General features: G+C 40.1%; 33 protein-coding genes and 1 riboswitch (1 of these 34 only partly in view). Of the genes, 3 read left to right on the top strand and 30 right to left on the bottom strand.

Annotation, left to right across the window (positions count from 1 at the left end; genetic code table 11):
• Positions 1-274, bottom strand: a 274-nt coding sequence (locus ABP870_RS04480) for a transposase family protein (protein WP_350014280.1), incomplete at its 3' end; no start/stop codon positions are given.
• Between the two features lie 188 nt (positions 275-462).
• Here ABP870_RS04480 and ABP870_RS04475 point away from each other — a divergent pair.
• A complete protein-coding gene (locus ABP870_RS04475; RefSeq protein ID WP_350014279.1) occupies positions 463-2,640 on the top strand; it encodes an LTA synthase family protein in 2,178 nt (725 codons plus the stop codon).
• Positions 2,641-2,853: 213 nt separating this feature from the next.
• On the opposite strand, the gene ABP870_RS04470 is transcribed toward ABP870_RS04475, so the two are convergent.
• The 24 genes from ABP870_RS04470 to ABP870_RS04355 all read right to left on the bottom strand — a co-directional run bounded on the left by ABP870_RS04470 (position 2,854) and on the right by ABP870_RS04355 (position 29,729).
• Entirely contained in the window at positions 2,854-3,231 is a 378-nt protein-coding gene (locus ABP870_RS04470; protein WP_350014278.1) for an OsmC family peroxiredoxin, read from the bottom strand.
• Between the two features lie 56 nt (positions 3,232-3,287).
• Positions 3,288-5,693 carry a phenylalanine--tRNA ligase subunit beta gene (gene pheT, locus ABP870_RS04465; RefSeq protein WP_350014277.1) on the bottom strand — a complete coding sequence of 802 codons (2,406 nt, stop codon included), beginning with the start codon at positions 5,691-5,693 and terminating at the stop codon, positions 3,288-3,290.
• Between the two features lie 321 nt (positions 5,694-6,014).
• Positions 6,015-6,530: a GNAT family N-acetyltransferase gene (locus ABP870_RS04460; RefSeq protein WP_405054638.1), complete on the bottom strand. Its 516-nt coding sequence runs from the start codon at positions 6,528-6,530 to the stop codon at positions 6,015-6,017.
• A gap of 94 nt (positions 6,531-6,624) precedes the next feature.
• Positions 6,625-7,671 carry a phenylalanine--tRNA ligase subunit alpha gene (gene pheS / locus ABP870_RS04455; RefSeq protein WP_350014275.1) on the bottom strand — a complete coding sequence of 349 codons (1,047 nt, stop codon included), beginning with the start codon at positions 7,669-7,671 and terminating at the stop codon, positions 6,625-6,627.
• A gap of 539 nt (positions 7,672-8,210) precedes the next feature.
• Complete coding sequence (locus tag ABP870_RS04450; RefSeq protein ID WP_350014274.1) at positions 8,211-9,092, bottom strand: DNA/RNA non-specific endonuclease; 882 nt, start codon at positions 9,090-9,092, stop codon at positions 8,211-8,213.
• Between the two features lie 33 nt (positions 9,093-9,125).
• A complete protein-coding gene (locus tag ABP870_RS04445; protein ID WP_350014273.1) occupies positions 9,126-9,314 on the bottom strand; it encodes a DNA-directed RNA polymerase subunit beta in 189 nt (62 codons plus the stop codon).
• Between the two features lies 1 nt (position 9,315).
• Positions 9,316-10,584, bottom strand: a complete 1,269-nt coding sequence (gene murA, locus ABP870_RS04440; protein ID WP_350014272.1) for a UDP-N-acetylglucosamine 1-carboxyvinyltransferase — start codon at positions 10,582-10,584, stop codon at positions 9,316-9,318.
• A gap of 42 nt (positions 10,585-10,626) precedes the next feature.
• Positions 10,627-10,851 carry a DUF1146 family protein gene (locus tag ABP870_RS04435; RefSeq protein WP_350014283.1) on the bottom strand — a complete coding sequence of 75 codons (225 nt, stop codon included), beginning with the start codon at positions 10,849-10,851 and terminating at the stop codon, positions 10,627-10,629.
• 495 nt (positions 10,852-11,346) lie between these two features.
• Entirely contained in the window at positions 11,347-11,766 is a 420-nt protein-coding gene (locus ABP870_RS04430; protein WP_062709277.1) for a F0F1 ATP synthase subunit epsilon, read from the bottom strand.
• 12 nt (positions 11,767-11,778) lie between these two features.
• Positions 11,779-13,185, bottom strand: a complete 1,407-nt coding sequence (gene atpD / locus ABP870_RS04425) for a F0F1 ATP synthase subunit beta (RefSeq protein ID WP_062709279.1) — start codon at positions 13,183-13,185, stop codon at positions 11,779-11,781.
• A gap of 97 nt (positions 13,186-13,282) precedes the next feature.
• Positions 13,283-14,158 carry a F0F1 ATP synthase subunit gamma gene (locus ABP870_RS04420; protein WP_350014271.1) on the bottom strand — a complete coding sequence of 292 codons (876 nt, stop codon included), beginning with the start codon at positions 14,156-14,158 and terminating at the stop codon, positions 13,283-13,285.
• A gap of 14 nt (positions 14,159-14,172) precedes the next feature.
• Positions 14,173-15,678, bottom strand: a complete 1,506-nt coding sequence (gene atpA, locus ABP870_RS04415) for a F0F1 ATP synthase subunit alpha (RefSeq protein WP_350014270.1) — start codon at positions 15,676-15,678, stop codon at positions 14,173-14,175.
• 15 nt (positions 15,679-15,693) lie between these two features.
• Positions 15,694-16,230, bottom strand: a complete 537-nt coding sequence (locus tag ABP870_RS04410; RefSeq protein ID WP_350014269.1) for a F0F1 ATP synthase subunit delta — start codon at positions 16,228-16,230, stop codon at positions 15,694-15,696.
• The gene (gene atpF, locus ABP870_RS04405; RefSeq protein ID WP_350014268.1) at positions 16,230-16,727 is read right to left on the bottom strand and encodes a F0F1 ATP synthase subunit B; all 498 of its coding nucleotides are present in this window, start codon (positions 16,725-16,727) and stop codon (positions 16,230-16,232) included. Before atpF ends, ABP870_RS04410 begins: the two co-directional genes overlap by 1 nt.
• 16 nt (positions 16,728-16,743) lie before the next feature.
• Positions 16,744-17,460, bottom strand: a complete 717-nt coding sequence (atpB, locus tag ABP870_RS04400) for a F0F1 ATP synthase subunit A (RefSeq protein WP_350014267.1) — start codon at positions 17,458-17,460, stop codon at positions 16,744-16,746.
• 36 nt (positions 17,461-17,496) lie between these two features.
• Positions 17,497-17,700: a F0F1 ATP synthase subunit C gene (locus ABP870_RS04395; protein ID WP_062709297.1), complete on the bottom strand. Its 204-nt coding sequence runs from the start codon at positions 17,698-17,700 to the stop codon at positions 17,497-17,499.
• Between the two features lie 213 nt (positions 17,701-17,913).
• The gene (gene glgA, locus ABP870_RS04390; protein ID WP_350014266.1) at positions 17,914-19,347 is read right to left on the bottom strand and encodes a glycogen synthase GlgA; all 1,434 of its coding nucleotides are present in this window, start codon (positions 19,345-19,347) and stop codon (positions 17,914-17,916) included.
• On the bottom strand, positions 19,344-20,477 hold the full coding sequence (gene glgD / locus ABP870_RS04385) for a glucose-1-phosphate adenylyltransferase subunit GlgD (protein WP_350014265.1): 1,134 nt from the start codon (positions 20,475-20,477) through the stop codon (positions 19,344-19,346). Before glgD ends, glgA begins: the two co-directional genes overlap by 4 nt.
• Entirely contained in the window at positions 20,467-21,606 is a 1,140-nt protein-coding gene (locus ABP870_RS04380) for a glucose-1-phosphate adenylyltransferase (RefSeq protein WP_350014264.1), read from the bottom strand. Before ABP870_RS04380 ends, glgD begins: the two co-directional genes overlap by 11 nt.
• Positions 21,607-21,676: 70 nt before the next feature.
• A complete protein-coding gene (glgB, locus tag ABP870_RS04375) occupies positions 21,677-23,554 on the bottom strand; it encodes a 1,4-alpha-glucan branching protein GlgB (RefSeq protein WP_350014263.1) in 1,878 nt (625 codons plus the stop codon).
• 175 nt (positions 23,555-23,729) lie between these two features.
• Positions 23,730-26,057, bottom strand: coding sequence for a type I pullulanase (gene pulA, locus ABP870_RS04370; RefSeq protein ID WP_350014262.1), 2,328 nt, complete (start codon positions 26,055-26,057; stop codon positions 23,730-23,732).
• Positions 26,044-27,078, bottom strand: coding sequence for a diacylglycerol kinase family lipid kinase (locus ABP870_RS04365; RefSeq protein WP_350014261.1), 1,035 nt, complete (start codon positions 27,076-27,078; stop codon positions 26,044-26,046). Before ABP870_RS04365 ends, pulA begins: the two co-directional genes overlap by 14 nt.
• 30 nt (positions 27,079-27,108) lie before the next feature.
• Positions 27,109-29,067 (bottom strand): NAD-dependent DNA ligase LigA, encoded by a 1,959-nt coding sequence (ligA, locus tag ABP870_RS04360; protein ID WP_350014260.1) that lies wholly within the window; start codon positions 29,065-29,067, stop codon positions 27,109-27,111.
• Between the two features lie 152 nt (positions 29,068-29,219).
• Entirely contained in the window at positions 29,220-29,729 is a 510-nt protein-coding gene (locus tag ABP870_RS04355; protein ID WP_350014259.1) for a QueT transporter family protein, read from the bottom strand.
• Positions 29,727-29,825: riboswitch (PreQ1 riboswitch) on the bottom strand. It overlaps the preceding gene by 3 nt.
• Positions 29,826-29,958: 133 nt before the next feature.
• On the opposite strand from ABP870_RS04355, the gene ABP870_RS04350 reads away from it, so the two are divergent.
• On the top strand, positions 29,959-30,219 hold the full coding sequence (locus ABP870_RS04350) for a type B 50S ribosomal protein L31 (RefSeq protein WP_350014258.1): 261 nt from the start codon (positions 29,959-29,961) through the stop codon (positions 30,217-30,219).
• Positions 30,220-30,939: 720 nt separating this feature from the next.
• Here the strand turns inward: ABP870_RS04350 and ABP870_RS04345 are convergent.
• On the bottom strand, positions 30,940-32,472 hold the full coding sequence (locus tag ABP870_RS04345; protein WP_350014257.1) for a zinc ABC transporter substrate-binding protein AdcA: 1,533 nt from the start codon (positions 32,470-32,472) through the stop codon (positions 30,940-30,942).
• A 358-nt stretch (positions 32,473-32,830) separates the two neighbouring features.
• Between ABP870_RS04345 and ABP870_RS04340 the strand changes: the two genes are divergently transcribed.
• Positions 32,831-34,285, top strand: coding sequence for an alpha-amylase (locus tag ABP870_RS04340; protein WP_350014256.1), 1,455 nt, complete (start codon positions 32,831-32,833; stop codon positions 34,283-34,285).
• A gap of 675 nt (positions 34,286-34,960) precedes the next feature.
• Here ABP870_RS04340 and whiA read toward each other — a convergent pair.
• The 4 genes from whiA to addA all read right to left on the bottom strand — a co-directional run.
• Positions 34,961-35,872, bottom strand: coding sequence for a DNA-binding protein WhiA (gene whiA / locus ABP870_RS04335; protein WP_350014255.1), 912 nt, complete (start codon positions 35,870-35,872; stop codon positions 34,961-34,963).
• A complete protein-coding gene (locus ABP870_RS04330; protein WP_350014254.1) occupies positions 35,869-36,846 on the bottom strand; it encodes a YvcK family protein in 978 nt (325 codons plus the stop codon). Before ABP870_RS04330 ends, whiA begins: the two co-directional genes overlap by 4 nt.
• Positions 36,843-37,733: an RNase adapter RapZ gene (gene rapZ / locus ABP870_RS04325; RefSeq protein WP_350014253.1), complete on the bottom strand. Its 891-nt coding sequence runs from the start codon at positions 37,731-37,733 to the stop codon at positions 36,843-36,845. The genes ABP870_RS04330 and rapZ overlap by 4 nt, the downstream gene beginning before the upstream one ends.
• 158 nt (positions 37,734-37,891) lie before the next feature.
• Positions 37,892-41,894, bottom strand: partial view of a helicase-exonuclease AddAB subunit AddA gene (addA, locus tag ABP870_RS04320; protein ID WP_350014252.1) — the 3' portion only. Its footprint extends 77 nt past the window's final position; the window shows 4,003 of its 4,080 coding nt (coding positions 78-4,080); its start codon lies beyond the right edge, outside the window; its stop codon occupies positions 37,892-37,894.

Genomic DNA, 41,894 nt, shown 5'->3' with positions numbered 1-41,894 from the left:
ACCACATCTGCGTCACTTCTACTAGAACTTGAGGATCTAGGGTGGCAAAGACACGTTGTAGCGTATCGTGAGACGGAACCCCATTTTCTAACTCCAACACAGTTCGCAAGGAAGACTCATAGGCATTTCCAAACTCCTCGATTTCGTCCCAATATTCTGCACCTGATAGGCGTGCGAAGAAAATAAGCAATACAATATCTGATAAGCGGTGTTTAATTTTCCATGCTTCTCTGTCATCGCGAACACCTATCAAGAAATCTAGTATCTCATTCATAACAAAATCCTCCACTATCTTTAGTATAGCAAAGGGGTCAAACTTATTTTATGAAACTGTTATCTGAAAACGATGGTTTCTTCATGCGTTTGTCGTGAACAGCTTCTATTTGTGACCTCTTTTTAATTTATGTTATAATGAGACTTGAGATTCTTTATTTAGGAAAATAAACAAGGAACGAAATTGTTGTGAAAAAAATTATCAATACAATACTAAAAGTGATGAGTACCCGCTTGGGATTTGTCCTTACCCTATTGTTTTTTTATTGGTTGAAAACCCTCTGGGCTTACAACATCGACTTTGTGCTTAACATTGAAAATTTTTATCAAACCTTTCTAACAATTATCAATCCGATTCCAGTTGGATTGCTTCTTATTGGGTTAGCACTTTACATTAAAAAAACAAGATTCTTTTACGCGATTAGCTGGATTATCTATATATTATTGACCATTCTAGTCATCGCAAACGCCTTCTACTTCCGTGAATTTTCAGACTTTATTACAGTTTCTACGATGCTTGGAAGTAGTAAAGCAGCAGCTGGTTTAGGTGATTCTGCTCTTAATCTCATTCGCATCACAGATCTTTTTTATGTGATTGACTTTATCTTACTGGGCTATCTCTTTTTCAAAAAGCTAGTTACGAAAGACGATCGTCCTTTTAATAAGAGAGCTAGTTTTGCCGTAACTGCCTTATCTGGTTTATTCTTCTCAGCCAATTTATTCCTAGCTGAAATTGACCGGCCAGAGCTGTTATCTCGTGGTTTCTCTAACTTCTATTTAGTCAGAGCGCTCGGTCTTCCTGCTTTTTCTGCTTATAGTGGTAATCAAGCTTACCAAGCAGAAAAAGAGCGTAGCGGGGCCACCGCCGAAGAATTAACAGCTGTAAAAGAGTATGTCAAAGAACAATACACGGCCCCTAATCCTGATTATTACGGTATTGCCAAAGGGCGTAACGTCATTGTCATTCACCTTGAGAGTTTCCAACAGTTCTTGATTGACTACAAGCTAAATGTCGATGGTAAAGAGCATGAGGTCACGCCTTTTATCAATTCACTTTATCATTCAAAAGAAACCTTTGCTTTTTCCAACTTTTTCCATCAAGTTAAGGCTGGTAAAACATCTGATGCTGAAACCCTGATGGAAAACTCCCTCTTTGGGTTAAATAGTGGCTCATTTATGGTTAATTACGGTGGTGACAATACACAGTATGCCGCTCCTAATATTTTGAAACAAAATGGCAACTATGACAGTGCCGTTTTCCACGGTAATGTAGGTACCTTCTGGAACCGTAACAATGCTTATAAACAATGGGGATATGACTACTTCTTTGATGAATCTTATTTCCAAAAATTGACCAAAACCAATTCTTTCCAATATGGTTTAAATGATAAGCACATGTTCTCTGATTCCATTAGATATCTTGAGCATATGCAACAGCCCTTCTACACTAAATTCATCACTGTCACCAATCACTACCCCTACACCAGCTTAGCTGGCGAAGATGAGGAACAAGGTTTCCCACTAGCTCAAACAGATGATGAAACTATCAATGGTTACTTCTCCACTGCCAACTATTTGGACTCTTCCTTGAAAGCTTTCTTTGAATACTTGAAAGCTATTGGTGTTTACGATAATTCCGTTTTCATTCTGTATGGAGATCATTACGGAATTTCTAATTCTCGTAACACAAGCCTTGCACCGTTACTCGGTAAGGACCCTCAAACGTGGTCAGAGTATGATAATGCTATGTTACAACGTGTTCCTTACATGATTCATATCCCTGGTATGGATAAAGGATTTATCAGTGATACCTATGGTGGTGAAGTCGACAATCTACCAACCCTTCTGCCTTTACTTGGTATTGACAATTCTAAGTATGTTCAGTTGGGACAAAATCTCCTCTCACCAGAGAATAAACAAATTGTTGCCTTCAGAACATCTGGTACCTATGTGACACCTGAGTACACTAGCTACGATGGTAAGTTATATAATACCCAAACCGGTGAACTCATCACAAACCCTGATGAATCAACCAAGGAGACGAACAAACAAATCCGTGAGGAAGTTGCCAAACAGCTTAAAATGAGCGATGCAGTCCAAACTGGTGATTTATTACGCTTTGATGAAGATAACAATCTTAAAAAAGTTGACTCTAGCAACATTTCCTATATTGACTCGCTGAAAACTATGAAGTCTCTTGAGAAAAAGCTGGGTGACAAGTCGACAAGCATCTATAGCAGACACGGTAACAAATCAACACAAGATTTCTTTAAAGCACCAAGTTACATGCAGCTAAATCCAGAAGAAACAGCTACTGCCGATTCCTCTTCAACAAGCGCTGCTTCAGAAGAAGCTGAAAAAGAATAAAAAGAACTTCAGGCGAAGTTCTTTTTATTCTTTTCTGAAGGATAGCCTCTTTGTATCACCCAATATCATCCAAGCTTTAAATCCATTTTTTAACTGACTCAGCTTTTATAAAGACCAACCAGTATCTTCAAAGAGATGTTTTAATGTATGAACGTGTTACTGCGATGATACTATTACTTACAGTTTTGATAATCTCATTTATTATCCTTAAGTCTAAAGGTCGCGATTTTCTACTAAACGGATATTATAAATCAAGTCGTCTCGAAGGATGCTCTTAACGCGGCATTGGTCATCTATGTAGGCCAAAATATCACCAATCATCTTATCATCTAAGCTGTGATCAATACCTATAAGCACGTTAAAGTGACCTTCATCATAAGATGAATCAACCAGACTAGCTACCACCGTCTCTTGATGAAAACGAGCAAAATACCCTTGAACACACATGGTCACACATGAAGCTAGTGCAATATTAACCAAGCTCATCGGCGTCTCACCATCTTTAGGAAAACCAAAGAGCTCAATAGGAGCACCATAGCCTTCTGATACTGAATGATAAAGCTTATCGCCTTTTACTTTAGTTTGATACATTTATAACCTCTTTTCTAATATCCAAAAGCTCAAGCCTTAGACTTGAGCTTAATTGTTTATCGAATTTCTGCTCCAAGGTTTTCAGTTAGAGCTTTTGTAATTTTGTCCATGTACTTAGCTACCTCTTCATCCGTTAGGTTATCGTTGGGATTTTGGAAAGTCAAGCTGTAAGCCATGGATTTCTTACCCGATTCAATATTGTTACCTGCATAAACGTCAAAGAGTTTGATAGCTGTTAGACGTTTAACACCAACATTCTCAACAACATCAACAATTTCTTGATGGCTTGTTTCTTGGTTCAATAGCAAAGCAATATCTCGAGAAACGGCAGGGTATTTTGTGATGTCTTTATAGACTAAATCGTTTGTCAATGCTGCTTCAATAGCCGTCAAATTAAGCTCAGCTACATAAGTTTCTGGAATATCAAAATCTTTAGCAGTCTGTGGGTGCACTTGTCCGACAAAACCAATTGTTTCACCAGCCAATACGATAGCTGCTGTACGACCTGGGTGCATATTAGTCATATTTTTTTCTGGGACATAAGTCACATCCAAATCAAGATGATCAAAAATAGTTTCAATAACACCTTTGACATAGAAAAAGTCCACCGGAGTCGCTGCTGTTTGGAAATCTTTCTCCGCAACAAGGCCAGTCAAGGTCATAGCAAAGGTGTTAACCTCATTTGGAAGGTCTTCTTTTGGATTTCCAGTTTGTTCAAAGACTTTACCAATTTCATAAAGAGCAAGATTTTTGTTCTTGCGAGCCACATTATAAGCGACAATATCTAACATCCCTGACGTCATATTTTGACGAAGGGTAGAGCGATCGACTGTCATTGGCCACATCAACTCTGTCAAATGGCTAGGTTTAGCAGTAAAAGCTGTCGCTTTTTCAGGTGTTGTCAAAGCATAGGAAATCACTTCTGTTAAACCAGCTCCTTCTGCTAATGTTTTCACTTTACGACGCAATTTCTGAGTAGCTGTCAAAGCACCTGCTGTTCCAGACGTTTCTGGAAGCGTTGTTGGCAATTTGTCATAAGCATAAATACGGGCGATTTCTTCAACCAAATCAGCTTGAATACTGATATCCCATCGACGGCGAGGAACAGAAACAGTGAATTTTTCTGCTGACCCTGATAAACCAAAACCAAGTTTAGCAAAGACATTTTCAATATCTGAATAAGTCAAAGCGGTTCCCAAGCGAATATTGACATAGTCCAAACTTGTTGAAACTTCAACTGAATCAGTTGGTACAGAACCTGCCTGAACACGACCCGCTAGGACTGTTCCACCAGCTAATTCTTCAAGCATAGCTGCTGCAAAGTCAAGAGCTTCTGTCACTGTATCATAGTTAATCCCCTTTTCAAAACGAGATGAGCTCTCCGAGCGGAGGTTTAAACGACCTGACGTTTTACGGATAGATTTACCTTCGAAAACAGCTGCCTCAAGGACGACAGTCTTAGAAGAGTTATCAATCTCAGTATCTTTACCACCCATGACACCAGCAAGAGCGACTGGTTGATCAGCTACTGTAATAACGATATCATCAGCTGTCAAGTCACGTTCTTCACCATCAAGAGTTACTAATTTCTCACCATCACGAGCATCACGTGCCAGGATTTGATTACCTTGAAACTTATCCAAATCAAAGGCATGCATGGGTTGTCCAAAGTAGAGCAGAATGTAGTTAGTCACATCAACAACATTGTTGATAGGACGGATTCCGGCATTCATGAGGAGGTTTTGCAGCCACTGGGGACTTGGTGCTACTGTTATATTTTCAACCACACGGCTAGCGTAGGTCATGACCTTATCAGATGCGATAGCCACATCAATAACGTCTTTCGCTGCTTTGGAGGATTCTGTCACTGACTTCTCTGGGAAATTCACACTTTTGCCGTAAATAGCAGCCACTTCATGAGCAACACCACGCATTGAAAGGGCGTCAGCACGATTTGGAGTAATGGAAAGCTCGATGATTTCATCATCCAGACCAAGGTAGGGGAAGATGCTGTCGCCGGGAACAGCATCTTCTGGAAGAATTTGAATACCTTCCGAAAACTCTTTAGGAATAATAGCTTCTGGTAATCCCAATTCTTGAAGTGAGCAGATCATTCCAAGAGATGCCATCCCGCGAATTTTTCCTTTTGTAATCTTATAGTTATTGGCAATACGTGCGCCCGGCACAGCAACAATAACGTTAATCCCTGAGGTAACATTTGGTGCGCCACAGACAATTTGACGAGGTTCCCCATCCCCTGTATCCACTTGACATAGGTGCAAGTGCGTTTCTGGAACATCCTCACATGAGATAACGTGTCCCACCACTAATTTAGACAAGCCTTCAGCAGGTGTTGCTACACCTTCAACCTCAATACCTGTCGTTGACATTTTTTCAGCTAATTCAGAAGATGGCACATCAATGTCCACTAACTCCTTTAGCCATTTATAAGAAACTAACATAATTAAGCTATTTTGGGACTCTTTTTCAACAACTCTTTATCAATGTCATCTGCCTATCTTCATTAAGCAGACAAGTTTGCCAAAAGTGGAATCCCTTGCTCGGTTCAGTCTAACCAAGCAATCCTTTCGTTTTTGATTTTAATATTGAAGACTTATGGAAAGTCTGTTGCATCTTATTCAAGTATTTTTCTGTTATTGTCGTTTTATAGTATTTTGAATTAACTTTGATACATCGTCACTTTCGACTTGCCGTACGCGAGTACTGTCTGCATCTTTGTGTCCCTTGTCTGAAAGCTAATTCATTTGACTATAATCAGCAGCCTATTTCAATCGTTTTCTTAATAACCAATCAGTATCCACTTTGGTTTCTGAGACGACAAAGGCGTGCTCTGCGAACTTTTCAAATCCATATTTTGCATAAAAGTTTTGAGCCTTAATACTATGCTCCCAGACACCTAGCCAGGCCCATTCAAAGTCACCTGATTCAGCTATTTCCAAAGCTAGTTCAAATAATCTTTTACCTAAACCATACCCTTGAAAAGCTTTGAGAATGTAAATGCGTTGGATTTCAAAAGCATTATCCAACTCCTGCTCTGTCTGCTGTGAACCCCAGTTGACCTTGAGATAACCAGCTAGCTGGTCATCAACATAAACGAAGCGATGATCAGATTCATCAGATAATAATTCTGCTTTTAAGACATCTAGATGATAATTTTTATTAAAAAAAGCTTGAAGTTGTTCTTCTGTCGTATCATGTCCGAAGGTTTCTCTGTAGGTATCCATCGCCAGTTGACGAAGCGTTTCTACTTGATGTGATGAGATGGGTTCTATTTTAATATTAGGCACGGCCACTTCCTTTACTTAACTACGGCGCCATTAGAAAGCTATGTATTCTTTCTATATCAATCATTTCTTAGAAATATCAATACGTTTAGCTTTTAAATTGTTCTGAGAAACGGGTATCTCCTTGGTAGAATCCACGAATATCATTGATACCGTAGCGAAGCATGGCTACACGCTCTTGACCTAAACCGAAGGCAAAACCAGAGTATTTCTCCGAATCAACACCGGACATCTCAAGAACACTTGGGTGAACCATACCGGCACCAAGAATTTCAATCCAACCCGTTTTCTTACAAACGTTACACCCTTCACCGCCACACTTGAAGCAAGAAACATCAACCTCAACAGATGGTTCTGTAAATGGGAAGTAGGATGGGCGAAGACGAATCTTGCGGTCAGCACCAAACATCTTTTGGCTAATTAATTCAAGTGTCCCTTTGAGGTCAGCCATTGAAATATTCTCTCCAACAACCAGACCCTCAATTTGGTGGAATTGGTGTGAGTGAGTGGCATCATCCGTATCGCGACGGAAAACACGTCCTGGAGAAATCATTTTAAGCGGGCCTTGGCTGAAGTCATGCGCATCCATCGTACGTGCTTGAACTGGACTCGTATGGGTACGGAGCAAGATTTCTTCTGTGATATAGAACGTATCTTGCATATCACGAGCGGGATGATCTTTTGGCAAGTTCATGCGTTCAAAATTATAGTAATCTTTTTCAACTTCATAACCATCCACAACTTGATACCCCATACCGATAAAAATATCTTCAATTTCTTCACTGGTTTGCGTCAAGATGTGACGGTTACCCAAGGCCATTTGACGGCCTGGTAGGGTAACATCAAGTGTTTCTGACTCTAGCTGTGCCTTGATTTTAGCCGCTTGAACAATTTCAGCTTGTTCCTCAAAAGCTTTTGTCAAGACGTCACGGACTTCGTTAACTTGTTTTCCCACAACAGGTTTCAAGTCATTTGATAAATCCTTTAGCCCTTTGAGTAATTCTGTCAAAGATCCTTTTTTCCCAAGAACTTGTACACGCAAGTCTTGTAATTCTTTGGAGTGATCTCCGTTCAATTCTTTCAATCTAGCCTGCGTTGAGTTTTTCAACTCTTCTAATTTAGCTTGTAAATCCATAAATACAAATACTTTGAGCCTTAGATAGCAAGAGAGAAACAAGTCTATTAGACTGCCACACTCTGACTGTTTGGGCTCTTGTTCAATTGCAGTCAAACGATGACTGTAACCAAACCTTCCTTTCATCAGTAATTAATACAATTCGACAAATAAAATCAGATCTTGTCAACTTGATATGACGAACCTCAGTTCTATTGATATCAACATCACCCAGCCTGTTTTTAATTGTTATTGCGTATCAGTGGTAAAAATGAATCTTTAAGGTAGTCTTCAAATACAAAAAAACGTGCCAATGCTCTCTTAACGGAGCGTTGACACGCGGTACCATCCGACTTTTATCTACTTGAGTAGACCTTAATTTCATAGTCTTTAACATGAGTGAATTCGTCCTATTCCCCTTTAGAAGAGTTCCAGTCACGCTCTTCATTCCCTGGCAAGTTTCCTAAGATTACTAGTCTCACAGACACATATTCAATTACTAACAGTGTATCAAAAAACTGACACTTAAACAAGTGCCAGTTCGTTAATTAACCACTAAATTAGTTATTAACGGTCACCTGTCCATTTCTATAATTCAAGGTAATGCCTGGTTGAACATTGGGGACAAAAACATTAAATTCCAAACTACCATCACTGGATTTTGCCTCAAGATGTGATCCTGATGCCAAAATATTATCGCCATCGTAAACCAGAGTAACACGGTAACGAACTCGCTTATTATTATCCAATGCACGGCGAATTTGTGTCTCAAAATAATTTTGACCGGTCGACGCATGGCTTCTTGCTTGATTTGACCAAGCCGTTTGAACGGCAATATTTTTAGGGTTACTTGCTGAAGGATCAAAACCTTTTATATTACCTGCAAGCGCATAGCCAATCAAATGGCCTCTATCAATAGCGTGATCGTATCCGCCAGACAAACCATGAACCTGATGCCAACCAGCTGGTTTCCAGGAGGTCGAACCATTTCCTGTTGCTGCACGATCGCGATACTGACGACTTTGTTTGGAAAGCATAGCATTAGCCACAGTCGGAACAACTTCTCCTTGAACTTGTTTTGTTTTATTATCAACATAAGGTATACTCGACACATTGGCATTTAAGTTGGTTTTATTATCGTTTATGATAAAAGCTCCTGCTCCATTCCATTTAATATTGGAACCCAATGACGTTTTGACAGAAGGGGTTAAAACAGATTGTGCCAGTGTTTGGCTCGGTGTTAAATCATTGGCACTTGAGCCATTAGAACTCGCCTTCTCCTGATTTGACGCATTCGTGACGACTTGTGCTAACTGTTTTAAAGGATTATCGTCCGAAAGTTTATCATTCCCAGCAACAAGCCCTAAAACTAAGGTGAGAATTACAGCTAAAAGAGAAATAGCTGATTTAGACGACTTTTTTGAATAATAAGGTTTTGCCATAAAACTCCATTCCATGAAAAAAGTAGGACAAGCCTACTTTATCTTAAATTTAGCAATCAACTCTTGCCATTTATCCAGCGATAGAATTGAGAAAGCATCTTTACCATCACCAATGACGCCGTAACCAATTACCATGCCTAACGCTAAGAATAGTAAACATAAGGCGCCAACGACAATGATAAATAAATATTGTTTTAAAACATATAAAATCCGTTGTTTCATCTTAATCCTCTGAAATGCGACGAATGTTAGCGCCTAACTTAGCTAATTTGGTATGGAACTGATAATAACCACGATCTAGATGAGTTAGTTTTCCAACTGTTGTTGTTCCCTTGGCAACCATCCCTGTCAAAATGAGGGCTGCACTAGCACGAAGATCTGTCGACATAACGGGTGCCCCTTGAAGACCTTGTCCACCATGGATTAGGGCTGTGTCTCGAAGAATTTCAGAATGAAGCCCCATACGACGCATCTCTTCTAGGTGTTGAAAACGATTCTCAAAAACGGTCTCAATCATCGTAGACTCACCCTTAACAGTAGCCATAAGTGCAGTGAACTGAGCCTGCATATCGGTCGGAAAACCTGGATGTGGCAATGTTTTCACTGTTACTGGTGTCAATTTAGAAACATCTGATTTAACACGAATACCTGCTGCTTCTTCAGTTACGTCAACACCCATTTCCATCAATTTTGCCAAAAGGGGGCGATTATGTTCCCAGACAGCATCCTTAACTAAAACATCACCGGAAGTCATGGCAGCCGCAACCATAAAAGTACCAGCTTCAATTCGATCCTGAACCACCTGATGTTCAGCCCCATGCAGTTTCTCAACCCCAGTGATCGTTAAGACCTCAGTACCTGCTCCTCTAATGTTAGCGCCCATTTTATCCAGTAAAAGGGCTAAATCAACAATTTCAGGTTCACGAGCAGCGTTTTCGATAACAGTTGTCCCCTCGGCTAGGGTAGCAGCCATCATCAAGTTTTGAGTGGCTCCAACGGAAGGAAAGTCCATGTAAATACGAGCACCGTGAAGCTTACCGGTCGCCGTAATATCACCCGCTGTTTGAGTGATTTTAGCTCCCATCGCTTCAAGGCCTTTCAAGTGAAGGTCAATTGGGCGACTACCAATCGTACAACCGCCAGGCATAGATACTTTAGCGTGCCCACTGCGAGCAAGAATCGGTCCTAAAACGACGATTGAAGCGCGCATTTGACTAACATATTCATAAGGTGCTTCGTCCAAAATATCGCCTTGAGCATCAACGACGACAGTGTTCTTTTCTTCATCAAAATCCACTGCAATATCCAAACCTCTGACAACATTGTTCATCGTGAATACGTCTGACAGAATAGGAACATTCGTTAAAGTGGTTGTTCCCTCTTTAGGTAAGATTGTTGCAGCCAAAAGTGGAAGGACAGCATTTTTTGCTCCCTCAATTGTTACTTCACCTTGAAGACGGGTTTGACCACCTTCGATAATAATTTTATCCATAGTTACTCCAAAGTATTGTTCATAATCCTTCAATACCAAAATCTAATTTAAAATAGTTGCAAAAGCTTGACTTAACGTAATTATTTCAAGAACAAATCGGCTGGCTATATAACCAAACACAAGACTCAATAAGACAACAAGAAGTCTAACTTGACCTATATTATCTTGATTCATTTTTAGTATTTTTGACCAGTCAACTAAATGTGTTAAGAGATGAAAGAAAATACCTATAAAAACCATATGGCTCAACAAAGCCAAAGACTCCATTACAACTTGCATAAAACTATTATACCAGTTTTTTATAAATTACCAAAAAAGAAAATCGCTACCTAGATACTAAAAAACGACTACTCATTGTTGCCCTCAAAATAATCACATTCTTATTGCTGCCATGCGACACTCAAAAATAATAGGCGATAGTCTTGATCTCTGTAAGAAATAAGACTGAGCCCTCATCACTTTAAAGAAAAATAAGCAAATTCCCCCCGTTTAACATGGAGTTTCTGAATAACTGATAACATCTTTTCCGTTTTCGCAAGGCAACTTAAAAAGGCTTAACGAATCTTAGCATGTGGACATCCCTCCTCTAAATGATAGTCTGGTTGACCGTATAAGACTTGATTAGCAATGTCAAAATGTATTAGAAATGTTGATTCGCTAATCCATTTCTGAGGTTCTTACTTGTCTAACGAAAATGAAAAAAGGTTGAAGAAAATTGTCCCAAATAGACTTTTTCTTCAACCTGCGGGGTCCAATGGACCTTTATTTATTTCCAACGTTGATACGGTTAATAGCCCGCTCCAGAGCAACTTGAGCCCGACGGACTTGGTCAGCACTTTTATGTTGTTCTTGTGCTTGTTCCAATTCACGTTCGGCACGAACTTTAGCACGCTCAGCACGATCTAGATCGATATCACGTTTTCGTTCAGCTGAATTAGCTATAATCGTAATCTGATTGTTTTTTACTTCGATAATGCCGCCATTAACAGCTACCCAGTTAATGGTTTGATCTTGATCCACACGATAAACTTTCATCTCATGAACGGTTAAGGGAGAAATGATATTAACGTGATCAGGTAAAATCCCCATCTCACCATCTGGTGTCCCAACAACGACCATACTAGCTCGATGAGCATATTTAATACCATCAGGTGTGACTACTTGGACTGTCATTTCTGTCATGTGATCACCTCATTAGTAACCCATCTTTTTAGCTTTTTCAATGACATCTTCAATTGGACCTACTGAACGGAAAGCATCTTCTGGAAGATTATCATATTTTCCTTCAAGAATTTCTTTAAAACCACGAACGGTTTCAGCAACTGGAACATATGACCCTGGAAGACCCGTAAATTGCTCAGCAACGTTAAAGTTTTGAGAAAGGAAGAATTGAATACGACGTGCGCGACCAACAAGGGTCTTTTCATCGTCTGACAATTCATCCATACCAAGGATAGCAATAATGTCTTGCAACTCGCGGTAACGTTGAAGAACACGTTGCACTTCAGTAGCCACAGCATAATGTTCGTCACCAACAATCTCAGGAGAAAGGGCACGCGAACTTGATGCAAGAGGGTCTACGGCTGGGTAGATCCCCATTTGTGTCAACTTACGTTCCAAGTTAGTGGTTGAATCCAAGTGAGCAAAAGCTGTTGCTGGGGCTGGGTCAGTATAGTCATCAGCTGGCACATAGATCGCTTGGATTGATGTAACAGATCCTTTTTTAGTTGAGGTGATACGTTCTTGTAATTGACCCATCTCAGTTGCCAAGGTCGGTTGATACCCAACGGCTGATGGCATACGTCCAAGAAGGGCTGAAACTTCAGAACCTGCTTGTGTGAAACGGAAAATATTATCAATGAAAAGAAGAACGTCTTGACCTTCAACATCACGGAAGTATTCGGCAATTGTCAAACCAGTAAGGGCAACACGCATACGTGCTCCAGGTGGTTCATTCATCTGACCAAATACCATGGCTGTTTTTTCGATAACACCTGACTCTTTCATCTCCCAGTAAAGGTCATTACCTTCGCGGGTACGCTCTCCAACACCGGTAAATACTGAAATACCACCATGCTCTTGGGCAATATTATGAATCAATTCTTGGATAAGAACGGTCTTACCAACACCAGCACCACCGAAGAGTCCAACTTTACCACCTTTTAAGTAAGGAGCAAGCAAGTCGATAACTTTAATCCCTGTTTCAAGAATTTCGGTAGATGTTGATAATTCATCAAACGTTGGGGCATTCTTATGGATTGGATGACGTTCTGCATCTTCTGCAAATGGTTCTTCAAGGTCGATAGCATCACCAAGTACGTTGAAGACGCGTCCAAGGGTTTCTTTACCAACTGGTACACTAATCGCACGACCAGTATCGAGAACTTCTAAGCCACGTGTCAAACCGTCAGTCGACTCCATGGCAATAGTGCGAACGAGACCTTCACCGAGTTCAAGAGCTACTTCAAGAACGATTTTTTGTTTTTTCTCATTGTCTTTATATACAACAAGTGCATTATTTATCTCAGGTAGAGGTTCATTAGTGTCAAACGCAACGTCAACAACTGGACCAATAACCTGAGCAATTTTGCCTGAGCTCATGTATTTCTCCTTTTTAGATTTTTAGGATAACTCCTACTTTGAGCGACATCATTAAAAGCAATGTCGTTCTATCTTTTTCAAATAGTGAGTATCATCACTATTCAAGGGCACTTGCACCCGCTACAATTTCTGTGATTTCTTGTGTGATTTCTGCCTGACGAGCACGGTTATATTGGATGGTTAAATCATTAATAACATTTTTGGCATTATCCGTTGCTGTTTGCATAGCACTCATACCTGCCGCATGTTCTGCTGTTTTAGCATCAACAATAGCCCCGTAAATTAAACTTTCAGTGTACTGAGGTAATAGCTGCTCCAAAATAGCTTCACGATTTGGCTCCAATTCAAAGGATGCTCCACCTTCTGTCGCTTCGTTGGCATCTAACTCCGTAATAGGCAACATTTGCTGCATCCGAACTTGGCTAGTCAAACTGTTTACATGGTGGTTATAACAGACATAAAGTTCATCGAAGAGCTCGTTCTTATACATTTCAACTGCTTTGGAAATGATACGAGCCACTGCTTCAAAACTAGGTTGGTCTTCTAAACCGCGCAGTTCAAAGGCAACATCGATACTACGAGCTTTAAAAAAGTCTGCCCCCATCCCACCAATGGCAATGATTTCAAAACCATTGCCATCTGGATGGTATTCACTGATAGTGTCCATCATCGATTTTAAGATAGTAGAATTGTAACCACCTACTAATCCCTTATCAGATGTAATCACAATATAGCCAGTTTTTTTTATGGGACGAGAAATCAACATGGGATTTGACGAACCTGATAATAATTCGGCTTTCATCAAATCAGTTGTAATTTGGCGAACTTTACTAGCATAAATTTGGAAATCTTTAGCAGCTTGCTCAGACTTGGTCAATTTTGCAGCAGAAACCATCTGCATGGCTCCTGTAATTTGACTAGTCTTTTTAGTAGAAGCTATTTTTCCCTTGATTTCGCTAAGAGAACCTGCCATATCGCTTCCTCCTCTTAGTTAAATTGTGATTGATCTTTAAACTCTTGAATAGCAGCATCTAACACTGACTCTTCAGGTAGATCCTTAGTATTTCGGATAGTTTCAAAGATTTCTTCGTGATGAGTGTCAAAATAAGAATACATAGACTCTTCAAATCTCAAGATATCTTCAACTGGAACGCTGTCCAAGAAACCATGTGTCAAGGCATAAAGAATCAAGACTTGTTTTTCAACGGGAAGTGGTTTATGAAGGGGTTGTTTCAAGACTTCAACCGTACGACGTCCACGGTTCAATTTGGCTTGAGTGGCTGCATCTAGATCAGATCCAAATTGCGTAAAGGCTTCAAGTTCACGGTAAGAAGCTAAGTCCAAACGAAGAGTTCCTGCAACCTTCTTCATCGCCTTAATTTGCGCTGAACCACCGACACGTGATACTGATGAACCAGCATCAATAGCCGGACGGATACCTGAGTTAAAAAGGTTTTCTTGCAAGAAGATTTGTCCGTCAGTGATTGAGATAACATTTGTCGCGATGTAGGCTGAAATATCTCCAGCCTGTGTTTCGATGAATGGCAGAGCCGTAATTGAGCCTCCACCTAAAGAATCCGATACTTTCGCAGAACGCTCAAGAAGACGTGAGTGAAGGTAGAAAACATCCCCTGGGTAAGCTTCACGTCCTGGAGGACGGCGAAGTAGAAGGGAAAGTTCACGGTAAGCTACGGCTTGTTTTGACAAATCATCGTAAACAATCAAAACGTGCTTGCCATTGTACATAAATTCCTCACCCATGGCAACACCGGCATAAGGTGCAATATAGAGCAATGGAGAAGGTTGTGAGGCAGAAGCTGTTACAACAATTGTGTAATCAAGGGCACCGTAACGACGAAGTGTTTCTACTTGTGTACGGACTGTTGATTCCTTTTGACCGATAGCTACATAGATACAAATCATGTCTTGATCTTTTTGGTTCAAAATAGCATCAATAGCAACAGATGTTTTACCTGTTTGACGGTCACCGATAATCAGTTCACGTTGTCCACGTCCGATTGGGACTAGGGCATCGATAGCTTTAAGACCTGTTTGAAGAGGTTCAGAAACTGATTTACGATCCATAACACCAGGTGCTGCTTCTTCTACCGGACGTGTTTTGCTTGTTTTAATCTCCCCAAGTCCATCTACTGGAATTCCTAGAGGATTGACAACACGGCCAATCAATTCTTCGCCAACAGGAACTTCCATGATTTTTCCTGTACGTTTAACCACATCACCTTCACGAATTGTGCTGAAATCACCTAAGACGATGATACCGATGTCGTTTGACTCTAAGTTTTGAGCCATACCAAAAGCACCGTTAGAAAATTCGAGAAGTTCACCACTCATGGCATTATTCAATCCACGAGCACGTGCGATACCGTCACCAACATAAGTAACGTTACCAGTTTCTGTGACGTCAAAATTTGGCTGGAAGTTTTCAATTTGCTTTTTAATTAAAGCGCTAATTTCTTGTGCATTAATTGCCAAATGTCACACCACTTTCTATTTCAAATTCATTTTTAATTGCTGAAGTTGCGATTTGATACTTGTATCAATAATCTTGTTATTAGCTTTCAAAATAAAGCCACCAATCAACTCTGGATTGATAACTTCATTCACTTGACCAACTGAAATGGCAAATTTCTTTTCAGCAGCTGCTTTCAAACGTAATTTCTGATCGTCTGAAAGAGAGTCAGCAACTTGAATTTCCAAGGGAAACTCGCCAGCAGTCACTGAAAGTTTTTCCACAGCTGAAGCTAAGATGGTTTCAAGAAGCGACTCGCGCTCATTTTGTTTAATGACTTCTAAGAAGTTATTCACAAAAACATGGCTTCCTTCTTGAAGTTGACTAACAAGAGCTGCTTTTTCAGTTTGGCTAATACCGTCATGAGATAGCACTCTAGCCAAGTCAGTTGATTGAAAAATCTCTAGAAGAGCCATTAAATCTTCTTTGATTTCACGAATAAGATTATGTTCTACCGCAACATCAACTAAGCTTTTTGAGTAATTCTCAACTAACGTTAATGTCTTTTTATCCATTACGCATCTCCTAATTGATCAAGGTAGTTATCAATCAGTTTGCTTTGTGCTGTTTTATCAAGTTCTTTAGTCATGATTTTCTCAGCCAATAAAACTGTCAGGTCAGCCACATCGTCTTTAACACCTGCAAAAGCTTCTGCTTTGCTTTGAGCAATGTCAGCTTCAGCCTTATCTTTAAGTCGTCCTGCTGTTTCATGAGCTTCAGCAAGGATTTGTGCTTCTTGTTTTTTACCAGTCTCTTTGGCAGATTCAATGATTTCAGTAGCTTCTGTACGAGCTCCAGCCAATTCATCTTGGCGTTGTTGAGCCAGTGCTTCGGCTTGTTCGCGAGCTACTTCAGCACCATCAATATCAGCCGCGATTTTTTTCTCACGTTCGTCAAAAATACCTGTCAATTGTTCCCAAGCAAATACTTTAATCAGAACAATCAAGAGTATAAATGACCCAGTCACGATAATAAAATTACCGAGACTTGTACTGTTAATTAATGTAGACATTTCTACCTGTCCTTTCTTATTCTTCGATTTGTGTATCTAGCTTGTTCCCAATATATTTCGTTGATAGCAAGACAAACACATAGGCTTGAATTGATGAAATAAAGATTGAAAATCCAGTCCAGGCCAAATTAAGAATAAAGGCCACCGGTGCTGTAAAGATACTTAAATTTGCAAATTGTAAAAGCAAGGTCATGACCACTTCACCTGCAAAGATATTCCCATATAACCGAAGCGCTAGAGAAGCAACGTTAGTAAGTTCTTCAAGAATATTCATTGGCAACATCGCTGGTGTTGGTGTGAGGTAGCCCTTCAAATAACCACCTAGGCCATTTTTACGGATACCTTCAAAATGAACAATTGCTGCAACAATGAGTGACAAGGTAAAATCTACCATGAAGTTAGATGTTGGAGAAGTCCAGAAACTGAATTCTTCTGTCCCTAGTTTCGTTACCAAACCAATATTGTTGGCTACTAAAACAAATAGAAAAAGTGAAAATGCCAAAAAAGTATAGTTTTTTGTATAAACACCTACATTTGGTCGAATCAAATTTTGAACAAACTCATAAAGCCACTCAAGGACATTTTGCTTACCCTTAGGTTTCATCGTCATATGACGACTAGCCCAAAAGACGAAAAGAAAGACAATTAAAACCGTTAAGAGAGTCATGGCAAGAATCGTTAAATCAAAGTCAAGACCTAAAAAGCTTGCTGTCGGATTTTGTGTTTCTCCCAATGTTATCCCTCCTTTTTACAGTTCACTGTTAATCGATTATTTTCCGACAAAGAAAGTGAAAGCGAAAAGGACGAAGAAAGTACCTTCGATAAAGGCAACTCCTGTAAACATCAATGTTTGCAGTTTGCTAAACATTTCTGGTTGACGTGCTGCAGATTTTGCAATGTTCGCAACGAGGATCCCCTCACCGATACTTACACCCATAACTGCGAGACCGAGTGCCAAAATTTGTAAATTCATAATAGAATTCTCCTTTAAAATTTTTTACCATGCTATTTTAGTCCTATTTTATAGTGATGTCAATGAAAATAAGTATTATTAGCGTTTCCTGAACTAAATCTTAAACCATCACTGACCATTATTTGACCATTAAAACAAGTTTCTACCTATATATAGTTTCATAGCTAGCTAGCGCGAAAAGAAAGTCAGATTACCTCTAACTTCCTTATTATTTTATTCGTGTAATTGCTGATACAGTTCTTCATAGGCTAGACTGGCTGTGTCCCATGAAAAATCTCGTGACATAGCCTCATGCTGTAACCCCTGCCAAGCTCTTTTATCTTGACTGTAAACTTGCAAGGCTCTTTCTATCGTCTTGGTTAACCAATATCCTGTCAATTCACCGAAGCAAAAACCTGTGCCCTGACCGGTGAATTCATTGTAGGATTCTACCGTATCTTTCAAACCACCGACCTGGCTGACAATCGGCAATGATCCATATCGCATGGCCATCATTTGAGATAAACCGCAGGGTTCAAAGGCTGATGGCATAAGAAAGAGATCTGACGCCGCATAAATTTCTTGGGCTAGCCCTAGATCAAACAAGATATTAGCCGCTAACTTATCTGGGTACTGGCTGGCAAACCAAGAAAAGGCATTTTCATAATCTGCATAACCTGTTCCCAAAAGAACGAGTTGTACATCATGCTGTAAAATATGTTCTAATTCGCTAACAACCAAATCAAATCCTTTTTGATCTGTTAATCGGGAAACAATACCAATCAATGGTATGTCTGCTTTGACAGGAAGACCCATGCGTTCTTGCAAGACAGCCTTGTTCTTAGCTTTTCCAGTCAAGTCATCCTTAGAAAAGTGGTAAGGAATAAGCGGATCTGTTTCGGGATTCAACAAATCAGTATCAATACCGTTGACGATGCCTGATAATTTACCAGATTCCATCCTCATGATTTGGTCTAAGCCTTTACCAAATGCTGGTGTTTTAATCTCTTGTGCATATGATGGCGATACTGTGCTAACTCGGTCAGCATACAAAACTGCTGCCTTCATCCAGTTGAGACAATTATTCCAACGTAGAGTACCATCTTCATAACGTTCATTTCCTACACCAAACAGATCACCCAGCATTTCTGGTCCAAACTGGCCTTGAAATTCAATATTATGAATCGTAAAGACCGTCCTAATACCTTGATAAGCTTGAATCCAATGGTATTTTTCTTTCAATAGAAATGGCACCATAGCTGTATGGTAATCATGAACATGAAGAATGTCAGGAATAAAGTCGATTTTTTCCATTAATTCCAAAGCAGCTAGTTGGAAAAAGGCAAAGCGCTCACCATCGTCCCAAAAACCATAAACAGAGCCGCGGAAGAAATAGTATTGGTTATCAATGAAGAAGAAATGAACACCATCGCGTTGAATGTACTTTACTCCTGCGTATTGATGGCGCCAACCGACATTGACTGTAAAGTCAAAACAGTCTTCTACTTGATCTCCAAATTTATTTGCTACACTATCGTAGTATGGCAAGATGACAGCCACTTCGTGACCATGTTTGACAAGAGACTTGGGGAGCGCACCAATCACATCTCCCAGACCTCCTGTTTTAGAAAAGGGAGCACCCTCTGCCGCTACAAATAAGAGTTTCATTGAATTATATCTCCTGTAATGACTTGTCCTTTTCCAATAACCAATGGTTTTTCGATCGTCCCTTTAAGCGTTACGCCAGCTGGAACCGTAACATTTTTATCGATAATGGCATATTCAACGACAGCACCTTCTTCAATGGTCACTTTAGGGAAGATAAGGGCATGGTCGATGCGACTACCTTTAGCGATGTGACAAGATCTTGAAACAATAGAGTGGTTGACCTGTCCATAAATTTCTGAGCCCGATGCAAACTGAGAGTTATTGATTTCAGATGATTGGTCAAAATAAGTAGATTCTTCATTCTTAACCTTAGTATATACCTTTTGATTTGAATAAAGAAGTGAGTAGAATTTTTGAGGGTCCAACATATCCATGTTAGCATCGTAATAGGATTTTACGGATGTAATATTTGATAAATAACCTGTATACTCAAAGGCTAGTGCTTGCTCTGTAACGATTAACTCACGAAGTAAGTAACGAATCTTTCGCGGTTTTTCTTTTTGTGCTTCTTCTTCTAATTTTTCAATCAACCAAGGAGTGTTGACCACATAGATATCCGCTGACATCGGAACAGGCTCTACTGCATCTTCTAATTTCTGTTTGCCAATCACGTTGTCGTGTTCGTCAATAGCTAGAACTTCGTTAGCTGAGGAGATAGCTCCTTTAGCTAATCGCTTATAGACTACTGTGATATGACGCTTATTAGCGTTATGAAGATGAATCACTTGCTCAATATTAATATTTGATAGGATATCACAAGACATATAAACGGTTTGATCTGATCCTGAACGTTTGAGGTAGGTCAAAATCTGGCTATAATAATCCTTGTCCGTCATGGTTGTTTCGTCGTCAGTATTATAAAAACCAAGGAAGTAATGACTGGTCAAAGTGTTCAAGCCCCACTCACGACCACTTCGTACGTGATCAAATACCGATCGAATATTTTGCCCACGGAAAATCCCATAAACGCTACGAATACCTGCATTGGCAAGACTTGATAACTGAAAGTCAATCAAGCGGTATTTCCCATCAAAAGGGAGATTGGCTAGCGGTCTATTATTCGTCAAACTTTCCATATCATGGTAGCCAACGGCGTTGCCCAAAATGGCTGTGTATTTATCAATCTTCATTCGGTACCCCCACTACTTCATTGTATCCTACAACTTGAACCTCATCTGTTCCATCGATAACAACACCATCTGCGATGGTTGCTCCCTCACCGATAATAGCACGTTTGATAAGAGCTTCCTTACCGATTTTAACACCACTCATGATAAAACTGTCTTGGACATGAGCCCCTTCTCTAACCTGCACATTAGTTGACAAAATGGAATGCGATACTTTCCCGTCAACAAAGCAACCATCAACAACTAATGAATCTTTGACGTCTGCTTTTTCAGAAATAAAGTTAGGTGGTGCAATCTCGTTTTTAGAATAAATTTTCCATGAACGGTCACGACTGTCAAGCTCGTTATCGACTGGGATGTATTCCATATTAGCTTCCCATAATGATTCAATGGTTCCAACATCTTTCCAATATCCCTTAAAGTTATAGGTATAAACACGCTCACCTGATTCAAGGTAGGCTGGGATGACATTTTGTCCGAAGTCCGACATATCAACTCCATTTTTTTCGCCATTGACCAGCATTTCACGAAGAGCTTCCCAGTTAAAAATGTAGATTCCCATAGATGCTTTTGTGGATTTTGGATGTTCTGGTTTTTCTTCAAACTCAACAATGCGATCATTAGAATCAGTATTCATAATTCCAAAACGACTAGCTTCTTTTAGGGGAACATCAATAACAGCTACCGTCAAACTCGCCATATTATCCTTATGAGTCTGAAGCATATCGTCGTAATCCATCTTATAGATATGGTCGCCTGATAAAATCAAAACGTATTCAGGATTGATCCTGTCAATATACTCAATATTTTGGTAAATGGCATGGCTAGTTCCTTGGAACCAACGATTGCCTTCTGTTGCTGAATAGGGTTGTAAAATAGTTGCACCAGCATTGATGCCGTCTAACCCCCACGAAGAACCATTTCCGATGTGCTGGTTCAATCCTAAGGGCTGGTACTGGGTAATCACGCCGACTTGTTGAATACCTGAGTTTGTGCAGTTTGATAAGGCAAAATCAATAATGCGATATCGCCCACCAAATTGAACTGCTGGTTTAGCAATATTTTGTGTCAATTTTCCTAGCCTAGTTCCTTGTCCGCCGGCTAAGATGAGAGCTAACATTTCATTTTTCATACATTTTCCTTCTTTTTATCTTAAACAACTGGCAATTATTGCTCTATGATCGTCATGAGAATGCTCTAAATTATTTTAGGCGTCGTTTGACCTTCCAGATACTTGCTCCTAAGGCTGGTAGCGTGAAGCTTAGCGTCTGGTCATAATCTTTCCACTTTGTTTTCACTGTTTTCTGTGGTGAATTGCCCTTAGTCCACGTTCCACCATAAATCTCAAGTTCAGTATTGATCACTTCTTCGTAAATACCTGCTACAGGCACCCCGACCGTATAATCTCGTCTTTCGACCGGTGTCATATTGAAAACACCAAGAAGAAGCTCGCCTTTTTTGGTTTGTCGAGCAAAGGCTAAGATGGTTTCTTCCTTGTTATCTGCATCAATAATATCTATACCATCGTATGAATCATCAATCTGCCACAAAGCTCTATGGTCTTTATAAAAACGATTCAGTTGACTGGTAAAAAATTGCATTTTTTGGTTCATAGGATCTTCGATATTTTGCCATTCTAGCTGTTCATGCGACTTCCATTCTAAGAATTGGCCAAATTCTGACCCCATGAAAAGTAACTTCTTACCAGGATGGAAGATCTGATAGGCATAAAGATTGCGAAGTCCTGCAAATTGCTTGTAACGATCCCCCCACATTTTGTGCATCATACTTTTCTTACCATGCACTACCTCGTCATGTGAGAAGGGCAGAATGTAATTTTCCTTAAAGCAATACATAAAACTAAAGGTGACTAGGTTAAAATCATTTTTGCGATAGATAGGATCTTCTTCATAAAATCTAAGAATGTCATTCATCCATCCCATATTCCACTTGTAGTCAAATCCTAAACCACCCTCTTCAACTGGCTTGGTTATTGGTAAATGTGATGAAGACTCTTCAGCAATCAACATGACTCCAGGGTGATAACTTTTCACAATCGTTGTCATTTTTTGTAAAAAGTTAATCCCTTCAAGATTGCGATTATCTCCGAAAATATTGGGTGTCCACGGTCCTTTATCAAAATCGCGATAGAGCATGTTCGTCACAGCATCAACTCTAATACCATCAATATGAAAGGCTTCAATCCAATAAAGAATGGATGAGATTAGGAAGGAATGAACCTGATTTTTTCCCAAGTCGAAATTGAGGGCTCCCCAGCCAACATTTCTAGCTCGATCAGGATCTTGGTATTCAAAGGTTGGTGTTCCGTCATAGTAAGCCAGAGCATCATCATTTTGCGTGAAATGACCTGGTACCCAATCAACGATGACACCGATATTATGGAGATGACAAGCTTCCACAAAATCTTTAAATTCTTCAGGCGTGCCATAAGTATGTTCAAAAGCAAAGTATCCCATAAGCTGATAACCCCAACTCATGCCTAATGGATGTGCCATCACAGGCAAAAACTCAACATGAGTGTAGTTCATCTCAACCAGATAGGGAATCAATTCCTTTTCGAGCTGTTTGAAGGTGTAGCGATTTCCCGAATCATCTGTTCTCCAAGAGCCAGCATGAACTTCGTATATGTTGACAGGGCGCGATTTGAATCCAAAGCGTTTTCGGCGTCCCATCCAGAGTCCGTCTTTCCATTTTCTGTTATCTGACTTTTGTAAAATAGCTCCCGTGCTTGGACGATTTTCCAGATAGCGAGCAAAGGGGTCAATCTTTTCAATAACTTGGCCACCTTGCCTTTGAACGAGAACCTTGTATATTTGACCTTCGCAAGCATAAGGACTATGACCTTCCCAAACACCCGTCTCATGTCGTTGTAACTGCAGGGGAAAGTCGTACCAACCTGTAAAATCACCAATGATCTGCACATTTTCAGCATTTGGAGCCCAAACCCTAAAATGGTAACCTGTTTGCTCATCACCAGAAGCTTCGTGCGCCCCTAAAAAATCTTGTAAATGATAATTTTCTCCTATACCTAAGGTATAGAGATGCCCATCTCTATCCATAGCACCATCCTTTCTGCAAAGCTTTACAAATATTAGAATTATCTGTCATTTATCACTAAAAAATATATCATCACTAGTACACTTGGCACTATTGACACGACAGGGGTAAACTACCGAACCAGAATCTTTTTTCCTGCCTTCAAAATACCAAAATAACCCTTAGCGGTTACTAGGGTTATTGGTGTATTTCAAAGACCAGCGTACTTAACGTTTCAAGTTCAGGATCTTGAGGTTGTAAACGCTTCATGTTTGAAAATAGTATATCATATTTTTCGTTTTCTGTCAGTGAAATTTTCAATTTTTTTCCACTTGTATTCAAAATAATTCGGTATTTCTGATCCCCATCAATAAGGAAACTGATATGACCTGAAGATGGGACTGCGTTTTCAATGTAAACATGGCGCCGAATGTCTTCGAAGCTGCTCCATGAGAAAGCTTTATCCCTTGTTTTCAAATCAATTAATTTCCGAACAAAGGTAATTGTTTCTTTATGGTAGGTTACCAAATCCCAGTCAATCTGATTGACTGCGTCCGGCGCGTTGTAAGAATTCATTGCATAGTGCATATCTTGAGGCGTTAGTTCGCCGTCTTTGCCAGTTGCCACCCGTTTGGTTCTTAAAAATTCTTGACCTAGCTGCATAAAACACATGCCTTGTGATAAGAGATTGATGGTCGTTGCCATTTCAACTCGCTTGGTATGCGTTTTATCATCATCGGAAGGGTGTAGGGTCCACAACAAATCGTTTAAATTATAATTATCGTGAGCCTCGACGTAATTAAGGACCTGATTAGGTGCTAGATAATCAACTAGCTCATCACTACCTAAAATGGATTTGGCAACGATGTCTTCTGTCGCTGCTCCTGATACAAAACCGTGTGTCAAATCACCGTAGACTTCCGCTCCTTTAACAGCGTCACGCTGATTATCATTAAAAAATCCAATTCCAGGCATTTGATTAGCATTGTCTTTTTTGGCTTTATCTTCTGGCATGAGACCAATTCCCATATCCCATCCTTCGCCATAAAGCAGAATTCTTGGGTCAATTTGGTCAACCATTTGCCGAATAGCATTCATTGTCGTAACATCATGAATTCCCATCAAATCAAATCTGAATCCGTCAATATTGTACTCTTCAATCCAATAACGAATAGAATCAAGCATATATTTACGGAACATTTCCTTTTCACTTGCAGTTTCATTACCAACACCTGTACCATTCTGGAAGGTACCATCCTGGTTCATTCTGTAATAATAGTCTGGCACTGTTAACTGAAAGGCTGAATCAACATTCGAAAAGGTATGATTGTAGACCACATCCATGATGACCCCTATTCCAGCATCATGATAGGCTTGTATTAACTGCTTGAGTTCATGGATTCGAGAGAGTGGCTCATGAGGATTGCTGGCAAAACTGGCTTCCGGCACATTAAAGTTCTCAGGATCATAGCCCCAATTGTAAGCGTAGTCACCATTTTCATCAAAGGTTTGGTGATGATCAAAAACCGGTTGTAATTGGATATAGGAGGTGCCTAATTCTTTGATGTAATCAAAGCCAGTTTTATCGCCAAAACGGTTCCTTGTTCCAGTTTCAATCGCTCCTAGGTATTTTCCGCGATTCTTTTCTCGCACACCTGACGAAGGAGACTTGGAAAAATCTCGAATGTGCATCTCTGTAATAACGGCCTGGTTAGGATTTTCAACCCTCCACTTGGCTTCTTTACCGTGTTTGACACTAAACCCCTGAGGTGCCATCAATACTGGATCAATAATGATCGAGCGACGACCATTAGCAGTTGTGGCGGTTGAATACGGATCCCTCGTATCCGAGAAGGTTCGCCTGCGATAGTAAACTCGGTAAGTATAGGCATGGTAATTTAAGTCTTCGCTTAGGCTCAGCTCCCACAAGCCCTGAGTATTTTCTTGATGATTTTCAGGCTTTGCATTGGTTCCGCGTTCCATAGGGATAACACGATCAACACTAGCGTCTTCAGCCGTTGAGCGATATAGGATTACTTCCACTCTCTCAGCTGTAGGTGCCCAGAGGCGGAAAGTCGTTTCTTCTTTGCTATAGTTAGTTCCAAGCCAGCCATCAAATCCCCACTTTTTATCAAAAGCTGCAGCATTGATAGCCATATCAAAACTTCGAGGTCGTCTACGGCCATAAGATGGGCTAGCGACAGCCGCTTGCCGAGAATAGTAAAGTGTGTCATCACCATCTACAATCCAAACTTCTGTTTTAGGCACACCTTCTGTCTTATTAACACGGTATTCACTTGTCTTGTAGGTCCAGTTTTGATTTTTAATCATGACATAGACATGGCTTAAATAGTGCATGGCATCAAAATCCAAAACAGCTACCGCACCAAAACTGTCGTATCGTAAAAAGCGATCTTCTTGCCCCCACTCATTATCAAGCCATCTCCATAGGCTCAAATCAAAGTAATTTCCCTGTCGTCTATGGTAATGAACAATCACAGTATTTCTAATATTATACGTTTTCATCAATTCCTTTTTGCTCCTCAAAATCTTCTACCTCATGAGCAAATTTCTGAGCAATGGCTTCCAAAGCTAGATCTTCTGTTTCAAGTACCATAGCATTTTCAGAAATTTCGTCAGTATTGGCAAAGAATGTGATATGATTCTTTAAATTTTTCAAAGTAATTGGGGCATCGCCGCCATATTCACCATCAAGGTTGATCATCATACGATTTTGACTTTGTGGCTGAATCCTGATTTCATTGGTTTTGATATATTCAATTAAGGGGTGTTTCACATGCTTACCACCTTGTAAAACCAAACGAATCAAGTGAACGATTTCAAAAAGGTTGGCTGTTTTAACGACAATCAAGGTAAACATACCATCGTCCAGTTTAGCATCTGGGGCAATCGTTTCAAAACCACCAACTGAGTTTGTAATGGCAGCAAAAATCATAGAAGCTTGCCCTTCAAAAACGCCTTTATCGTGTGTAATCTTAACTGGTCTATTTCGAACGCGTGGCAAGAGCTCAACCCCTTTAGACAAGTAGGCCAAGTAGCCGAACATCGTTTTTAACTGACTAGGGACACTATAAGTCAACTCAGTCAAGGTTCCTGCAGCTGCAATGTTAATAAAATAGTTATCTTCTTCTGCTAGGCCAATATCCATGTTCAAGGTTTGATTTTTTCCTATCAATTTAGCCGCTTCAACAGGCTTGCCACGTGGAATTTTTAGAGCACGCGCAAAGTCATTGGTTGTCCCTGTTGGTATAATGGCCATCTTAGGTCGTCTGTCGAGGGGGGCAATCCCAGAAACGACCTCATTAATGGTACCATCTCCCCCTGCAGCAATCACCAAATCAAAGCCTGCTTGAGCGGCTCTGCGTGCTTCATCACGCGCTGAATTTGGTGCTGCAGTTGTCTTAAAGGCGGAAGTTTCATAACCAAATCCTTCCAGCACATCTAAAACTTCAGCCACATTTTTTTTCATGATTTCTTGCCCTGATGTAGGGTTGTAAATCAAACGAGCTCTCTTATGATTTGTCATCATTTCTCCTATTGTATCGTCTTCTCACTCTTATAAGTCACTTAACCACTTTTCCGATTCCACACGAATTCCTAGTGCTTGTGCTTTCTCTAACTTACTACCTGCGTCAGCACCTGCTACAACCAAGTCTGTCTTTTGGGAAACAGAACCCGTTACCTTAGCTCCTAAGGCTTCTAATTTCTCTTTGGCTTGGGTGCGCGTTAGTTCTTCTAATTTTCCAGTTAAAACAACCGTCATACCTGATAATTGTGCATCTTTAGACACCTTTTTACCTAGATAAGCTAGGTTAACTCCGGCTTGATCCAACTCATCCACAAGTAGTCTTGCTTCTTCTTTGGCAAAATAGCTGTGCACTGATTCTGCAATAACTGTACCTAGTCCATCAATAGCAGCGATTGCCTCTTCTTGAGCCTTTACTAGATTAGGGATAGTTTCAAATTCTTCTAGCATCAGACGGCTCGCTTTAGCGCCAACATGGCGAATCCCTAATCCAAAGAGCAATTTATCAGCAGAATTGTCTTTTGACTGCTGAATAGCTTGGTAAAGTTTTTCTGCTGATTTTTCTTTGATGTTTGGTAAGGTTAATAAATCATCAACTGACAATTGGTAAATATCTGCGACATCTTTGACCAACTTAGCAGAATACATTTTTTCAACAACTGAAGGTCCCAATCCTGCAATATTCATAGCATTTCGACTAGCAAAATGTTCTAAACTTCGTCGAATAAGGTTTGGACAAAGCGGATTAATGCAACGCAAAGCAACCTCGTCTTTGAGATGCACCAACTCACTCGCACACGATGGACAAGTCGTCGGAATAGTTAATGGTTCTTGGTTGGTCCGCTTATCCTTGTTAACCCGTAAAACAGCTGGGATGATATCTCCCGCCTTGTAGACAATGACAGAATCTCCAAGGCGTATGTCTTTTTCAGCAATATAATCAACATTATGAAGGGTTGCTCGGCTAACAGTTGTTCCTGCTAGCTGAACAGGCGTCAAGTTGGCGGTCGGTGTGACAACCCCTGTGCGTCCAACAGTCCAATCCACAGAGAGCAGTTCTGCTTCTTTTTCCTCAGCAGGAAACTTGTAAGCGATAGCCCATTTAGGAGCTTTTACGGTAAAACCTAGTTCTTCTTGAACATGTAAATCATTGACTTTGATAACAATTCCATCAATATCATATGGTAACTCTTCTCGGTGCTCTTGAATCCTTTGAATAAAGCTCCAAATCTCGTCCATAGAAGAGGTAATGAGACGTTCTTGATTGACCGAAAACCCAAGTTCTGACAAGTGACCTAGCACTTCTTCTTGATTATCTTGATGACTTGGGCTGGCTTCTTGATACAAGAATGTTGCCAAATTGCGTTTAGAAACAATGCTAGTATCTAACTGGCGCAAAGTACCTGCGGCGGCATTTCTCGGATTGGCAAACTCTGTTTCGCCATTTTCTTGGCGATCAAGATTGATAGCAGCAAAAGAAGCCCTTGGCAGATAAGCTTCTCCTCTTACGGTAATATCGATAGGCTTTTCAAGTCTTAGAGGAATATCTTTGACACGTTTCAGATTTTCAGTGATGTTCTCTCCAATAGAACCATCACCACGGGTGGCTCCCGTAACCAAGTTACCATTTTGGTAAGTCAGGGAAATAGATAAGCCATCAATTTTTAATTCTGCGACATAACTTGCCTTAGGAAATTCAGCTTTGACGCGAGCATCAAAAAGGTCTAACTCTTCTCTCGAAAAGGCATCTTCTAAGCTATAAAGTTGATAGACGTGCTGGTATTTTTCAAAACCAGAAAGAACCAAACTTCCAATGCGATAGGTAGGGCTGTTGTCTTGGATCAATTCTGGGTATTTCTTTTCCAGTTCAACAAGTTCTCGATAGTATTTGTCATATTCGGCATCAGAGATTGATGGATTGTCTTGGGTATAATATTCTTTAGCATATTGATTGAGTTGTGCAACCAATTCTTTCATACGATTTTCCATATCCCTATTTTAGCATATTTACCTGTTTTTATAGAATGAGATTGTTGGAAAATCATAAAATAAGAAAAACCTATAATCAAGAAAATGATCAATTAAAGGCTTACATCATCAAAAAAAGTCTAGGACAGTTGCCCTAGACCCAATACATACGACTATTTTGTAAAATCGATTCGTTTGGAGAGACTCTTAATAATCAATGACCCAATGAGGAGAGAAACTAACTCACCAACTCCTGAAGTGAACCAAGTTAGGAAGAATGGTAGCTGAGCAATTACTTTCAACTCGAGTGCTACCGTGAACATAGACGCAGCAAAGAAGAATGAAAAGTAAAAGAAGGCTTTGTCAAACAGGCCATTAAAGAGCGTTTGATTATGGAATTTCTTAAAGAGTAAAACGCCTAAAGAAACAAAAACTAGTGTCGATCCGCCACCAACGATGACGTCAATCATACCAAAGCTATAAAAGTTAGCAATCATACAACCAAGTGTTACTGCAATGATATACTTTGGATGATAAAAAGCCAGAAAATTAAACATTTCAGAGACACGGAACTGATAAGCTCCATAAGAAATGGCATTTAAGGGTGGCGTAATCGTTAAAACGACATAAAGTGCGGCAACTAATGCGATCTGAACATAGTCACGAACAGTAAGATTTTTCATATATTCTCCTTTAGCGGTTCAACCGTTTGTAATATGCTTGGTGAAAGGGAAGTAAGCACCAAGGGTTGTTTGAAACAACATTCCTAGTTTATCACAGAACTAGCAAAAAAGATAGAGAATTTCTAAGAAAAAAACGTAAAAACCTTGTCAAGTCACTCAAGTTTTGTTAGAATGAAATGGTTAATAACTATGGCAAGAAAATTGCTATGGCAGAAAGGAAACATTAACAATGAAAAAAGATATTCATCCTAATTACCGTCCAGTAGTTTTCCTAGACACAACTACTGGTTACCAATTCGTTAGCGGTTCTACTAAACAAACTAACGAAACTGTTGAATTTGAAGGAGCAACATACCCACTTATCCGTGTTGAAATCTCTTCTGATTCACATCCATTCTATACAGGACGTCAAAAATTCACACAAGCCGATGGCCGTGTGGACCGTTTCAACAAAAAATACGGTCTCAAAGATCCAAACGCTGCGAAATAATCACAGTGTTACAAAAACCACTTTCCCTTTATGGAAGTGGTTTTTTTACTGTCCAAACTGCCTAAACAGTCACCTTAATATTTGACCTTTTCCAGTCAACAGACCCACGCTTAAGACCAAGCGTTAGCACAAGAAAAAGCTCTAAAATTTCCCCATTGTAAATAGGTCCCTTGGCACATTACAAGTCCAAACTAGCCAGCAAGGAAAACATCTCTAGGGGATTTGTAGCCTAATTTGTTGCTGGGATAATGACTTAGCCAATTTTCAATAAATGCGAAGAAGTATGGCATACTACCATTTCTAAGCGTTTTAGTGTTTCATAAAGTAATGTCCATACTTCTTTTTTCTGTTTAAGAGAGATTGTTTCCCTTATGGTCCTAGTATATCCTCTTCTCTCTACATTTCCTTTAACAAGGTCATAGAAGGCGCTTTTAGTGTATGAGACTGCTTGCAACTGAAATTGGTTAGCGACTCAATCCTGTCTGATGGTTGGCTTTTTACGACCTCTCATCAACTATCGTAAAAAAACAATATTGGTGAGATATATTTACTAAAATGTCTCATTCAACGTGTCACCATTAGGTAATACGTTAATGGAGATATTAGTGTCCCACTACTGTTTCAGTCGATGATCCTTTAATCGTTAGTTACTCAATCATCAGTATAGTAAAAAGCAGATCGTTACTTAACGACCTGCGAAAGGTTTTGGGATATGAAATTTTAATGTGCTAACATTTCTTGTGCTACTTCATGACCTGATAAGTCAGTTGGGTAGTAAGTTGGCCAATGCTCAAGCTCTTTAAGAAGAGCATCTTGGCTTTCTCCACCAAAGTAGATGTGGAAATGCTCAGCTTTATTTGGACGAATATCATGATCAGAGAATTGAACATATTTGAATTGTCCAGCATCTTTGTCGTCAGTTTCAAACATGAAACGAACGCCACGGTTACCTTTTTCGTAATTCAATGTTTCACGGCCAGCGTATTTGTAAGTAAACTTATGAGATTTACCGTTTTGGACAAATTCCATGGTCATTTTTTTACCGTCAATATTAATTTGTTCAACATCTGTTTTGTATCCAGTTGTGTAGTAGTCTTTGTATTCAGCAGCTGACATGTCTGGATTTTTCTTGGCTTTGTAATCGAAGACTTCATCTAGAGTACCATCTTGGAGCAATGGGTAAACAGATTGCCATTTACCAGACCAATCTGATAATTTGCGGTCTTTGATTTGACTATCTTTGAAGTAACCATTATAGACAGTTTTTTCAACGCCTTTTTCTGGTTCAATTTCTTTCCCTGCTTTGTCCGTTGTTTTACGAAGAGCTTTCAAGTTTTTCTCCATTACAGAGATATAGTCTTCACCTTTTTTCATCTGTTTAGAGGTCAAGCTTTCAAGTGGATTTAGCACTTCCGTTTTAACGCCGGCTTCATCAGCAAGTGTTTTTGATACTTTTGAAGAGGCATTTTCTTCAAAGTAGATGTAGCTAATATCGTATTTTTTAACGTATTTTGATAGTTGAGCAAGGCGTTTTGCAGAAGGTTCTGCTTCAGCTGATACGCCAGTGATTGGCACTTGGTTTAATCCATAGTCAAGAGCAAGGTAACCAAAGGCAGCATGTTGTGTTACAAAACTTTTTTGTTTCGCATTCTTCAAAGCGTCATCATATTTCTTGTCAAGATCTGATAATTTTTTATTATAAGCTTCGGCATTTTTCTTGAAAGCATCCGCTTTTTCTGGGAATTTTTTAGACAAATCTTTAGCGATGTTGTCCACAAGAGTTTGTGAGCGTTCAGGAGATAACCATACGTGTGGATCAAATTCATGGGTATGGCCTTCTTCTCCATGATCATGTTCTTCTTCTCCATGGTCGTGGTCATGTCCGCCGCCGCCCATTAGGAGCATATCTCCAGTGGCTTTGATGAAGTTTTCACCTTTGTTATCAAGAGATTTCTTAACTTTTGGCACCCATGTTTCCATGTTATCATCATCATAGACGAAGGCATCCGCTTTTTGAATCTTAGTAATGTCTTTAGTTGATGGTTCAAAGTCGTGTGCTTCTGTCCCTGCTTTGATTAAAAGACTCACTTTACCTTCATCACCAACAACTTGTTTGGTAAATTCATACATTGGATAAAATGAGGCAATAACTTCAATATCCTTATCAGCTGCTTGAACCGTTTGGCTATGAGCCACAAGACCTAGTGAAAATAAACTAACAAAACCCATTGAGAGAATTGATTTCTTTTTCATGATTTACTCCTTATCCTTAACTGGTTTAGTTTTTGCTTTACCGGTTAAGTATAGCATTTTTGTCATGAATGTCAACCCTGAAGATTCTATTAACCGTTTTCAGGCTAACATCAGCTGAAAATCATAAAGGACTATCTGTCATAACTACTCTTCGTTACAGGTATCGTTGTACGCCTAAAAAGACTTGATTATTGTCAATCAAAAAGTTTTAGTCCCCCTTCTTTAGCAGTCTATTATTAATTCTTTTCAAGGAGACATATTTTTCAACAAAGCCATTTACGGTTTTACGCAATCGGTTGCGTAAACTAAAAAATTAAGCTAAACTATTACATATCTTAATAAAGGAGAGATAAACATCATGCCTAATCAAACCATCATGCAATATTTTGAATGGTACTTGCCCAACGACGGTAAGCACTGGAAGCGTCTCGCAAAAGATGCTGAACATTTGGCTAGTAAGGGGATTAGTAAAGTTTGGATGCCTCCTGCTTTTAAAGCAACCAATGCCAACGATGTCGGTTATGGCATTTATGATCTTTTTGACTTGGGCGAATTTGATCAAAAAGGAACCGTACGTACCAAATACGGTGATAAAGATGAGTATTTAGAAGCTATTAAATCCCTTAAAACTCATGGTATTGAGCCTATTGCAGATATTGTTTTAAATCATAAAGCTGCTGCCGATCGCATGGAGCATTTTGAAGTTATCGAAGTCGATGCCAATGACCGCAATCGTTCTTTATCAAAGCCTTTTGTTATCAAAGGATGGACGCATTTTAACTTTGAAGGTCGCCGGAAAATGTATAACGATTTTGAGTGGCACTGGTACCATTTTACAGGAACAGACTATGATGCCAAGACGAAAAAAACAGGGGTCTATTTAATTCAAGGCGACAATAAAGGTTGGGCTAACGAAAATTTGGTCGATAGTGAAAACGGTAATTATGACTATTTGATGTATGCCGATCTGGATTTCAAACATCCCGAAGTTGTCCAAAATCTCTATGATTGGGCAGAATGGTTTATTGAAACAACAGGGATTCAAGGGTTTCGATTGGATGCTATTAAGCATATTGACTCCTTTTTTATAGCCAATTTGATCCGAGACATTAGGGAAAAACACGGGGAGGACTTTTATGTTTTTGGAGAATTTTGGAATCCTGATGAAACAGCAAATAACGATTACTTAGCAAGTGTCGGTTATCAGTTTGACCTTGTTGATGTCCGTCTACACCAAAACTTCTATGATGCTAGTCACCATAGAGACTTCGACTTAAGACTTATTTTTGAAGGCACTTTGGTTAACAATCATTCGACAAAGGCTGTCACTTTTGTTGATAATCATGACACACAAAGAGGGCAAGCTTTAGAATCAACGGTTGAAGAGTGGTTTAAACCCGCAGCCTATGCTTTGATTTTACTCCGAGAAGCTGGGATTCCGTGTGTCTTTTATGGTGATTACTACGGTATCAAAGACGGTTTTCCGCAACAAGCCTTCACAGAAACGATTGACCTCCTCTTACAGCTGCGTCAAGACTATGCCTACGGCAAACAGGTGGATTACTTTGATAAAAGTGATTGTATTGGTTGGGTAAGACTGGGGGATGATACCCACACCAAACCATTAGCGGTACTTGTAACAAATGGTACTGAACAGGAAAAGAAAATGTTTGTCGGAGAATCATGGGCAAACCACCAATTTTACAATCCCTTAAACAAACAGGAGGCGCCCGTTACCATCGACGAGGAAGGTTGGGGGATATTTACAGTAGCCACTGAATCCATTAGTGCTTGGATACCAAGTGAGCATTAGTCCGTTTATTAATCTTCCGTGACCATTTTTTCCATAACTCCATAAGACAAGGCTGTTTTCCAAGCCGCCATGTTTATCCTTTTTTTGTTTCATAAGGTGGGGTCTCTAGCTAAAACTCAGGGTCCTATCAGAGTTGACCTCTTAATACTCAATGACAAACACAAGCAGACAAGGCTACGCCGATGTAGATAGAACTGAACTTGCTCAACTCAAGTCAACAACGTTTGCTTTTGAGTTAGTATAAAACGAAGCAATTCATGGTCACTTCAAAACTCTTAGCTTTATCCAGATAACATCACCGCCAAGCAGAATTCTAGGAGCTTCTGGTATCAAATGATGACAAGCTACTGATACTCATCCAAAATCAAAAAATAACACGATGTACCGAATAGCAAAATAAGATTCCGCAGTTTAGAGCGAGTGAAGTAAGCTTAAAAAGTTATTTTCGCCGTAGTGGTATGATTCGTGACAGCAACACTGTCACGAATAACGGAATTTTTAAGACCTAGGCTCAAAAATTAGGAATGAAACTCCGAAGGAGGTAGCTTCCGCTCGCACTACTTAAGAAAAAATTAAAAAAGTTATTTTTGAAATTAACTGAATATTAACCATTACGTCTGATAGGTATAACAATAACCGTAAAGAAGCTGGAGCAAATGCCCAGCTTCTTTACGGTTATAAATCATCAGCAAACTTATTGATTTTTCTTAGGCGGTGGTTAACACCGCTCTTGGTTAGAGGAAAATCTAGACTATCGGCCAATTGTTGCATGGAAAAATCTGGATTAGCGATACGTACTTGAGCTATCTGCTGCAGCTCTAGCGGTAAAGCATCCAAGCCAACAGTATCCATGATTTTGATGATATTATTGATGGTTTTCATACTGGCACTAATGGTCTTTGCGATATTGGCTGTTTCAGCATTGTTAGCTCGATTGATGTCATTGCGAGCTTCACGGTAGATTTTAACTTCTTCATAGGTTTCCTTAGCCGATTCTGCCCCTACTAGGAGAAGAAAGTCCATGATGTCTTCTGCTTTTTGGAGATAAGTCACAACGCCGTTTTTACGTTCAATGACTTTGGCTTCTAGGAGGAATTTTTGCATCAAACGCCATAAATCCTCTGCATGGTCTTGATAAACGGAAAAAATCTCTAATTGATAACGACCTGATTCAGGATCTTGAATGGTACCAGTCGCCAAAAAAGCGCCTCGTAGATAGGACCTCCCCTTGTCATCCTCTTCCAGTATCATTGGATTGATACCTGTTTCAAAGCCAAAAAAGGAGTCTGCTAGCTGCAGATCGGACAGAATATCATTTACATGTTGGTCAACAAAAACATTATAAACTCTGTTCTTTCGAAGATTGGTCTTTTGATGGTATTTGATTTCAGGGTGAAGATCATAGTAGGCTTCAAAAAGAGAATAAATGTGGCGGGCAATCTTGGCATTTTCACTAGTAATAGAAAGAGTTAGCCCTTGTCCTGTTAAACCAATACTACCCGACATTTTGATGATGGCTGATAATTCTTCTTTGCTTTTTGGTGATTCTGTCAGAATTTCTTCTTTGACATTTGTGGTAAAACTCATAGGTGCCTAGTCCTCACTAAATCCATTAATTCTTCAACAACTAGTTCTCCTTGGTGGAAGGCTCCGCCATTCTCCAAACGTAAGAAATTAGACGAAATCACGCGCTTTGCATTATTTTTAAGCCCTTTAAAATCATGTTCAACCTGAACCAGATACTCGTCAAATTGGTTATTTTCCATATAGTCTTGTGGAACAGGCTCGATATTGACCAAAACAGTGTCGATAACATCAATATCCAGATGACGATTGAGAACAGCTAGGTGATCAGCATCTGTAAAATGCTCCGTCTCGCCGTACTGAGTCATAATATTACAAACATAGGCCACTTCTGCTGTGGTTTCAACCAGGGCCTGACGAATTTCTGGAATAACGAGATTTGGTAAAATCGATGTAAATAGGGAGCCCGGTCCCAGTACAATCATATCACTTTCCATGATAGCTTCTACCACTTTTGGACTGGCTGTTGGGATGTCGTCGTTATAGGTATTGGTCACGTAGACATGATCAATCAAGCCGTCATACTCTGAAATGTGACTTTCTCCGATAACCTCATGACCATCTTTAAAAACGGCATGTAGGGTTAAAGGGGTCACGCTTGATGGGTAGATTTTACCGGTCGTATGGAAAAATTGTGTTAGGGCCTGCATGGCATTGTAGGTAGAGCCTTCCATTTCAGAAACACCTGCGATAATCAGATTGCCAAGGGGATGGCCTGCTAAAACACCATCTGTTTCATTGAACCGGTATTGGAAGAGTTCTTCATAAAACTTAGGCATATCGCTCATGGCTACCAATACATTACGCAAATCACCAGGGGGCGTGAGTTGCATGGCTGAGCGTAGTTTGCCTGAAGAACCTCCATCATCAGCCACCGTTACCACTGCTGTAATATCAACATGCTGATGACGTAAGGACTTTAGGATAACAGGAATACCAGTTCCTCCGCCGATAACTGTTATTTTAGGTTTTCTCATGAGCGGTTCACCGTTTCCTTACGTCGGTCTTTGTCTCGATGACTTTCATTGATGGACCAGTTATTGGTCAAATCGGCGGCTAAACGATGCGCGAAAGCAACACTACGATGCTGACCTCCCGTACAGCCAACAGCAACAGTCAAGACAGACTTGCCTTCTCGTTGGTAAGCTGGCAAGATAGGTTCGATTAGTCCTAGCAAGCTTGTGTAAAAGTCTTCAGATTCTTGCTGACTCATAACGTAATCGTAAACTGGCTGATCAAGACCAGTCTGTTCTCTGAGTTCAACTTGATAATAAGGATTGGGCAAAAAGCGCACATCAAAGACCAAATCGGCATCTAGGGGAAGACCATATTTGAAACCAAAACTGATAATTTCAACACGAAAACCTGTTTTTTCAGTATTTTGGGCAAATTGGTCTGAAATTTCCTTTCGTAGATTGCGTGGTGTCAACTCTGTCGTATCAACCACGTTTTGACTAAGACTTTTTAAGGGGGCTAGAAGTTCGCGCTCTAGTGTGATCCCATCTAAAACACGACCATCAGCTGCTAGAGGATGGCTACGACGGGTTTCTTTGTATCGTGATACCAATTCTCCATCAGTCGCATCCAAAAAAAGAATCTTAAAATCAATAGCTTCGTTGCTCTCTAAATGGTTAAGAATGGTTGTGATTTCTTTGAAAAAGAGACGACTTCTCATATCAACCACAACGGCTACTCGACTGGTCCCTTCTGACTGTTCTACCAACTCTAGGAACTTGGGCAAGAGGGCTGGTGGCATATTATCCATGGTGAAGTAACCCAAATCTTCAAAAGACTGGATAGCTACGGTTTTTCCGGCACCACTCATTCCCGTTACAATGACGAGATTGATTTTATTTTCTGGCATTGCTTTCCTCCATATCGTTTTTATTATTATACCAAATTTTAAGGTCTTTTTAGGAATAACACTTATTCCAGCGACTTCTCACAACATCTACTAGGCAAAATCAAGTTAAAAATTCAAGAAATGTTAAATAGGCTGATCAAAACTGGCGTAAGTAGTTGTTAATCTTTTTGAGGCACTATAATAAGCTCTAGCTTATCGCCACCAAACAAGATTAATATAGCATCAATCTGGTTGATAGCATAGGCCTGTCTGAGGGATTTGGCATACAAGGCCATCTGGTCCTGATAACGGGCTATCATCTGCGAGGAATCTTTGTATCTATCCGTTTTATAGTCAAAAAGGATGATTCGATCTTCAAACAAGAGATAGCCATCAATAATCCCACGAATCACAAACGATTCACCACTGGCTAGGTCATCGGTTAACATGGCAAAAGGTGCTTCGCGGTGAAGCTTGTCCTGATTTGCCAAAATCTGCTGACCGAGATCCGTTTTAAAAAAGGCTTCTATTTTATCAAGCGGTAGGGCATCTATAAGTTCTGTCTGATCAGTCATCTCCTGTAAAGTCTGCTTAATGCTCTCTTGGCTAAGGTCTCTTTGCAAATCCAAGCGTTGCATCAGATCATGCAGCGCTGTCCCAACTGCTGCTGGTGTCAAGGTCTTTTTATCTGAAAAACTTGGTAATGTGAAGGTTACAGGGGCTTTTTCCTCTTGCACTCGGCTAATGAGGGCAATATCAGCTTTCTCTTGTTCCAACAATTTGGCTTTTTTCAGCTGACTTGGTGTTCTTAAACTTGGTAACTCAATTCCAGCTTGGTGCAGGGCATTATAGGACTGAACTTGTTTTAAATTGTCCAGAGCTTTCACAATGTCGTCAGATTGTCGATTATCCGCTAAATCCATCACATCTGGGGAAGCAGCCGCGTCAATGTTCTGAGTGTTCCCCGAAGCATAAACAAGGTCAATTGCTTGGGAGAAGCTATTTGGATAGGTTTCTGCTAAAGCTAATAGCCAGTCTTGGAAAGAACGTATTTTTTCGCGACGCCCTAACGGTAAAATAGCCTCTTCAGCATCGTCTGTTTGATGGCCATCTTTTTTATGGGCAGTCCCAACCAGATAGAGCTTCTTGATTGCACGAGTCATAGCGACATAAAGCAAGCGCATCCGTTCTGACAGACTTGCTCTAAGAACTACTTCTTTGTTGGTTTTAAAAGGTAAGGTTTCAAGAGTGACCTTGATGGGAAGACTGGAGTTATGGTTAAACCGCTCATCATCTGATAAATCAGCTTGATAGATAATTCCCACACCTGTTTTCTTCTGAGCAATTGCCTTGGCGTGAGACGTCTCTTTCAAGTTAAATGACTGATCCATGTTGAGAACAAAAACGTAGTCAAACTCTAAGCCCTTACTTTTATGAATGGTCATCAAGCGAACAGCATTTTTAGGAAGAGCAACAGATACATCTGCCAGATCATGCTCTTGTTCCAAAACGTGGTCAATCATCGTCACAAAACGATTCAATCCACGAAATCCTGACTGCTCGTATTGATGCGCTCTTAAAGCCAGACTATAGAGATTGGTCTGACGTTGCAAACCATTTGGCAGAGCCCCAACATAGTCTACGTAAAAACGATCATTATAGATTTTCCAAATCAATTCGTGTATCAAATGGGTCTTGGCAAATTGCCTCCAATTACTCAAATAGTCTAAGAATTGAGTAATTTTTTGGGCCAATTGAGTCGTGATTAAGTCCTTATGGTGCCCTTTTTGACGATTGGCTAAAAGGACTTTGTCGTAAAAGTTCATCAGTGTCTGTCTCTGATCTTGAACGGCAATACGCGCCAAATCATCTTCATCAAAAGAAAACATGGGAGATTTCATCAAGGAAACCAAGGCATAATCATTTAACGGGTTGTTAACCGTTCGTAAGGTTTCAAGCATGATCATGACCTCGGTTGATTTGAGGTAATTCATGACCCCATCATCTGCCACCAAAGGGATACCTGCTTCTGAAAACCGTTTTAAAATAGCAACGTTTCGGGTTCGAGAAGGTACTAAGAGAGCAATGCTTGAGAAATCAAATGACCCTTGACTCTTTTCTTGCAAATGTTTGATTTCATCGATAACCAAGTCAACTTGTCCTTGAGAGACTTCCTGATGATCCTGGGCTTCATCATCTTCTCTATCTAAATGGTCTTCTTGCTGATCATCATAGAGTAAAAAGGTCGTTTTATAGTCTGGAGTCGCCAACTGTTTTTCAGGATTGCCAGCGACTAACTCTTGCGACTGGTCGTAAACAATATCTCCTAATTCTTGGTCCATAAGATGGCTAAAGACGACGTTAACGCTAGTCACAACTTCCTTATGACTGCGGAAATTCTCTTTCAAGACGATCAGTTTCCCTGCCTGGGGATCACTGTTGAAAAGGTTGAATTTTCCAGTAAAAATAGTCGGATCAGCCTGACGGAAACGGTAGATAGACTGCTTGACATCTCCCACCATAAAGCGATTTTTACCATTGGAAAGCAAGTCCAGCAAACGCTCTTGAATAGGACTGTTATCCTGATACTCATCGACCATGACCTCAGCGTAATGGTCTTGAAAACCTTGTCTTAGCTTTTCATTCTCTGACAAAATGCGAATAGCTGCGTGGGCAACATCTGAGAACTCTAAACGAGATTCACTGATTTTCAGTGCTAAATAGCGGTTTGAAAAATCGCTCAAAAACGCTTGTAACATTTTCAACAAGGAAATAGCCTTGGGTTGCTCTTCATAAATCACTGCAATCATAGCGTAGAGCTGATGATACTCTGTCAATTTTGGAAATCGGCTGTCCCACTCTTTCTTGGTAAACCAAACATCAAACGGTTGGTGAAGCTTTTCTTTCATTAGGAAATAGCTTCTTTCAAAATCAGCTTCCGTGATGGTCATCAGTTGCTCCGCCATGGCAGACATTGTCTCATCAATTTGGTAGAAAAGGTTATCAAATTGTCTTTTCATAATGTCCAAGTCACTTGCTCTGACATCATCTCTGGTCAAGTCAGAGAAGCGGTAATGGTTGATGACAGGTTCAAGCTGGTATTTTTTTAAGTGAGTGCTAGCAATCCCAATCTTATCCAACTCGTCTACAAATCTCGCCAATTCTCTCTGATCGATTAAGCTAATGAGATGACTTTCTTGATTGGCTAGTTTTTGGATTTGAGTAGATAGTTTATCTAACTTACCTGTTTTAGTTGTCGTAGCTGGACGCCGACAAAGGGCTAAAAAGTTAGTCTTAGCAGCTTCTAACTCAGCTGAACTCGCTTGGGCTTGATCGACATCAATATTAGCATAGCGCGTCATTAATTCTGCTAGTTCTAGAAAATCGCCTTTTTTGCCAAAAACAGAAGCCCTGAAAGCCATAGTTGACACCAAGTCGCTAACTTGCCCTAATTCTTTTTGGGCTATCGCCTGAAGCACCTGTTTATGCTGTGCTTGATAGTACAGGCGAGCTTGTTCAAGCTCACCTTGAAGTTTTTCCAGCGCTCGATCCGGATAATAGGACTTTGCCGTGTAAGCAGATTGATCGATAAAATGCTCTTTCAACCAGCTTTCAGGATCATCCGTTGCCTGCATGAAGTGATATAACTGGTAAACCACATCCCGAAAGGCACGATTGGTCTTAGCCCGACCGGTAAAATTTCGAACTAACTCATTAAAATGAGCAGCCTTATCCTTATCTAAACGATAACTTTCAAAAAGATCACTAAACACCTTATCTTTTAAGAGTGCTTGTTCTGTCTCGTCTTGCAAAATACTGAAACTTGGGGAAATACCGACCAAATAGCCATAACGCGTCACCAGCTTCTGTGTAAAAGCATCCATAGTACCGATATCTGCCGTCTGAACATTAGCTAATTGCAGGGACAGATGAGCCTGACTGCTAGAATCTTTGGCACGTCCTAGGGCTAGGTTTAATTTTTTCTCCAAACGCTCTTTCAGTTCAGTTGCTGCCTTTACCGTAAACGTTGAAATAAAGAGCTGGTCCACGCCCACTCCACGTTCAATCATATCAATGATTCTCTCAACCATAACGAAGGTCTTACCAGAACCCGCAGAAGCAGAAACCAGTATGTTCTGACCATGGGTGTATATAGCTTCTATTTGCTCTGGTGTGCGTCGC

This window comes from Streptococcus jiangjianxini (assembly GCF_040225085.1).
Taxonomy (GTDB): Bacteria; Bacillota; Bacilli; order Lactobacillales; family Streptococcaceae; genus Streptococcus; species Streptococcus jiangjianxini.
Note: the sequence above shows the minus strand (reverse complement) of the source record. Positions and strands in the feature narration are given on the sequence as shown.

What these genes read in the sequence shown, in the direction of transcription:
- ABP870_RS04470 (WP_350014278.1), bottom strand. Translation starts at nt 3,231, where the DNA reads ATGTATCAAACTAAAGTAAAAGGCGATAAGCTTTATCATTCAGTATCA.
- pheT (WP_350014277.1), bottom strand. Translation starts at nt 5,693, where the DNA reads ATGTTAGTTTCTTATAAATGGCTAAAGGAGTTAGTGGACATTGATGTG.
- pheS (WP_350014275.1), bottom strand. Translation starts at nt 7,671, where the DNA reads ATGGATTTACAAGCTAAATTAGAAGAGTTGAAAAACTCAACGCAGGCT.
- ABP870_RS04450 (WP_350014274.1), bottom strand. Translation starts at nt 9,092, where the DNA reads ATGGCAAAACCTTATTATTCAAAAAAGTCGTCTAAATCAGCTATTTCT.
- ABP870_RS04445 (WP_350014273.1), bottom strand. Translation starts at nt 9,314, where the DNA reads ATGAAACAACGGATTTTATATGTTTTAAAACAATATTTATTTATCATT.
- murA (WP_350014272.1), bottom strand. Translation starts at nt 10,584, where the DNA reads ATGGATAAAATTATTATCGAAGGTGGTCAAACCCGTCTTCAAGGTGAA.
- ABP870_RS04435 (WP_350014283.1), bottom strand. Translation starts at nt 10,851, where the DNA reads ATGGAGTCTTTGGCTTTGTTGAGCCATATGGTTTTTATAGGTATTTTC.
- ABP870_RS04430 (WP_062709277.1), bottom strand. Translation starts at nt 11,766, where the DNA reads ATGACAGAAATGACAGTCCAAGTAGTCACACCTGATGGTATTAAATAT.
- atpD (WP_062709279.1), bottom strand. Translation starts at nt 13,185, where the DNA reads ATGAGCTCAGGCAAAATTGCTCAGGTTATTGGTCCAGTTGTTGACGTT.
- ABP870_RS04420 (WP_350014271.1), bottom strand. Translation starts at nt 14,158, where the DNA reads ATGGCAGGTTCTCTTAGCGAAATCAAGGGAAAAATAGCTTCTACTAAA.
- ABP870_RS04410 (WP_350014269.1), bottom strand. Translation starts at nt 16,230, where the DNA reads ATGGATAAAAAGACATTAACGTTAGTTGAGAATTACTCAAAAAGCTTA.
- atpF (WP_350014268.1), bottom strand. Translation starts at nt 16,727, where the DNA reads ATGTCTACATTAATTAACAGTACAAGTCTCGGTAATTTTATTATCGTG.
- ABP870_RS04395 (WP_062709297.1), bottom strand. Translation starts at nt 17,700, where the DNA reads ATGAATTTACAAATTTTGGCACTCGGTCTCGCAGTTATGGGTGTAAGT.
- glgA (WP_350014266.1), bottom strand. Translation starts at nt 19,347, where the DNA reads ATGAAACTCTTATTTGTAGCGGCAGAGGGTGCTCCCTTTTCTAAAACA.
- glgD (WP_350014265.1), bottom strand. Translation starts at nt 20,477, where the DNA reads ATGAAGATTGATAAATACACAGCCATTTTGGGCAACGCCGTTGGCTAC.
- ABP870_RS04380 (WP_350014264.1), bottom strand. Translation starts at nt 21,606, where the DNA reads ATGAAAAATGAAATGTTAGCTCTCATCTTAGCCGGCGGACAAGGAACT.
- glgB (WP_350014263.1), bottom strand. Translation starts at nt 23,554, where the DNA reads ATGGATAGAGATGGGCATCTCTATACCTTAGGTATAGGAGAAAATTAT.
- pulA (WP_350014262.1), bottom strand. Translation starts at nt 26,057, where the DNA reads ATGAAAACGTATAATATTAGAAATACTGTGATTGTTCATTACCATAGA.
- ABP870_RS04365 (WP_350014261.1), bottom strand. Translation starts at nt 27,078, where the DNA reads ATGACAAATCATAAGAGAGCTCGTTTGATTTACAACCCTACATCAGGG.
- ligA (WP_350014260.1), bottom strand. Translation starts at nt 29,067, where the DNA reads ATGGAAAATCGTATGAAAGAATTGGTTGCACAACTCAATCAATATGCT.
- ABP870_RS04355 (WP_350014259.1), bottom strand. Translation starts at nt 29,729, where the DNA reads ATGAAAAATCTTACTGTTCGTGACTATGTTCAGATCGCATTAGTTGCC.
- ABP870_RS04350 (WP_350014258.1), top strand. Translation starts at nt 29,959, where the DNA reads ATGAAAAAAGATATTCATCCTAATTACCGTCCAGTAGTTTTCCTAGAC.
- ABP870_RS04345 (WP_350014257.1), bottom strand. Translation starts at nt 32,472, where the DNA reads ATGAAAAAGAAATCAATTCTCTCAATGGGTTTTGTTAGTTTATTTTCA.
- ABP870_RS04340 (WP_350014256.1), top strand. Translation starts at nt 32,831, where the DNA reads ATGCCTAATCAAACCATCATGCAATATTTTGAATGGTACTTGCCCAAC.
- whiA (WP_350014255.1), bottom strand. Translation starts at nt 35,872, where the DNA reads ATGAGTTTTACCACAAATGTCAAAGAAGAAATTCTGACAGAATCACCA.
- ABP870_RS04330 (WP_350014254.1), bottom strand. Translation starts at nt 36,846, where the DNA reads ATGAGAAAACCTAAAATAACAGTTATCGGCGGAGGAACTGGTATTCCT.
- rapZ (WP_350014253.1), bottom strand. Translation starts at nt 37,733, where the DNA reads ATGCCAGAAAATAAAATCAATCTCGTCATTGTAACGGGAATGAGTGGT.